The organism is Derxia lacustris (assembly GCF_002105195.1).
Classification (GTDB): domain Bacteria; phylum Pseudomonadota; class Gammaproteobacteria; order Burkholderiales; family Burkholderiaceae_E; genus Derxia; species Derxia lacustris.
Map to the genome: position 1 here is coordinate 114,616 of NZ_MUHU01000007.1, position 54,585 is coordinate 169,200.

The 54,585-nt window shown below is 71.0% G+C and carries 57 protein-coding genes and 1 riboswitch (2 of these 58 cut by a window edge); of the genes, 43 read left to right on the forward strand and 14 right to left on the reverse strand.

Annotation, left to right across the window (positions count from 1 at the left end; genetic code table 11):
- The 6 genes from B9P64_RS31070 to B9P64_RS31095 all read left to right on the forward strand — a co-directional run.
- Positions 1 to 706 carry the 3' portion of an SDR family NAD(P)-dependent oxidoreductase gene (locus B9P64_RS31070; protein ID WP_085315412.1) on the forward strand. The gene continues 167 nt to the left of window position 1, outside the view, so only the last 706 of its 873 coding nucleotides appear in the window; its start codon lies beyond the left edge, outside the window; it ends in the stop codon at positions 704 to 706.
- Positions 707 to 769: 63 nt separating this feature from the next.
- Positions 770 to 1,621 (forward strand): branched-chain amino acid ABC transporter permease, encoded by an 852-nt coding sequence (locus B9P64_RS31075; RefSeq protein WP_085315413.1) that lies wholly within the window; start codon positions 770 to 772, stop codon positions 1,619 to 1,621.
- 75 nt (positions 1,622 to 1,696) lie between these two features.
- Positions 1,697 to 2,698: a branched-chain amino acid ABC transporter permease gene (locus B9P64_RS31080; protein ID WP_085315414.1), complete on the forward strand. Its 1,002-nt coding sequence runs from the start codon at positions 1,697 to 1,699 to the stop codon at positions 2,696 to 2,698.
- Between the two features lie 27 nt (positions 2,699 to 2,725).
- A complete protein-coding gene (locus B9P64_RS31085; protein ID WP_085315415.1) occupies positions 2,726 to 3,445 on the forward strand; it encodes an ABC transporter ATP-binding protein in 720 nt (239 codons plus the stop codon).
- Positions 3,442 to 4,143: an ABC transporter ATP-binding protein gene (locus B9P64_RS31090; RefSeq protein WP_085315416.1), complete on the forward strand. Its 702-nt coding sequence runs from the start codon at positions 3,442 to 3,444 to the stop codon at positions 4,141 to 4,143. Before B9P64_RS31085 ends, B9P64_RS31090 begins: the two co-directional genes overlap by 4 nt.
- Before the next feature lie 80 nt (positions 4,144 to 4,223).
- Positions 4,224 to 5,414 carry an ABC transporter substrate-binding protein gene (locus tag B9P64_RS31095; RefSeq protein ID WP_085315417.1) on the forward strand — a complete coding sequence of 397 codons (1,191 nt, stop codon included), beginning with the start codon at positions 4,224 to 4,226 and terminating at the stop codon, positions 5,412 to 5,414.
- Positions 5,415 to 5,499: 85 nt separating this feature from the next.
- On the opposite strand, the gene pcaG is transcribed toward B9P64_RS31095, so the two are convergent.
- The 3 genes from pcaG to pobA form a co-directional block, all read right to left on the reverse strand.
- Positions 5,500 to 6,126 (reverse strand): protocatechuate 3,4-dioxygenase subunit alpha, encoded by a 627-nt coding sequence (gene pcaG / locus B9P64_RS31100; protein WP_085315418.1) that lies wholly within the window; start codon positions 6,124 to 6,126, stop codon positions 5,500 to 5,502.
- Between the two features lie 14 nt (positions 6,127 to 6,140).
- Positions 6,141 to 6,866 carry a protocatechuate 3,4-dioxygenase subunit beta gene (gene pcaH / locus B9P64_RS31105; protein WP_085315419.1) on the reverse strand — a complete coding sequence of 242 codons (726 nt, stop codon included), beginning with the start codon at positions 6,864 to 6,866 and terminating at the stop codon, positions 6,141 to 6,143.
- A 151-nt stretch (positions 6,867 to 7,017) separates the two neighbouring features.
- A complete protein-coding gene (gene pobA, locus B9P64_RS31110; protein WP_085315420.1) occupies positions 7,018 to 8,196 on the reverse strand; it encodes a 4-hydroxybenzoate 3-monooxygenase in 1,179 nt (392 codons plus the stop codon).
- A 152-nt stretch (positions 8,197 to 8,348) separates the two neighbouring features.
- Between pobA and B9P64_RS31115 the strand changes: the two genes are divergently transcribed.
- The gene (locus B9P64_RS31115) at positions 8,349 to 9,254 is read left to right on the forward strand and encodes a helix-turn-helix domain-containing protein (protein ID WP_085315421.1); all 906 of its coding nucleotides are present in this window, start codon (positions 8,349 to 8,351) and stop codon (positions 9,252 to 9,254) included.
- A gap of 27 nt (positions 9,255 to 9,281) precedes the next feature.
- On the opposite strand, the gene B9P64_RS31120 is transcribed toward B9P64_RS31115, so the two are convergent.
- A complete protein-coding gene (locus tag B9P64_RS31120; protein WP_235839909.1) occupies positions 9,282 to 10,079 on the reverse strand; it encodes an IclR family transcriptional regulator domain-containing protein in 798 nt (265 codons plus the stop codon).
- A 253-nt stretch (positions 10,080 to 10,332) separates the two neighbouring features.
- On the opposite strand from B9P64_RS31120, the gene B9P64_RS31125 reads away from it, so the two are divergent.
- The 8 genes from B9P64_RS31125 (at position 10,333) to B9P64_RS31160 (ending at position 17,954) form a co-directional block, all read left to right on the forward strand.
- A complete protein-coding gene (locus B9P64_RS31125) occupies positions 10,333 to 10,992 on the forward strand; it encodes a 3-oxoacid CoA-transferase subunit A (RefSeq protein WP_085315423.1) in 660 nt (219 codons plus the stop codon).
- A 17-nt stretch (positions 10,993 to 11,009) separates the two neighbouring features.
- The gene (locus B9P64_RS31130) at positions 11,010 to 11,660 is read left to right on the forward strand and encodes a 3-oxoacid CoA-transferase subunit B (protein ID WP_085315424.1); all 651 of its coding nucleotides are present in this window, start codon (positions 11,010 to 11,012) and stop codon (positions 11,658 to 11,660) included.
- An 11-nt stretch (positions 11,661 to 11,671) separates the two neighbouring features.
- On the forward strand, positions 11,672 to 12,877 hold the full coding sequence (pcaF, locus tag B9P64_RS31135) for a 3-oxoadipyl-CoA thiolase (RefSeq protein WP_085315425.1): 1,206 nt from the start codon (positions 11,672 to 11,674) through the stop codon (positions 12,875 to 12,877).
- An 18-nt stretch (positions 12,878 to 12,895) separates the two neighbouring features.
- On the forward strand, positions 12,896 to 14,245 hold the full coding sequence (locus tag B9P64_RS31140; protein ID WP_085315426.1) for a 3-carboxy-cis,cis-muconate cycloisomerase: 1,350 nt from the start codon (positions 12,896 to 12,898) through the stop codon (positions 14,243 to 14,245).
- 18 nt (positions 14,246 to 14,263) lie between these two features.
- Entirely contained in the window at positions 14,264 to 15,040 is a 777-nt protein-coding gene (pcaD, locus tag B9P64_RS31145) for a 3-oxoadipate enol-lactonase (RefSeq protein WP_085315427.1), read from the forward strand.
- Positions 15,041 to 15,052: 12 nt separating this feature from the next.
- Positions 15,053 to 15,442 carry a 4-carboxymuconolactone decarboxylase gene (gene pcaC, locus B9P64_RS31150; protein ID WP_085315428.1) on the forward strand — a complete coding sequence of 130 codons (390 nt, stop codon included), beginning with the start codon at positions 15,053 to 15,055 and terminating at the stop codon, positions 15,440 to 15,442.
- A 31-nt stretch (positions 15,443 to 15,473) separates the two neighbouring features.
- The gene (locus B9P64_RS31155; protein WP_176256752.1) at positions 15,474 to 16,382 is read left to right on the forward strand and encodes a LysR substrate-binding domain-containing protein; all 909 of its coding nucleotides are present in this window, start codon (positions 15,474 to 15,476) and stop codon (positions 16,380 to 16,382) included.
- A gap of 216 nt (positions 16,383 to 16,598) precedes the next feature.
- The gene (locus tag B9P64_RS31160) at positions 16,599 to 17,954 is read left to right on the forward strand and encodes an MFS transporter (protein WP_085315469.1); all 1,356 of its coding nucleotides are present in this window, start codon (positions 16,599 to 16,601) and stop codon (positions 17,952 to 17,954) included.
- A 52-nt stretch (positions 17,955 to 18,006) separates the two neighbouring features.
- Here the strand turns inward: B9P64_RS31160 and B9P64_RS31165 are convergent, their stop codons facing one another.
- Positions 18,007 to 19,257: a type II toxin-antitoxin system HipA family toxin gene (locus B9P64_RS31165; protein ID WP_085315430.1), complete on the reverse strand. Its 1,251-nt coding sequence runs from the start codon at positions 19,255 to 19,257 to the stop codon at positions 18,007 to 18,009.
- A gap of 8 nt (positions 19,258 to 19,265) precedes the next feature.
- On the reverse strand, positions 19,266 to 19,532 hold the full coding sequence (locus B9P64_RS31170) for a helix-turn-helix transcriptional regulator (RefSeq protein ID WP_085315431.1): 267 nt from the start codon (positions 19,530 to 19,532) through the stop codon (positions 19,266 to 19,268).
- A gap of 175 nt (positions 19,533 to 19,707) precedes the next feature.
- Here B9P64_RS31170 and B9P64_RS31175 point away from each other — a divergent pair, with 175 nt between their 5' ends.
- Positions 19,708 to 20,313, forward strand: coding sequence for a DJ-1/PfpI family protein (locus tag B9P64_RS31175; RefSeq protein WP_085315432.1), 606 nt, complete (start codon positions 19,708 to 19,710; stop codon positions 20,311 to 20,313).
- Between the two features lie 3 nt (positions 20,314 to 20,316).
- Positions 20,317 to 20,766, forward strand: a complete 450-nt coding sequence (locus B9P64_RS31180; RefSeq protein WP_085315433.1) for a GNAT family N-acetyltransferase — start codon at positions 20,317 to 20,319, stop codon at positions 20,764 to 20,766.
- Here the strand turns inward: B9P64_RS31180 and B9P64_RS31185 are convergent.
- Entirely contained in the window at positions 20,756 to 21,670 is a 915-nt protein-coding gene (locus B9P64_RS31185; RefSeq protein ID WP_085315434.1) for a LysR family transcriptional regulator, read from the reverse strand. The two genes, B9P64_RS31180 and B9P64_RS31185, sit on opposite strands and share 11 nt — an antisense overlap.
- 128 nt (positions 21,671 to 21,798) lie before the next feature.
- On the opposite strand from B9P64_RS31185, the gene B9P64_RS31190 reads away from it, so the two are divergent.
- Complete coding sequence (locus B9P64_RS31190) at positions 21,799 to 22,359, forward strand: NAD(P)H-dependent oxidoreductase (RefSeq protein ID WP_085315435.1); 561 nt, start codon at positions 21,799 to 21,801, stop codon at positions 22,357 to 22,359.
- 33 nt (positions 22,360 to 22,392) lie between these two features.
- Here B9P64_RS31190 and B9P64_RS31195 read toward each other — a convergent pair whose 3' ends face one another.
- Positions 22,393 to 22,596 carry an OST-HTH/LOTUS domain-containing protein gene (locus tag B9P64_RS31195; protein WP_235839910.1) on the reverse strand — a complete coding sequence of 68 codons (204 nt, stop codon included), beginning with the start codon at positions 22,594 to 22,596 and terminating at the stop codon, positions 22,393 to 22,395.
- A gap of 58 nt (positions 22,597 to 22,654) precedes the next feature.
- Here B9P64_RS31195 and B9P64_RS31200 point away from each other — a divergent pair, with 58 nt between their 5' ends.
- A complete protein-coding gene (locus B9P64_RS31200; protein WP_176256753.1) occupies positions 22,655 to 23,128 on the forward strand; it encodes an NUDIX hydrolase in 474 nt (157 codons plus the stop codon).
- A 40-nt stretch (positions 23,129 to 23,168) separates the two neighbouring features.
- On the opposite strand, the gene B9P64_RS31205 is transcribed toward B9P64_RS31200, so the two are convergent.
- The 5 genes from B9P64_RS31205 to B9P64_RS31225 form a co-directional block, all read right to left on the reverse strand.
- Positions 23,169 to 23,765 carry a TetR/AcrR family transcriptional regulator gene (locus B9P64_RS31205; protein WP_085315437.1) on the reverse strand — a complete coding sequence of 199 codons (597 nt, stop codon included), beginning with the start codon at positions 23,763 to 23,765 and terminating at the stop codon, positions 23,169 to 23,171.
- A gap of 62 nt (positions 23,766 to 23,827) precedes the next feature.
- Positions 23,828 to 25,288 carry an efflux transporter outer membrane subunit gene (locus tag B9P64_RS31210; protein ID WP_139826178.1) on the reverse strand — a complete coding sequence of 487 codons (1,461 nt, stop codon included), beginning with the start codon at positions 25,286 to 25,288 and terminating at the stop codon, positions 23,828 to 23,830.
- 2 nt (positions 25,289 to 25,290) lie between these two features.
- Positions 25,291 to 28,449, reverse strand: coding sequence for an efflux RND transporter permease subunit (locus B9P64_RS31215; protein WP_085315439.1), 3,159 nt, complete (start codon positions 28,447 to 28,449; stop codon positions 25,291 to 25,293).
- 16 nt (positions 28,450 to 28,465) lie between these two features.
- Entirely contained in the window at positions 28,466 to 29,701 is a 1,236-nt protein-coding gene (locus B9P64_RS31220; protein WP_085315471.1) for an efflux RND transporter periplasmic adaptor subunit, read from the reverse strand.
- A 148-nt stretch (positions 29,702 to 29,849) separates the two neighbouring features.
- Positions 29,850 to 30,881: a S1/P1 nuclease gene (locus B9P64_RS31225; RefSeq protein WP_139826179.1), complete on the reverse strand. Its 1,032-nt coding sequence runs from the start codon at positions 30,879 to 30,881 to the stop codon at positions 29,850 to 29,852.
- Between the two features lie 127 nt (positions 30,882 to 31,008).
- On the opposite strand from B9P64_RS31225, the gene B9P64_RS31230 reads away from it, so the two are divergent.
- Together B9P64_RS31230 and B9P64_RS31235 are read left to right on the forward strand one after the other, a co-directional pair.
- On the forward strand, positions 31,009 to 32,082 hold the full coding sequence (locus tag B9P64_RS31230) for an NADP(H)-dependent aldo-keto reductase (RefSeq protein ID WP_085315440.1): 1,074 nt from the start codon (positions 31,009 to 31,011) through the stop codon (positions 32,080 to 32,082).
- A gap of 103 nt (positions 32,083 to 32,185) precedes the next feature.
- Positions 32,186 to 32,554: a hypothetical protein gene (locus tag B9P64_RS31235; RefSeq protein ID WP_139826180.1), complete on the forward strand. Its 369-nt coding sequence runs from the start codon at positions 32,186 to 32,188 to the stop codon at positions 32,552 to 32,554.
- Between the two features lie 9 nt (positions 32,555 to 32,563).
- Here B9P64_RS31235 and B9P64_RS31240 read toward each other — a convergent pair whose 3' ends face one another.
- Positions 32,564 to 33,358: a hypothetical protein gene (locus B9P64_RS31240; protein WP_085315442.1), complete on the reverse strand. Its 795-nt coding sequence runs from the start codon at positions 33,356 to 33,358 to the stop codon at positions 32,564 to 32,566.
- A 383-nt stretch (positions 33,359 to 33,741) separates the two neighbouring features.
- Between B9P64_RS31240 and B9P64_RS31245 the strand changes: the two genes are divergently transcribed.
- The 22 genes from B9P64_RS31245 to B9P64_RS31350 all read left to right on the forward strand — a co-directional run.
- On the forward strand, positions 33,742 to 34,329 hold the full coding sequence (locus B9P64_RS31245) for an amino acid synthesis family protein (RefSeq protein WP_085315443.1): 588 nt from the start codon (positions 33,742 to 33,744) through the stop codon (positions 34,327 to 34,329).
- Positions 34,319 to 35,152 carry an alpha/beta fold hydrolase gene (locus B9P64_RS31250; RefSeq protein ID WP_085315444.1) on the forward strand — a complete coding sequence of 278 codons (834 nt, stop codon included), beginning with the start codon at positions 34,319 to 34,321 and terminating at the stop codon, positions 35,150 to 35,152. Before B9P64_RS31245 ends, B9P64_RS31250 begins: the two co-directional genes overlap by 11 nt.
- Entirely contained in the window at positions 35,149 to 35,649 is a 501-nt protein-coding gene (locus B9P64_RS31255; RefSeq protein ID WP_085315445.1) for a flavin reductase family protein, read from the forward strand. Before B9P64_RS31250 ends, B9P64_RS31255 begins: the two co-directional genes overlap by 4 nt.
- 44 nt (positions 35,650 to 35,693) lie before the next feature.
- A complete protein-coding gene (locus B9P64_RS31260; protein ID WP_085315446.1) occupies positions 35,694 to 36,734 on the forward strand; it encodes an LLM class flavin-dependent oxidoreductase in 1,041 nt (346 codons plus the stop codon).
- Between the two features lie 14 nt (positions 36,735 to 36,748).
- On the forward strand, positions 36,749 to 38,212 hold the full coding sequence (locus B9P64_RS31265; RefSeq protein WP_085315447.1) for an aldehyde dehydrogenase: 1,464 nt from the start codon (positions 36,749 to 36,751) through the stop codon (positions 38,210 to 38,212).
- Positions 38,213 to 38,222: 10 nt separating this feature from the next.
- Positions 38,223 to 38,537 carry an NIPSNAP family protein gene (locus tag B9P64_RS31270; protein ID WP_085315448.1) on the forward strand — a complete coding sequence of 105 codons (315 nt, stop codon included), beginning with the start codon at positions 38,223 to 38,225 and terminating at the stop codon, positions 38,535 to 38,537.
- A gap of 46 nt (positions 38,538 to 38,583) precedes the next feature.
- Entirely contained in the window at positions 38,584 to 39,615 is a 1,032-nt protein-coding gene (locus tag B9P64_RS31275) for an ABC transporter substrate-binding protein (protein WP_085315449.1), read from the forward strand.
- Positions 39,616 to 39,783: 168 nt separating this feature from the next.
- Complete coding sequence (locus B9P64_RS31280; protein WP_235839915.1) at positions 39,784 to 40,581, forward strand: ABC transporter permease; 798 nt, start codon at positions 39,784 to 39,786, stop codon at positions 40,579 to 40,581.
- 1 nt (position 40,582) lies between these two features.
- Complete coding sequence (locus B9P64_RS31285) at positions 40,583 to 41,395, forward strand: ABC transporter permease (RefSeq protein WP_085315451.1); 813 nt, start codon at positions 40,583 to 40,585, stop codon at positions 41,393 to 41,395.
- Entirely contained in the window at positions 41,382 to 42,485 is a 1,104-nt protein-coding gene (locus B9P64_RS31290; protein ID WP_085315452.1) for an ABC transporter ATP-binding protein, read from the forward strand. Before B9P64_RS31285 ends, B9P64_RS31290 begins: the two co-directional genes overlap by 14 nt.
- 13 nt (positions 42,486 to 42,498) lie before the next feature.
- On the forward strand, positions 42,499 to 43,962 hold the full coding sequence (locus B9P64_RS31295) for an NAD-dependent succinate-semialdehyde dehydrogenase (RefSeq protein ID WP_085315473.1): 1,464 nt from the start codon (positions 42,499 to 42,501) through the stop codon (positions 43,960 to 43,962).
- 28 nt (positions 43,963 to 43,990) lie between these two features.
- On the forward strand, positions 43,991 to 44,707 hold the full coding sequence (locus B9P64_RS31300) for a GntR family transcriptional regulator (RefSeq protein ID WP_085315453.1): 717 nt from the start codon (positions 43,991 to 43,993) through the stop codon (positions 44,705 to 44,707).
- Positions 44,708 to 44,797: 90 nt separating this feature from the next.
- Positions 44,798 to 45,021, forward strand: a riboswitch (cobalamin riboswitch).
- A gap of 66 nt (positions 45,022 to 45,087) precedes the next feature.
- Positions 45,088 to 46,914, forward strand: a complete 1,827-nt coding sequence (locus tag B9P64_RS31305; RefSeq protein WP_085315454.1) for a TonB-dependent receptor domain-containing protein — start codon at positions 45,088 to 45,090, stop codon at positions 46,912 to 46,914.
- Entirely contained in the window at positions 46,911 to 48,248 is a 1,338-nt protein-coding gene (locus B9P64_RS31310) for a cobyrinate a,c-diamide synthase (protein ID WP_235839911.1), read from the forward strand. The genes B9P64_RS31305 and B9P64_RS31310 overlap by 4 nt, the downstream gene beginning before the upstream one ends.
- Entirely contained in the window at positions 48,245 to 48,811 is a 567-nt protein-coding gene (locus B9P64_RS31315; protein ID WP_085315455.1) for a bifunctional adenosylcobinamide kinase/adenosylcobinamide-phosphate guanylyltransferase, read from the forward strand. The genes B9P64_RS31310 and B9P64_RS31315 overlap by 4 nt, the downstream gene beginning before the upstream one ends.
- The gene (locus B9P64_RS31320) at positions 48,808 to 49,758 is read left to right on the forward strand and encodes an ABC transporter substrate-binding protein (RefSeq protein WP_085315456.1); all 951 of its coding nucleotides are present in this window, start codon (positions 48,808 to 48,810) and stop codon (positions 49,756 to 49,758) included. The genes B9P64_RS31315 and B9P64_RS31320 overlap by 4 nt, the downstream gene beginning before the upstream one ends.
- 8 nt (positions 49,759 to 49,766) lie before the next feature.
- Entirely contained in the window at positions 49,767 to 50,765 is a 999-nt protein-coding gene (locus B9P64_RS31325; RefSeq protein WP_085315475.1) for a FecCD family ABC transporter permease, read from the forward strand.
- A complete protein-coding gene (locus B9P64_RS31330) occupies positions 50,762 to 51,574 on the forward strand; it encodes an ABC transporter ATP-binding protein (protein WP_085315457.1) in 813 nt (270 codons plus the stop codon). Before B9P64_RS31325 ends, B9P64_RS31330 begins: the two co-directional genes overlap by 4 nt.
- 34 nt (positions 51,575 to 51,608) lie before the next feature.
- A complete protein-coding gene (cobO, locus tag B9P64_RS31335) occupies positions 51,609 to 52,178 on the forward strand; it encodes a cob(I)yrinic acid a,c-diamide adenosyltransferase (RefSeq protein WP_085315458.1) in 570 nt (189 codons plus the stop codon).
- A 7-nt stretch (positions 52,179 to 52,185) separates the two neighbouring features.
- The gene (locus tag B9P64_RS31340; protein WP_085315459.1) at positions 52,186 to 53,205 is read left to right on the forward strand and encodes a CobD/CbiB family cobalamin biosynthesis protein; all 1,020 of its coding nucleotides are present in this window, start codon (positions 52,186 to 52,188) and stop codon (positions 53,203 to 53,205) included.
- A complete protein-coding gene (locus B9P64_RS31345) occupies positions 53,198 to 54,235 on the forward strand; it encodes an aminotransferase class I/II-fold pyridoxal phosphate-dependent enzyme (RefSeq protein WP_085315476.1) in 1,038 nt (345 codons plus the stop codon). Before B9P64_RS31340 ends, B9P64_RS31345 begins: the two co-directional genes overlap by 8 nt.
- A protein-coding gene (locus B9P64_RS31350; protein ID WP_085315460.1) for a cobyric acid synthase crosses the window boundary here: on the forward strand, positions 54,232 to 54,585 show its 5' end (the start). It continues 1,131 nt past the right edge of the window; the window shows 354 of its 1,485 coding nt (coding positions 1-354); it begins with the start codon at positions 54,232 to 54,234; its stop codon lies beyond the right edge, outside the window. The genes B9P64_RS31345 and B9P64_RS31350 overlap by 4 nt, the downstream gene beginning before the upstream one ends.

A 54,585-nucleotide genomic window follows, 5' to 3' on the forward strand; every position in this document is an offset into this window, starting at 1 on the left:
CGAGGCGCGCGCCGCCGGGCTGGGCGCGGGGAAGGGCGCGCGCCACGCCGCCCATGCGCTCGACGTGAGCGAGCCGGCGCAGGCCGCCGCCGTGGTCGCCCGCCTGCTGCGCGACTACGGCCGGCTCGACGTGCTCATCAACAACGCCGGTCTGCCCGAGGCGCCGGCCGCCACGCTCGACCAGGAGCTCGCCGCCTTCGAGCGCGTGCTGAAGGTGAATCTGCAAGGCAGCTTCGTCATGTGCCGCGAGGCCGGCCGCGCGATGCTGGCGGCGCGCGGTGGCGCCATCGTCAACCTCGCGTCGATCGCCGGGCTGGCCGGCATCCCTACGCGCAATGCCTATGGCGCGGCCAAGGCCGGCGTGGTCGCGCTGACGCGTTCGCTGGCCTGCGAATGGGCGCATGCGGGCATCCGCGTGAACGCCGTCGCGCCCGGCTATGTGCGCACCGCGCTCGTGGCCCGGCTCGAAGCGGCGGGCGGCATCGACAGCGCCGCCATCGCCGGCCGCACGCCGCTCGGCCGGCTCGCCGGGCCCGGGGAGATTGCCGAGGCCATCGCCTTCCTCGCCTCGCCGCGCGCCAGCTACATCACCGGCGCGACGCTCGCGGTGGACGGCGGCTGGCTCGCGCTCGGCGCGCCCGATTCGGCGCTGGCCGCATTGCGCGCCGATCCGCCATCCGCCGCAGGGGAGGCCGCCAACCGCTGACGTTTCACCCATCACGACGCCGCAGCAGCGGCGCATGCCAACCCCTCGGAGGAGACAACCCCGATGTTCACGATCAACCTGTTCAACGGCCTGGTGTACGGAGCGCTGCTCATCATCATGTCGTCGGGCCTGGCGCTCATCTACGGGCTGCGGCGCGTGGTCAATTTCGCGCACGGCTCGCTCTACATGCTGGGCGCCTATCTGGGCTACAGCATCGCGACCCAGACCAGTTTCTGGGTCGCGCTCATCGCCGCGCCGCTGGTCATGGCGGCGGTCGGCGCGCTGCTCGACCGCTATGCCTTCCGGCTGCTGCAGGACCGCGATCCGCTCACGGTCGTCCTCGTCACCTTCGGCCTGCTGCTGGTCATCGAGGACTTCGTGCAGACCGTCTGGGGCAAGGACAACCTCTCGGTGCCGGCGCCCGATCTGCTCAGCGTGTCGGTCGACCTGTTCGGCACGCCGGTGCCGGCCTACCGCATGGCGGTGGTGGCGGTGGGCGCGGCGGTCGCGCTGGGACTGGTGGGCTGGTTGCGCTTCTCGCGTGCCGGGCTGTTCGTGCGCGCCGCCAGTACCGATCCGACCACCACCGCGATGCAGGGCGTGAATACCGACGCGCTCAGCGCCACGGTGGTCGCGCTGGGCACGGCGCTGGCCGGGCTGGCCGGCGTGGTGGCCGCGCCCTTCCTGTCGCTGTCGCCGGCCATGAGCAGCGATGTGCTGATCGACTCCTTCGTGGTGGTGGTGATCGGCGGGCTCGGCAGCCTCATCGGCGCCTTCGTGGCGGCGGTGCTGCTGGGCCAGGTGCAGTCGCTCGGCGCGGTCTATCTGCCCGACGCGGCGGCGGTGATTCCGTTCGCGCTGATGGTGGCCATCCTGCTCTGGCGCCCGTCGGGTCTGGCCGGCAACCGCACCTGAGGCCGCCGCTCATGTCGCTTCTCCGTTCCCGGCGCGCGCTGGCGCGCCACTCCCTTCGCATCTGAGGACGCCCCCATGTCGATCACCCGCATTTCCGCCGGCGTCGTCGCGGCGCTCGTGGCCGGTGCCGCGCTCGGCGGCAGCCTGTCGTCGGGCACCGCGCTGTCGCTGCTCACCCAGGCCAGCATCCACGCCATCTTCGCGCTCGGCGTCGGCCTGCTGCTGCGCCAGAACGGCATGGTCAGCTTCGGCCATGCCGCGTTCTTCGGCGGTGCCGGCTATGCCGTCGCCATCCTGCTGGAGCAGCAGGGCTTGCCGGCCGAGGCCGCCGTGCTGCTCGCCGTGCTCGGCATCGCCGGCTTCGCCTTCGTGCTGGCGCTGGTCGCGGTGCGCGTGCCGGGCATTGCCTTCGGCATGCTCACGCTGGCGGTCGGCCAGATGTTCTATCTGGTCGCATCGCGCACCCGTGGCCTCACGGGCGGCGCCGACGGCATGAACGTGAACTGGCCGGCCACGCTGTTCGGCATCGAGACCGCGCGGCTGCTTCAGCCCGGCATGCTGTTCCTCGTGTGCTGGACCGCGCTGGTGCTGCTGACCGGCGTGCTCGCGCTGCTGGCGCGCAGCCGCTTCGGCGCCGTGACCGAAGCCATCCGCGACAACGAGGAGCGCGCGCGTTTCATCGGCATCCGCACGCTGCTGCCGCGCGCGGCGGTGTTCGCGCTGTCGGCCGGCGTCACCGCCGTGGCCGGCGTGCTGGCGGCGCTCAACACCGGCTTCGTGTCGCCCGAGGGGCTGCACTGGAGCGTGTCGGGCGCGGCGCTGATGATGGTCATCGTGGGCGGCAGCCGCACGCTCTGGGGGCCGGCGCTCGGCGCGGTCGTCTATTTCCTGGCGCGCGACTTTCTCGGCGACTACGCCAGCCACTGGATGGCGGTGTTCGGCGTCGCGCTGATCGCGGTCATCGTCTTCTCGCCCGAGGGCATTGCCGGCGCGCTGCAACGCCTGCTGGCGCGGCGCCGCCCGGCGCCGGTGGCCGCGCTCGACAACGGCGCCGCCAGCGCCTCGGCCTCGCACTGATCCCGCCGCAACCCAAGGAGAACTTCCATGAGCGAAACCGCGCTCCAGGCCGATGGCCTGACCATCCAGTACGGCGGCGTGCGTGCCGTCGACGGCGTCTCCCTCACGCTCAAGCGGGGCGAGATTCGCGGGCTGATCGGCCCCAACGGCGCCGGCAAGTCGACCGTGATCGACGCCATCTCGGGCCGGCGCCGCGCCACCTCGGGCCGCGTCACGCTGCGCGGCGAGGACGTGTCGGCGCTCGACATCGTGCAGCGCCGCGCGCGCGGCCTGTCGCGCTCGTTCCAGCGCACCAGCATCTTTGCCCGCATGGGCGTGCGCGCGCAGGTCGAGCTGGCGGCGCATCGCATGGGCTCCGCCGACCCCGGCGCCGACGCGGCCGAGGTGCTCGGCGAACTCGAACTCGACGCGCTCGGCGACGCGGTCGCGGGCGATCTCGGTTATGGCGAGCAGCGCCGGCTCGATCTGGCGCTGGCGCTGGTCGGCAATCCGGCGGTGCTGCTGCTCGACGAGCCGATGGCCGGACTGTCGGTGAAGGAATCGCAGGATCTGGCGCGCCATCTGCGCCGCCTGACCGGCCGGCGCGAGGTGTCGGTGCTGCTGGTCGAGCATGACGTGGACGTGGTGTTCGGCATCTCGCATGCGGTCACGGTGCTGGAGCTGGGCAAGGTGATCGCGAGCGGCGATCCGGCCACGGTGCGCGCCGACCGCCGGGTGCGCGAGGCCTATCTGGGGAGCGCGGCATGACGACGGCATTGCTCGAACTCGATCGCGTCGATGCCTGCTACGGCGCGGCGCATGTGCTGCACCGGCTGAGCCTGAGCGTGCTGCCCGGCGAGCGCGTGGCGCTGATCGGCCGCAACGGCGTGGGCAAGACCACGGTCGTCAACACCGTGCTCGGACTGGCCGCGCTGCGCGGCGGGCGGGTGCGCATCGGCCGGCGCGAGCCGGCGCGGCCCCGGCCCTACATGGCCGCCAACGAGGGCGTGGCGGTGGTACCGCAGGGCCGCTGCATCGTCGCCAACCTGACGGTGGAGGAGAACCTGCTGCTCGGCTCGGCGGTGCGGCGCAAGGGGCCGTGGCAGCTCGACTCGGTGTACGCGCTGTTCCCGATCCTGCGCGAGCGCGCCCACACGCCGGGCACGGCGCTGTCGGGCGGCCAGCAGCAGATGCTCGCCATCGGCCGCGCGCTCATGGCCAACCCGGCGCTCATCCTGCTCGACGAGCCGACCGAGGGCCTGGCGCCGGTCATCGTCGACCAGCTCGCCGACATCCTCAATCGCGTGGCCGACCAGGGCACGGCGCTGCTGCTGATCGAGCAGAACCTGAGCCTGGTGATGCGCGTCGCGCGGCGCTACTACGCGCTGGCCAAGGGCGCGGTCGTGGCCGACGGCGAGGTCGCGCATGAAAGCCTCGACGCCTTGCAGCGCCACGTCATGGTCTGACGGCGGCAGCCTGCCGCCAACGCGGAGCGCGCGACACAGCGCGCCCGCATCGCTTTGCCATCCACCCGAAGGAGACAGACTTGAACCAGCCCAATCAACTGCGGCGGGCCGCGCTCGCGCTCGCCATTGCCTTGCCGCTCGCGGCCGGCGCCCAGACCAAGGAGCCGCTGCGCATCGGCGCGGTCAGCTCGCAATCGGGCGTGTTCGCCCAGCAGGGCCAGGAGACGCTGCGCGCGATCCAGTTCGCCGTGGACGAGGCCAATGCCAGGGGCGGCGTCGACGGCCATCCGGTCACGGTGCAGATCGCCGACGACGAGGGCACGCCCGAGGCCGGCCGGCGCGTGGCCGAGAAGCTGGCGCGCGACGGCAACCGCTTTCTGATCGGCGCGATCCCGTCGTCGATCTCGCTCGCCATCGGCCAGAACCTCGACCGCTGGGACGCGATGTACGTGAGCGTGCTGAGCAAGAGCGACAAGCTCACCGGCGACTCGTGCAAGCCGCGTCTGTTCCGCGCCAACCATTCCGACGCGATGGACCTGGCGATGATGGGCGAGTGGCTCAAGACCCAGAAGGAGCAGAACTTCGCGGTACTGGCGGCCGACTATGTCTGGGGCCGCGACTCGGCCGAGTTCTTCGGCAAGACCGTCAAGGCCCAGGGCAAGAGCGTGGGGCTGGAGCTGTTCGCGCCGGTCGGCACCAAGGACTTCTCGCCCTACATCGCGCAGCTGAAGGCGGCGAAACCGCAGGCGGTGTGGGTGGTGCTCACCGGCCGCGATGCGATTGCGTTTGCCAAGCAGGCGGCGGAATTCGGGCTCGGCAATTCGGTGCGCATCATCGGCCACGCCTACATCTTCGATTACCTCATCAAGGCCACCGGCAGCACCACCGAAGGCGTGTGGGGCAACATCGGCTACGGACCCGAGATCGACACGCCGATGAACAGGAGCTTCGTCGCCGGCTGGCAGAAGCAGTTCGGCCGCACGCCGACCGAGAACGAGGGTCAGGCCTACAACGGCATGCAGGTGATCTTTGCCGGCGTGCGCAAGGCCGACAGCGTGAAGCCGGCCGAGGTCGCGGCGGCGCTGCACGGCGCGAGCTTCGACACCATCTACGGCCCGGCCGTGATGCGCGCCGAGGACAACCAGCTGCTCATCCCCAACTACGTGGGCCGCGTCAAGCCGGTGGGCGGCGAACTCAAGCCGGCGATCGAGCAGCGCTTCGACCGCAGCATCGCGCCGCCGGCCTCGGACAAGTGCCGGCAGCAGCTCTGATCGGCATGGCCGCCGTGCAATGAAAACGGGCGGGGCAGCCTCGTCGAAGCCGCCCCGCCCGCATCGGGCCCGACCTGCCAGTCGGTCAGATGTCGAAGAACACCGTCTCGTTCTCGCCGCGCAGCACGATGTCGAAGCGGTACACGACTTCACCGTTGCGCAGCTCGCGCCTGGCGATCAGCGTCTTGCGGCGCACTTCCCATTCGATGCCGCGCAGCACCGGGTCGGCTTCATTCGCGGCGGCTTCGTCCTCGAAGTAGACGCGGGTGTGCAGGCCCATGTTGATGCCGCGCGCAAACACGATGAGCGCGATGTGCGGCGCCTGGGTCTTGCCTTCGCGGCCGGCCACGGCGCCCGGCTTGATGGTCTCGAAGAAGTACTCGCCGGTGTCGAAGTCGCAGCCGGTGCGGCCCCAGCCACGGAAGGTGGGGTCGATGTCCTTGGCCTGGCTGTCGCCCGGATGGTTGTACTTGCCGGCCGCATTGGCCTGCCAGATTTCGAGCAGGGCGTCGCGCACCGGCGTGCCCGAGCCGTCGATCACGCGGCCCTCAAGGCGGATGCGCTCGCCCTTGGTCGCGGGCTTGGTCAGCACATTGCCGAACTGGTTGGCAAAGATCTCGAAGCCGGCCTGATGCGGCGCGAGGCCGATGTGGACGTAGGGGCCGCCGGTCTGCGAGGCGGTCTCGGTGAAATGCACGATCTGCTGGGTCATGGCGCTATCTCCTCTCAGACGATCTTGTTTTCGAAGAAGCTGCCGCGACGGCCGCGCAGCGTGATGTCGAAGCGATAGGCGCGGCTGTCGGCTTCGATGAAGTTGCCGCGATCCTGCAACGCGATCAGGCCGCGCCGCTGTTCCTCGGTGGGGATGGTCTTGAGGATCGGGCAGTCGGGGATGAGCGTGTCGCCCTCGAAATACATCTGCGTGATCAGGCGCTGCACCCAGCCGTCGCCTTGCAGCGAGTAGTGGATGTGGGCCGGGCGCCATTCGTTAACGCGGTTGCGCCAGGGATAGGGGCCCGGCTTGATCGTGCGGTAGACGTAATGGCCGTTCTCGTCGGTCAGCATGCGGCCGCAGCCGCCAAAGTTGGGGTCGAGCGAGCCGAGGTACTGGTCCTTCTTGTGGCGGTAGCGGCCGCTGGCATTGGCCTGCCACACCTCGACCAGCGCATTGGGCACCGGGCGGCCGAACTCGTCGCGCACGAAGCCGTGCACCACGATGCGCTCGCCGATCGGCAGGCCGTCCTTGGCGAAGTTGCGGATCAGGTCGTTGTCGAGCGGGCCGAATTCCTCGGGCCGGAAGCTCGGGCCGGTGATCTCGGTCAGCGACTGGGCGTTGGAAATGAGCGCGTTGTCGGGCGAGCGCAGGATGCTCGTCTTGTAGATCGGCGTGCGTGCCGGCGCATGGGCGTCGGTGTCGCGCTGGGCAAATTCGGAATAGCGCTGGATGGCCATCTTGTCTCCTGAGGAAGGCTCGCGTGTCGCCGTCGGTGGGCGTGGACGCAAATTTAAGGAGCGCCGCGAGCGCCGTAAATTGAAGCCTCGCGCGAGCTTGCATAACCGTTCGTGTATGAAAAGGGGCAGTGCCGACGCCCCTTTGCGGTCTTCAGCTGGCCATCGGCAGGCCGACGTAGTTCTCGGCCAGCGAGGTGCGCGCCGCCGTCGAGCCGACCAGATAGTCGAGTTCGGCGCGCTGGATCGCGCGGTCGAAGTCGGTCTGCTCCGGAAAGCGGTGCAGCAGCGAGGTCATCCACCAGCTGAAGCGCTCGGCCTTCCAGATGCGCGAGAGCGCCCGCTGCGAATAGCCGTCGATGCCCTCGCTGCTGCGCTCGACAAAGAACTGCGCGATGCCGCGCGCCAGGTAGAGCACGTCGGACGCGGCCAGGTTGAGGCCCTTGGCGCCGGTGGGCGGCACGATGTGCGCCGCGTCGCCGGCCAGGAACAGATTGCCGAAGCGCATCGGCTCGGTCACGAAGCTGCGCAGCGGCGCGATGCTCTTCTCGATCGACGGGCCGGTGATGGTGGCGGCCGCAGCGGCTTCGGGCAGGCGGCGGCGGTACTCGTCCCAGAAGCGCTGGTCGCTCCAGTCCTCGACCTTGTCGTCGAGCGAGCACTGGATGTAGCAGCGCACCCGCGTCTTGCTGCGCATGCTGCTCAGCGCAAAGCCGCGCTCGCTGTTGGCGTAGATGAGTTCCTCGGTCACCGGCGGCACGTCGGCCAGGATGCCGAGCCAGCCGAAGGGGTAGACACGCTCGAAGGTCTGGATGCGGTCGGCGACGGTCTTGCGGCTGACGCCATGAAAGCCGTCGCAGCCGGCGACGAAGGCGGCGGCAATCTCATGCGTCTGGCCATCCTTCACGAATCGAACCTTGGGGCTGGCGCTGTCGATGTCGTGCAGACTGACCTGGTCGGCTTCGTACACGGTGGTCGCGCCGATGGATTCCCGCGCCGCCATCAGGTCGCGCGTCACCTCGGTCTGGCCGTAGACGACCACATGCTTGCCGATCAGCTCCTCGAAGTTGATGCGATGGCTCGCGCCGCCGAAGGCCAGCTCGATGCCGTGGTGAATCAGGCCCTCGGCATGCAGCCGCTCGGCGCAGCCGGCCTGCTCCAGCGCCTCGACACAGACGCTTTCCAGCACGCCGGCGCGGATGCGGCCCAGGATGTAGTCGGGGTCGCGCTGCTCGACGATGATGTTGTCGATGCCGGCCTTGGCGAGCAGCTGGCCGAGCAGCAGGCCCGAGGGGCCGGCGCCGACGATGGCGACCTGGGTGGTGTGGTTCATGTCGCGTCTCCATGAATGGATGTGTTGGAACGCGCAGGCTAGGCAGCCGCGCCCGTCGGGCCAATGGACGGGCCGAACCATGAATTGAGCAAATCGAACATCGAGGGTTTTCACCGAAGTGGCGCGCGGCCATCGCGTGCTGCACTCGGGCGATGAACGCCATCCCGATTTACGCGCTGTACAAGAGTGCCGACGACGAGCGCCTGACCGAGCCCTTCCACTGCGAATCCATCGCTTCGCGCAGCCGGCTGCACGACTGGGAGATCAAGCCGCATCGGCACGATCACTTCCTGCAACTGCTCTATCTGCGGCGCGGTTCGGCCGAGGCCACGCTCGACGGCGAGCCGGTGGCGCTGCCAGCCAGCTCGGCGCTGTTCGTGCCGGCCCGCGTGGTGCATGGCTTCGTGTTCTCGCGCGATGTGGATGGCGTGATCGTCACGCTCGACGAGCGCTATGTGCAGAGTCTGCTGGCTGCGCTGCCCGAGGTGGCGGCGCGCTACGAACGGCCGCGCCGGCTGCTGCTGCGCGGCAGCCAGCCCGATGCGCGCAACCTGCGCACCGCGCTCGAAGGGCTGGTCGCCGAGATGGACGGCAACGGCGGCTGGCGCGCGGCGGCCATCGCGGCGCTGCTGCCGCTGGCGCTGCTGTGGGGCGCGCGACTCGGCGGCGATGTGCCGGCGGCGCTGGCCGGCGACGGCAGCGGCGACCCGGCCGAGCGCCATTACCGCCGCTTCGTCGATGCGCTCGACCGGCGCTACCGCGAGCGGCTCGGCGTGAGCGAGTACGCGGCGGAACTCGGCATCACGCCGACCCACCTCAACCGCATCTGCAAGCAGAAGGCCGGGCGGCCGGCGCTCGACTGCATCCGCGCGCGCACGCTGGTCGAGGCCCAGCGCGATCTCATCTACACGACGCTCGGCATCAAGCACATCGCGCTGACGCTGGGGTTTGCCGATGCGGGTTACTTCACGCGGTTTTTTGTCGCGGCCTGCGGGCAGACGCCGGGGGCGTTCCGGCGCGCGGCGCGGGCGCGGCTGCGCGGGGCGGCGGCGGCTTGAGGCCCGACGCGCCGACGCTGCCGGCCGTCAGACCAGCATCCGCCCGAACTCATCCGCCGCCTCGCGCAGCAGCGGCAGCAGCCGGGTTTCCAGCTCGGCCACCGAGCGCCGCGAGGTGAGGGTGCCGATGTTGAGCGCCGCCGCCACCTGGCCGCGCCGGTCGCGCACCGGCACCGCGATCGAGCGCAGGCCCACTTCCAGCTCCTGATCGTTGACCGCATAGCCCTGGGCGCCGACCAGCGCGATCTCCTCGCGCAGCTTGTCGGCGGTGGCGAGCGTGCGCGAGGTGCGACGCACGAACTCGCCTTCGGCCAGATAGGCGTCGAGTCGCTCGGGCGGCAGCGCGGCCAGCAGCACCCGGCCCATCGAGGTGCAGTAGGCCGGCAGCCGGCTGCCGAGACCCAGGTCGATCGACATGATCCGGTCGCCGCCCTTGGAGCGCGCCACATAGGCGATCTCGCGGCCTTCGAGCGTGGCGACCGAGCAGGATTCGCCGGTGCGCGCGGCCAGCTTGTCGAGCACGCCCGGTGCCAGCGCCACCAGCGGCGACGAACTGAGATAGGCATGGCCCAGCGCCAGCACCTTGGGCGTGAGCTTGAAATGCTTGCCGTCCTCGCAGCCGGCAAAGCCGAGCACTGCAAGCGTGTGCAGACAGCGCCGCACCGCCGCGCGCGACAGCCCGGTGCGATGGCTGAGCTGGGCGCAGGTGAGGGCGCGCTGCTGGTCGTCGAAGGCCATCAGCACCGCCAGACCGCGCGCCAGCGAGGTCATGAAGTCGGGGTCGCCGGCATGGGCGCCGGCATCGGCCGCGCGACGGTCGAGCAAGGTGGCGGGCTGGGCTGGGATCACGGGCGGAAGCGGGAGTTCGTCTGGCTGCATGGAAGCGCGGGGATCGATGACAGGCGCACAGCTTAAGCCCGGATGGTTCGATTAACGGAATAAGCGTTCGATTATCGAACTTCCAGGCTTGCTGGCGCTGCATTGCGCTGCCCAGTCTTCCTAGACTCCGTCGCACCGCTCACCGCACCGCACGTTCGCTGATCGAACCACCGGACGGGCGGATCAAGGAGACAGATCGATGATCGACAAGACCCTGGCCTCGCCCGAAGCGGCGCTGGCCGATGTATTCGACGGCGCCACCGTGATGATCGGCGGCTTCGGCACCGCCGGCCAGCCGGCCGAGCTGATCGACGCCCTCATCGCGCAGGGCGCCAAGGACCTGACCGTCGTCAACAACAACGCCGGCAATGGCGACTTCGGCCTGGCCGCGCTGCTCAAGGCGCGCCGCGTGCGCAAGATCGTCTGCTCGTTCCCGCGCCAGTCCGACAGCCAGGTGTTCGACGCGCTCTACCGCGCCGGCGACATCGAGCTTGAGCTGGTGCCGCAGGGAAACCTGGCGGTACGCATCCAGGCGGCGGGCGCCGGGCTTGGCGGCGTGTTCACGCCGACCGGCTTCGGCACGCTGCTGGCCGAGGGCAAGGAAACCCGCGAGATCGACGGCCGCAACTACGTGCTGGAGTACCCGATCAAGGCCGACTTCGCGCTCATCAAGGCGCTCAAGGGCGACCGCTGGGGCAACCTGGTCTATCGCAAGGCGGCGCGCAACTTCGGTCCGATCATGGCCCAGGCCGCCAAGGTGACGGTGGCGCAAGTGGCCGAGGTGGTCGGGCTCGGCGAGCTCGATCCGGAAAACATCGTGACGCCGGGCATCTTCGTCCAGCGCGTCGTGCGCGTCTGAACCAGCGGGAGACATCGATGGCGAACTACACCCGACTCAACCGCGACCAGATGGCGCAGCGCGTGGCGCGCGACATCCACGAAGGCGCCTACGTCAACCTCGGCATCGGCCTGCCGACGCGCGTGGCCAACTATCTGCCGGCCGACCGCGAGATCTTTCTGCACAGCGAGAACGGCATCCTCGGCATGGGCCCGGCGCCGGCCAAGGGCGAGGAAGACCCCGAGCTCATCAACGCAGGCAAGGAGCCGGTGACGCTGCTGACCGGCGGCTGCTTTTTCCATCACGGCGACTCGTTCGCGATGATGCGCGGCGGCCATCTCGACATCTGCGTGCTCGGCGCCTTCCAGGTGTCGGCCAAGGGCGACCTCGCCAACTGGCACACCGGCGCGCCCGACGCCATCCCCGCCGTCGGCGGCGCGATGGACCTGGCGATCGGCGCAAAACAGGTATTCGTGATGATGGAATTGCTCACCAAGGGCGGCGAAAGCAAGTTCGTCCAGGCGTGCAGCTATCCGGTCACCGGCATCGATTGCGTGAACCGGCTCTACACCGATCTGGCCGTGTTCGACATCACGAAGGACGGCCCGGTCGTCATCGAGATCGTCGACGGCCTCGGCTTCGACGAATTGCAAACGCTGGTCGGCCTGCCGCTGCGCGCCGCCGCCTGAAGGAGAGACGAATGGAACAGGCCTACATCTGCGACGCGATCCGCACCCCCTTCGGCCGCTACGGCGGCAGCCTTGCCACGGTGCGCGCCGACGACCTCGGCGCGGTGCCGATCAAGGCGCTGATCGAGCGCAACCCGGGCGTGGACTGGGCGGCGGTGGACGACGTGATCTACGGCTGCGCCAATCAGGCCGGCGAGGACAACCGCAATGTCGGCCGCATGGCGCTGCTGCTCGCCGGCCTGCCGGCGGAAGTGCCGGGCAATACCGTCAACCGCCTGTGCGGATCGAGCCTCGACGCCATCGGCATTGCCGGTCGCTCGATCAAGAGCGGCGAAGTCGGCCTGCTGATCGCCGGCGGCGTGGAAAGCATGAGCCGCGCGCCCTTCGTGATGGGCAAGGCCGACTCGGCCTATTCGCGCAGCGCAAAGATCGAGGACACGACCATCGGCTGGCGCTTCGTCAATCCGCTGATGAAGGCCAAGTACGGCGTCGATTCGATGCCCGAAACCGCCGAGAACGTGGCGACCGATTTCAAGGTGAACCGCGAGGATCAGGACGCCTTCGCGCTGCGCAGCCAGAAGCGCGCCGCCGCCGCGCAGGCCGCCGGCCGGCTGGCCGAGGAGATCGTGCCGGTGTCGATCCCGCAGAAGAAGGGCGATGCGCTGATCGTGACCGCCGACGAGCATCTGCGGCCGGAAACCACGCTCGCCGCGCTGGCCAAGCTCAAGGGCGTCGTGCGCCCGGACGGCACGGTCACCGCCGGCAACGCCTCGGGCGTGAACGACGGCGCCGCCGCGCTGCTGATCGCCAACGAGAGCAGCGCCGCACGCTTCGGCCTCAAGCCGCGTGCCCGCATCGTGGCCAGCGCCACCGCCGGCGTGCCGCCGCGCATCATGGGTTTCGGCCCGGCGCCGGCCATCACCAAGGTGCTGGCCAAGGCCGGGCTCACGCTCGACCAGATCGACGTGATCGAGCTGAACGAGGCCTTCGCATCGCAAGGTCTGGCCGTGACGCGCGCGCACCACCTGGCCGACGACGACGCCCGCGTGAACCCGAACGGCGGCGCCATCGCGCTCGGCCATCCGCTCGGCGCGAGCGGCGCCCGGCTGGTGATCGCGGCGCTGCATCAGCTCGAACGCAGCGGCGGCCGCTATGCGCTGTGCACCATGTGCATTGGCGTCGGCCAGGGCATTGCCGTCATCATCGAACGCGTCTGATCGACCCGAGCCGCCGCCATGAGCCTGCTGTACGACCCGCTGTTCACCACCGACCGCTTCGCCGAACTGTTCAGCGACCGCACGACCTTCCAGCGCATGCTCGATGTGGAGGCGGCGCTGGCGCGCGCCGAGGCGGCGGTGGGCGTCATCCCGGCCGGCGCGGCGGCGGCCATCGCGGCGCATTGCGATGCCGCGTGGTTCGACCTCGACGCGATCGGCCGCGCGGCCGGGCTGGCCGGCAATGTGGCCATCCCGCTGGTCAAGGCGCTCACCGCCAAGGTCAAGGCCGCCGATGCCGAGGCCGCGCGCTTCGTGCACTGGGGCGCGACCAGCCAGGACGTGATCGACACCGGCCTGGTGCTGCAACTGCGCGCGGCGCTCGACCTGCTCGACGCCGATCTGCTGCGCCTGCTCGATGCCACCGCGCAGCTGGCGCGCGCCCATCGCGCCACGCCGATGATGGGCCGCACCTGGCTGCAACAGGCGCTGCCGACCACCTTCGGGCTGAAGGTCGCGGGCTGGCACGACGCGCTGTTGCGCCATCGCGAACGGCTGGCCGAGCTGCGGCCGCGCGTGCTGGTGGCGCAGTTCGGCGGCGCAGCCGGCACGCTGGCCTCGCTGGGCGAGCAGGGCGCGCTGGTGGCCGACCGGCTCGCGAGCGAGCTGGGCCTGGGCGTGGCGGCGCTGCCCTGGCATGGCCAGCGCGACCGCGTGGTCGAGGTGGCCGGCTTCGCTGCGCTGCTGACCGGCACGCTCGGCAAGCTGGCGCGCGACTGGTCGCTACTGATGCAGACCGAAATCGGCGAGGTGTTCGAGCCGGCTGCGGAAGGCAAGGGCGGGTCATCGACCATGCCGCACAAGCGCAATCCGGTCGGTGCGGCGGTGGTGCTGCATGCGGCTAATCGCGCGCCGGCGCTGGTGGCTGGGCTGTATGCGGCGATGGTGCAGGAGCATGAACGCGGCCTGGGCGGCTGGCATGCCGAATGGCAGCCGCTGGCCGAGCTGCTGCAACTTGCCGGCGGCGCGCTGTCGCGCTGCTGCGAGACCGTGGCCGGCCTCGAAGTGGACACCGCCCGCATGCGCGCCAACATCGACATCACGCGCGGCCTGGTCATGGCCGAGGCGGTGATGATGGCGCTCGGCGCTCAGCTCGGCCGGCTCGCGGCGCATGAGCGCGTCGAGCACGCCTGCAAGCAGGCGGTCGCCGAGGGCCGCCATCTGCGCGAGGTGCTCGGCGCCGACGATTTCATCGCCGCCCGTCTCACGCCAGAACAGCTCGATGCGCTGTTCGACCCCTGCGGCTATCTCGGCTCGGCCGACGCCTTCGTGGCGCGCGCGCTGGCCCAGGACGGCAAGCGCGATCTCTGACTTTCAACGGACAACGACATGCCCTTCATCGATCACGCGGGCCTGCGCCTGCACTACCGGCTCGACGGCCCGGCCGGTGCGCCGGTCGTCGTGTTCTCCAACTCGCTCGGCACCACGCTCGACATGTGGGATGCGCAGGCGGCGGCGCTCGCCGGCCAGTGGCGCGTGCTGCGCTACGACACGCGCGGCCACGGCCAGTCGGCGACCGCCGGCGGCACGTCGCTCGCCGATCTGGGTGGCGATGTCGTCGCGCTGCTCGACGCGCTCGGCATCGCACGCGCGAGCTTCGTCGGCATCTCGATGGGCGGCATCACCGGGCAATGGCTCGGCGTGAATGCCCGCCAGCGCCTGGACAAGCTGGTGGTCTGCAACACCGCCGCCAAGATCGGCGAGGCCAGCGGCTGGGCCGCGCGCGCCGCACTGGTGCGCGAGCAGGGCATGGCGCCGGTCGCGGCCAGCGCCACCGGCCGCTGGTTTACCGAAGGCTTCGTCGCGAGCGGCGACGCGGTGATCGCCAAGACCATCGCCCAGCTCGCCGGCACCGATGCCGAGGGTTACGCGCAATGCTGCGAAGCCCTGGCCCTCGCCGATCTGCGCGAGCACCTCGACCACATCGCCGTGCCCACGCTGGTGATTGCCGGCAGCGCCGATCCGGTCACGACCGTGGCCGATGCCGAGTTCATCGCTGCCCGCGTGCCCGGTGCGCAACTGGTGGCGCTGCCGGCCTCGCACCTGTCGGCCATCGAGGCCGCCGACGACTTCAACCGCGCGCTCGACGCCTTCCTGCGCGCCTGACCGGAGACCACGATGGACGAACGCGACCGCTACGACCAGGGTATGACCACGCGCCGCGGCGTGCTCGGCGATGCCCATGTCGACCGCACGCTCACCAGGCGCAACGGCTTCAACGAGGAGTTCCAGGACTTCATCACCCGCTACGCCTGGGGCGAGATCTGGTCGCGGCCGGGGCTGCCGAAGCACACGCGCAGCCTCGTGACCATCGCGATGCTGGTCGCGCTCAACCGCGAGGACGAGCTGAAGATGCATCTGCGCGCCTGCTTCAACAACGGCGTCACGCGCGACGAGCTGAAGGAGCTGCTGATGCACACCGCGCTCTATGCCGGCCTGCCGGCCGCCAACGGCGCCATCCATCTGGCCGAGGCGGTGTTTGCGGAGATCGACGCCGCCGGTCGATGATCGCCGCCTCGGCAATCCCCGGCTGCATTTCATGGCGCGTCACGATCCCATCCTCGGCCGGCTGCGGCTCAGGCAGCTGCAATGCTTTCTGACGGTGGTGCGGCACGGCCATCTCGGCAATGCCGCCGAGGCGCTGGCGATCAGCCAGCCGGCCGTCACCAAGACCCTCAACGAGCTTGAGGAAACCCTCGGCGTCAAGCTGCTCGACAGGGGCCGCCACGGCGCCAAATTGACGCCCGAGGGCGCGATCTTCCTGCGCCATGCCGAGGCCAGCACCGGCGCGCTCCAGCTCGCCATCGATGCGCTCGGCCGCGCCGACGAGGATGCGCCGCTGCTGCTCGGCGCGCTGCCGACGCTCGCCTCCACCTTCGTCGCGCGTCTGCTCGCCGGCCTGCGCGCCGAGCGGCCGCATGCCACGGTGCGCGTCATCACCGATGCCAACGACGCGCTGCTCGACCGGCTGCGCCGGCGCGAACTCGATGTGGTGATCGGCCGGCTCGCCGATCCGGCGCGCATGTTCGGCCTGATCTTCGAGCCGCTGTTCGCCGAGAACATGCTGCTGGTCGCCGCGCCCGGCCATCCGGTGCTGACCACGCTCGCGGCCGATCCGGCCTCGCTTGGCGAGCATCCGCTGGTGCTGGCGCCGCCCGACACGCTGCTGCGCCATTCGGCCGACAGCTTCTTTGCGCGGCTCGGCGTCACGCCGGCCGGCGGACTGGTCGAGACGCTGGCCGATTCGCTCGCGCTGGCGCTGGTGCGCGATGCCGGCCATCTGTGGTTCACCGCCAGCAGTGCCGCGCGCCGCGCCATCGAGCTGGGCGAGGCGGTGGCGCTGCCGTTCGCCATCCCGAGCAAGGAGCCGGTCGGGCTGCTGCTGCGCACCGAGGGCCCGACCTCGCCGGCGGTGCAGGCGCTGGTCGGCGTGGCGCGCGCCGGCTGAGGCGGGCGGCGCAGCCCTGCCGGGCGCGCCGGTCGAGGCGCGGGACGCTCGTCCGCAGATCGCACACAGCGTCCGGTCACCGCACGGGGACAACCCTCGATGTTCGATCGTTGAAGTTTCCTGTTCGACTTGTGCATGGTCGCCACCCATCCGGCTGCCAAGACTGCGGCGACGCGCACATCGCATGCGCACCGTGACAACCACCGAGACAGCGCCATGACCATTTCCGCCCGGGTCGATGTCCAGGACTTCCTGGATCGCCATCCGTTTTCCCCGTTCCAGTGGGGCGTGTTCGCGCTCTGCTTCCTCGTCGTGCTGCTCGACGGCTTCGACACCGCCGCCATCGGCTACATCGCGCCCTCGCTCATCAAGGAATGGGGCGTGACCAAGCCGGCGCTGGCGCCGGTGCTCAGCGCCGCGCTGTTCGGGCTGGCGGCCGGCGCGCTGTCGGCCGGGCCGCTGGCCGACCGCTTCGGCCGGCGCGCGGTGCTGATCGGCTCGGTCGCGCTGTTCGGCATTGCCTGCGCGGCGTCGTCGCAGGCAGGCGACCTCGGCGCGCTGACCGCGTTCCGCTTCGTCACGGGTCTTGGCCTGGGCGCCGCCATGCCCAACGCGGTCACGCTGATGAGCGAGTTCTGCCCCGGCCAGCGCCGCTCGACGCTGACCAACGCCATGTTCTGCGGCTTCCCGCTTGGCGCGGCTTTCGGCGGTTTTCTGGCGGCCTGGATGATCCCGATCTGGGGCTGGCGCAGCGTGCTGGTGCTCGGCGGCATCGCACCGCTGCTGCTGGTGGCGGCGATGCTGCTGATGCTGCCGGAGTCGGTGCGCTACCTGGTCGCCAAGGGCCGGCCGGTCGAGCGCATTCGCGCGGTGCTGGCCCGCGTGTCGGCCGAGGCCGCGAATGCTGCCAGCTTCGTGCTGAGCGAGAAGGCGCCCGCCACCGACGCCAGGAGCGGCGCCGGCGTGGTGCTGTCGCCGGCCTATCGGGTCGGCTCGGCGATGCTGTGGCTGGCCTATTTCATGGGGCTGGTCATCTTCTATGCGCTCATCAACTGGATGCCGATCCTGTTCAAGGACGCCGGCCTTGCGCCCAAGGACGCCACGCTGATCGCGGCGCTGTTCCCGCTCGGCGGCGTGGGCGCGGTGGCCTTTGGCTGGCTGATGGACCGCTTCAATCCCAACCGCATCATTGCCATCGGCTTTGGCCTGACGGCGGTGGCGATCTGGGGCATCGGCCAGTCGGTCGGCAGCGTCGCCACGCTGGTGGTGGTGGTGTTCGTGGCCGGCACGCTGATGAACACCGCGCAATCGTCGCTGCCGGCGCTGGCGGCGGCCTTCTACCCGACGCAGGGCCGCGCGACCGGCGTGGCCTGGATGCTCGGCATCGGGCGCTTCGGCGGCATTGCCGGGTCGTTCCTCGTGGCCGAGGCGCAGCGGCAGCAGCTCGGCTTTGGGCCCACGTTCACGCTGCTGGCGATTCCGGGCGTGATCGCGATGGCGGCGCTGCTGGTCAAGCAGGCGGCGCGGCCGGATCAGGGGCTGGGCGTGCCGGCGGGGGTGACGGGGCATTGAGCTGCGGCGCGGCGGGCCGGACCCTGTCGGCCCGCCGCAAGCCACGACAGATTCAGGCGGCCAGCCGCGCCGCCAGCTTGCGCGCAGTCCCGCTCGCAAAGGCTTGCAGGCGCTCGGCGAGCACCCGCTCGGTGGGCGACAACTGCGGCGCAATCTGCGCCACCGCCTGAGCCATTGCCGCCGGCACCCGCTGCGCCATCGCCGCCGCGAGCCTGACGACGAATGCCGGTTTCATGCCCAGCTCGCGCGCCATCGCTTCCAGCTCGGGCCGGCCGATCTCGCCGGGCAGCAGCCTGCCGCCGACCGCAAACGCGAACTCCTTCGACAGCCCCGGATAGAGCTGCGTGCACATCAGGTCGTAGAACGGCGTGAGCGTGGTTCGGCGGTCGGCGGCGATGTAGAGCGACAGGTTCTTGGCGTGGCTGTCGTTGTTGCCCACGCACAGGTTGAACACGATCCACTCGACCAGCCGCCGCAGATCGACGGCCGGTTGCGAGCTGTACCGGCGAATGAGGTCGGCGCAGGCAACGATTCCCGGGCCGCCTTCCTTCTCGTACTTGCGGTCCGAGACCGTGCCGCTGAGCTGGCAGAAGTCGTACTGGCGCAGCCGGCCCAGGCGGCCGTCGGCCAGCGCAATCCGGTCGAAGCGGCGCACGACGCAGGCATGGGTCGCCGGCTCGAAGAACACCTCCGCGGTCGGCAGCCCGCAATGCGCGGCGGCGCGCATCACCAGGGTTTCGTTGGCAGCCGAGGCCCACACCTTGTCGAGCCGGCGGATGTCGGGCTTGAGGATGTGCGTGGACGGCGAGGTGCCGAGCGGCAGGCGCGGCAGGCCGTCGTCGAACAGCGCGATGCCGGTCTTGTCCTGCGCGCCAGCCAGCGAAATGCGCGCGTTGTCGCCCATCAGGTCGAGCGCGGCGGCCGGGCCACTGCGCAGGCGCTCGGCAAGCGCGGCCCAGCTCGTGGCCTCGTAGCTCGGCGGCTGGGGCGTCTGGCCGCCGGGCAGCAGGACAAAGCCACCGGCGGTATCGCCCGCCACTTCAAGCAGCAGCGAGAACAGCGTCGAGGCGTGGCGCTGGTCGGCGAGATAGGCGCGCAGCTCGCCCTCGGGCAGCAGGTTCTCGAAGCAGGCCTGCACCGCCGCCGACGCCTGCGGCCCCACCATGAGCGGAATGGCGGCGAGCGGCCACGGCGCGGGCCGGGCAAGCCAGCCGGGCGCGTACTCGAAGACCAGCGGCGCGGCATCGGCGAGGCTGCCGACAAGGTCGTCGCCGCAATACACGTCGAGCCGGTCGGGACGCATGGCGCGGCTCACGGCAGGCGCGGCGTGCGCGGCCGCAGCACCAGCTCAAGCCCGAGCAGGTCCATCACGTCGAGCACCTTTTGCAGCTGGACCGTGGGCTTGCCGTTCTCCAGCTCGACAAGAAAGCGGTTGCCGATCCCGCCCAGCCCGGCGATGTCGGCCTGGGTGAGCGCGAGCCGCTTGCGCTGGCTGCGGACGGCGTCGCCCACTTCGGCGGCGGAGCGCACGACCAGCTCGGTTGCGGCATTCCCGAGCGGTAAGTTTTCGCTGCTCATGAGGCTGATCCTCGCCATTGATTACCGAGCGGTAATTATGCGACCCAGATATCCCGCAAAGCGCCAAAAACTTCCCGCTCGGTAATGCCGCATGGCCCGGTCATGCTGTCCGCCATGCGCAAGCCGGCGGAATTGCGCTATTGAAGCCGGCCCGCCTCGCCACTCAAAGCGCCCCATGACCACCACCGTTGCGATCTACCTCTTCCCCGAAGTCGAAGTGCTCGACTTCGCCGGCCCCTACGAGGTCTTCACCACCGCCACCCGGGTCGCGCGCAAGCTCGATCCGGCCGCGCCCGAGCCCTTCACCGTCTACACCGTGGCGCGCGAGCCCAGGCCGGTGCAGGCCCGCGCCGGCCTGTTCGTGATGCCCGACGCCACCTTCGACAGCCATCCGCCGGCCGAGCTGCTGATCGTGCCGGGCGGCGTGGTCACGACCGAACTGCAACGCCCCGAGGTCATCGACTGGCTGCGCCGCATCGCTGCCGGCGCCGCCATCACCGCCTCGGTCTGCACCGGCGCCTTTCTGCTCGCGCGCGCCGGGCTGCTGGCCGGCCGCGCCTGCACCACGCACTGGGAAGACATCGCCGACCTGCGCGCCATGTTCCCCGGCCTCGACGTGCGCGAAGGCCGGCGCTGGATCGACGAGGGCAGCATCGTCAGCTCGGCCGGCATCTCCGCCGGCATCGACATGAGCCTGCATCTGGTCGAGCGGCTCGCCGGCCGCGACCTGGCGCTGGCCACCGCGCGCCAGATGGACATCGACTGGCACGAGGACGCCTGACGCATGCAGATCGCGTCTGCCACGCTCGCCGATCTCGACTGCGTCGCCGCGCTGTTCGACGCCTACCGCCAGTTCTACGAGCAGCCCGCCGACGTGGCGCTCGCGCGCAGCTTCATCGAGGCGCGCATGCGGCGCGGCGAATCGCTCGTGCTGCTGGCGCGCGCCGACGACGGTGCGGCGCTCGGCTTCGTCCAGCTCTATCCCGGCTTCTGCTCGATCGAGGCGGCGCCGATCCGCGTGCTCTACGACTTGTTCGTGCAGCCGGCTGCGCGCCGCGCCGGCGTGGGCCGCGCGCTGCTGCTGGCCGCCGAGGCGCAGGCGCGCGCCGACGGCATCGCGCGGCTCGACCTGACCACGGCGCGCAGCAATCTCAAGGCGCAGGCGCTGTACGAGTCGCTCGGCTGGGTGCAGGACCGGGTCTATCTGGCCTACAACCGGCACATCAGGGGCTGAGCGGCGCCGGGTCGGCGAGCAGCTCGCGCAATAGCGTCGCCACATGCTGCACGGCGGCATCGCCGTCGCGCCGCGCATGCCAGGCCAGTGCCAGCGCAAAGCCGTCCACCGGCAGCGGCGGCGCAAAGCTCGCGAAGCGGTCGGCCTCGCTCGCGCCCAGGCAGCGCGACGGCAGCAGCCCGATCAGGTCGCTGCGTTCCAGCAGCGCCAGCGCGGCCAGAAAACTCGGCACCACCGCACCCACGCGCCGCGTGCGGCCGCTGGCCAGCAGCGCATCGTCGAGCGCGCCGCGCGTGTCGCCGTGGCTCGACACCAGCACATGCGGATGCGCGAGCCAGGCGTCGAGCCCGAAGTCGCGCGCCGCCGGATGGTCGCGCCGCATCGCCACCACATAGCGCTCGTGCAGCAGCTCCAGCCGGCGCAGCCGGCCGCTGGCGGGTGGCAGCACCGACAGCGCCAGATCGAGCCCGCCGTCGTCGAGCTGGCGCAGCAGATCGCCGCCGCCCTGCCACGGCAGGCAGACGATGCACAGCCCCGGCGCCGTGACTTGCAGCCGCGCCAGCAGCGCCGGCAGCAGGCGCGCGACCAGCGCATCGGCCAGCCCGATGCGCACCGTGGCCGCAAGGGCTTGCAGGCTCGGCGGCGCCGGATCGAGCAGCTGCTGCACGGCGGCCAGCGCCTCCTTCACCGGCGCGCGCAATGCCTGCGCGCGTGGCGTGAGCGTCATGCGCGCGCCGTTGCGCACCAGCAGCAGGTCGTCGAACAGCGCCCGGCAGCGTTCGAGCGCGGCGCTGGTGGCGGGCTGGGACAGCGCCAGCCGGTCGGCCGCGCGCGTGACATGGGCTTCGTCGAGCAGCGCGTCGAGCACCACCAGCAAATTGAGGTCGATCGAGCGGAGATTCATGCGCTCGATGATTTCATATCCATGCAATCCATTGGACCGATGACGTGGCCACCGCGAGCATGGGCTGCGCCTTCGGGATGCACGCATTTCGCGCCGCGTCCGCCGGGGGCCTTCGCCAGGAAACCGCCATGTCCAGCACGCTCGTCCTCGTCTTCCATCCGCGCCTTGCCGACTCGCGCGCCAACCGGGCGTTGATGAACGCCGCCGCCGGCATCGACGGCGCGAGCGTGGTCGACATGGCGGCCGACTGTCCCGACGGCCGGATCGATGCCGACCGCGCGGTCGCGCGGCTGCTCGCGGCCGACCGCGTCGTGCTCCAGTTTCCGTTGCAGTGGTACAGCGCGCCGGCCTTGCTGCGCGCCTGGCAGGACGAGGTGCTGACGCGGATGTTCTATGTGCGCGCCGAGGAGGGCGCGCGGCTCGCGGGCCGGGCGCTGCGGCTGGCGGTCACGGCCGGCAACGTGCCCGAGGCGTATTGCGCCGACGGCGTGAACGGCTTCGCGCTCGACCAGTTGCTGCTGCCGTTCGCGGCCACCGCGCGCCGCTGCGGGCTGGCCTATGCCGAGCCCTTCGTGCTGTACGGCGCCGGCCGGCTCGACGATGCCGAGCTGGCGGCGGCCGGCATGCGTTATCGCCGGACGCTTGAGGCGTGGATTGCCGCCACCCCGGCCAGCCGCGAACTTGCATGAGGCACCGCGTAGCGCAGACGTGGATCGGCAGGACTAGCTGGCGCTGGTCGGCTCGGTTGTCTCGGCCTTCGGCCTGACGCTGGCCCAGAAGGCGCCGTTCGCCTGCGTCAGCACGAGGTCGGTGTAGGTGCGGACCATGTCCGACAGCGTGGAATGGCCCAGCGCCTTGGGCGAGAACGCCGGGTCGGTGCGCTTCATGTACTGGCCGAGCGCACCGAGGCGTACGCGGCCACCCATTCCCGCCGCCCAAGACCCGACGGCATCATTCGGCCCCGCCAACCCGTCCTCGCGCCCGATGATCCACTTCACCACCCAAGGCATCACCTTCCAGCTGCGCGCTGCCGCCATCCTGGTCAACCGCGACCGCGTGCTGCTGCATCGCGCGCTCGGCGACGATTTCTGGACCCTGCCGGGCGGCCGGGTCGAGCCGGGCGAGGACAGCGAGGCGGCGCTGCGGCGCGAGCTGCTGGAGGAGCTGGGCGCCACGGTCGGCGCAGCGCGGCTGGTGCATGTGGTCGAGGGCTTCTTCGACACCGCCGCCGGACCGCTGCATGAGCTGGCGCTGCACTACCTGGTGCCGCTGGCCGACGATTCGGCGCTGGCGATGCAGACCGGGCCGTTCGCCGGCATCGAGACGGACAAGCGGCTGGAATTCCGCTGGTTCGCGCTCGACGGGCTGGCCGGCGAGAACGTCTGGCCGCTGCTGCTGCGCCAGGGCCGGGCCGCGCTCGGCGATGGCGTGCTGCATGCGGTCGAGCGCGCCGGCTGAATGCAACCGGCCCGGCGCGGCATGCAGCCGCCTGCCGTCCTCAGTCGGGCGAGAGCAGCGCAGTCAGTGCGCGTCGCATGCTGGCCGCCAGCGCCGCCCGGTCGAGCCCGGGATTGCGCACCGAGCGGATGGTCAGGCCGTCGAACAGCGCCGCCATCGCCTCGACCCGGCCGTCGATCTCGGCCTGCGGCAGCTCGGGCCCGAGCGTGAGCCGCAGCAGCGCCGTGAATTGCGTCATCGAATGCGCATCGGCGGCACGCACCAGCGCAGCCACGCGCTCGTTGCGGCCGGCCTCGGCGCACAGCTCCAGTTGCAGCCGGGTTTCCCGCTCGTCGAGGCAGTCGGTCATGGCCTGATCGACCTCGTCCAGCATGGCCTCGCGCAGATTGCCGGCGGCGGTCAGGCGCGCCAGCACTTCCTGCATGTCGTGCAGGCCGCGCTCGACGATGGCCGCGACGATGGCTTCCTTGTTCTCGAAGTAGTTGTAGATGTGGCCGGCGCTCATGCCGGCGGTCTTCGAGATCTGGGCGATGCTGGCCGCATGAAAGCCGTGGCGCCGAAAGCATTCGGCCGCCGCGTCGAGGATCTGGCTGCGGCGCAGCCGGGCCCGGTCGCTGTCGGCGTCGGGGCTGGACATGGCGTCTCCTGGATTGAGGTGAGGGGCGCGGACCTTAGCCGATCCGCGCCCGCCGGCGGCCGTCAGCCGGCGTTGCCGTCGCGCCAGCCGCCGCCCAGCACCTTGTAGAGCGTGACCAGATTGCCGGCGCGCGCCAGCCGGGCCGCGATCAGCGCCTGCTGCGCCGTGTAGAGCGAGCGTTGCGCATCGAGCACGCTGAGGTAGTCGGCGCCGCCTTGGCGGTAGCGCGCCTCGGACAGCCGCAGCGCCTCGGCGCTGGCATTGGCGGCGGCTTCGCGGCCGGCCAGCTCGGCGTCGATGGTGGCGCGGCGCGCGAGCGCATCGGCCACTTCGCGGAAGGCCGACTGGATCGCCTTCTCGTAGCTGGCCACGGCCAGATCGCGGTCTGCCTCGGCCACGCGCAGATTGGCGCTGCGCCGGCCCATGTCGAAGATCGGCAGGTCGATGCCGGGCGCAAAGCTCCAGTAGCCCGAGCCGCCCTTGAACAGCCCGTCGAGCGCGGCGCTGGCGGTGCCGGCGCCGGCGGTCAGGCTGATGCTCGGGAAGTAGGCCGCGCGCGCCGCGCCGATGCTGGCGTTGGCGCCGAGCAGGGTGCGCTCGGCCTGGCGCACGTCGGGCCGGCGCGTCAGCACTTCCGACGGCAGGCCGGGCGGCAGCTCGGCCAGTTGCGTGACCGTGAGGTCGAGATTGGCCGGCAGCAGCTCGGCCGGCAGCTCGGCGCCCGTCAGCAGCACCAGCGCATTGCGGTCCTGCGCCACCTGCGTGCGGGCGGCCTGCAGATCGGCGCGCGCCGATTCGACCAGGCCGCGCGCCTGTTGCGCATCGAGCGCGCTGGCCGCGCCGAGCCGCAGCTTGTCCTGCGTGAGCTTGAGGCTGGCTTCGCGCGAGGCGAGGGTGTTGGCCGAGAGTTGCAGCGTCTCGCTGTCGGCCGCGAGCGTGAGCCAGGCGGTCGACACCTCGGCGACCAGGCTGATGCGGCTGGCGCGCAGCGCGTCCTCGGTGGCCAGATAGGTCTGCGCCGCCTGCTCGCTCAGGTTGGCGAGGCGGCCCCAGAAGTCGAGCTCCCAGGCGCTCACGCCGACGGTCACGGTGTTGCTGCGGCTGATGAGGGCGCTGCCGCTGCCCGACAGGTCGGCCGGCAGGCGGCGGCTGTTGCCGGCGCCGTTCGCGCTGAGGGCCGGGTAGCGCTGCGAGTCCTGCACCCGGTAGAGCGCGCGGGCCCGGTCGATGTTGATGGCGGAGGTGCGCAGGTCGCGGTTGTTGTCGAGCGCCAGCGCCACCGTGGCGCGCAGCCGGTCGTCGGCCAGGAAGTCGCGCCAGCCGAGATCGGCCGCCACGGTGCCGGCGCCGGCGGCGTCGGTCGTGCGCCAGGGCGCGGCCGGGCTGTCGCCGGGCAGGGTCGGCCACTGCTGTGCCACCGGCGCCGCCGGGCGCTGGTAGTCGGGCGCGAGGTTGGCGCAGCCGGCCAGCGTCAGCGCGGCCACCAGGGCGGTCAGGCCGCCGAGCTTGTGCTTGTGGTTCATGGTCATTGGCCTTGGCTGACGGGTTGCGCCGCGGTGCCGGCTTCGTCGTGCGCGGGCTTCGGCTTGCCGCCGAAGGCGCGCCGCACCACCACGAAGAACAGCGGGATGAAGAAGACGCCGAGCACGGTGGCCGCGAGCATGCCGCCGAGCACGCCGGTGCCGATGGCGTTCTGCGCGCCCGAACCGGCGCCGCTGGCGATCGCGAGCGGCAGCACGCCGAGCGCGAAGGCTAGCGAGGTCATGAGAATCGGCCGCAGCCGCATGCGCACCGCCTTGAGCGTGGCCTCGACCACGGCCAGCCCTTCGTGCTCCATCAGGTCCTTGGCGAACTCGACGATGAGGATGGCGTTCTTGGCCGACAGCCCGATGGTCGTCAGCAGCCCGACCTGGAAGTACACGTCGTTCGACATGCCGCGCCCGGTGGCCGCGAGCAGCGCGCCCAGCACGCCGAGCGGCACCACCAGCATCACCGCGAACGGGATCGACCAGCTTTCGTACAGCGCCGCGAGACAGAGAAACACCACCAGCAGCGAGATCGCGTAGAGCGCCGGCCCCTGCGAGCCCGACAGCCGTTCCTGATACGACAGCCCGGTCCACGCAATGCCCACGCCCGGCGGCAGCTTGGCGGCGAGTTCTTCCATCGCGTCCATCGCCGCGCCCGAGCTGATGCCCGGCGCCGCGCTGCCCTGGATGTTGACCGCCGGCAGCCCGTTGTAGCGCTCCAGGCGCGGCGAGCCGTAATCCCAGTGCGAGGTGGAGAAGCTGCTGAACGGCACCATCTCGCCGGCCGAATTGCGCACGCGCCAGCGGTCGATGTCTTCCGGCACCACGCGATAGGGCGCATCGGCTTGCAGGTACACGCGCTTGACGCGGCCACGGTCGATGAAGTCGTTGACGTAGCTGCTGCCCCAGGCGGTGCTGAGCGTGGTGTTGATGTCGGCCATGCTCAGGCCCAGCGCGCCGGCGCGGGCCGCGTCGATGTCGACGCGGAACTGCGGCGTGTCGTCCTGGCCGTTGGGGCGCACCGCCATCAGGCGCTTGTCCTGCGCGGCCATGCCCAGCAGCATGTTGCGGGCTTCCATCAGCTTGTCGTGACCGACGCCGGTCTGGTCCTGCAGGAACATGTCGAAGCCGCTGGCATTGCCCAGCTCCACCACCGCCGGCGGCGCGAAGGCAAACGCCATCGCATCGCGGATCTGGCTGAAGGCGCCCATCGCGCGGCCGGCCACGGCGGTCACGCTCAGGTCGGGGCGCTTGCGCTGGCTCCAGTCGTTCATGTTGATGAAGGCCATGCCGGTGTTCTGGCCCTGGCCGGCGAACGAGAAGCCGACCACGGTGAACACCGAGCTGACCGCTTCCTTCTCGCCCATGAACTGCTGCTCGACCTGCTTGATGACGCCGAGCGTGCGCTCCTGCGTGGCGCCGGCCGGCAGTTGCACCAGCGAGAACAGCACGCCCTGGTCCTCGTCGGGCAGAAAGGCCGTGGGCAGGCGCAGGAACAGGAAGCCCATGCCCACCACGATGGCGCCGTAGACCACCATCCAGCGCAGGCTGCGCTTGATGATGCCGGCGACCCAGCCGGTGTAGCCGTTGGTGGCCGCGTCGAACTTGCGGTTGAACCAGCCGAAGAAGCCGCTGTCGGCCGCGTGATGACCCTTGGCGATCGGCTTGAGCAGCGTGGCGCACAGCGCCGGCGTGAGGATCACCGCCACCAGCACCGACAGCAGCATCGACGCGACGATGGTGATCGAGAACTGGCGGTAGATGACGCCGACCGAGCCGCCGAAGAAGGCCATCGGCACGAACACGGCGCTCAGCACCAGCGCGATGCCGATCAGCGCGCCGGTGATCTGGCCCATCGACTTGCGCGTGGCTTCCTTGGGCGACAGACCTTCCTCGCTCATCACCCGCTCGACATTTTCCACCACCACGATGGCGTCGTCGACCAGCAGGCCGATGGCCAGCACCATGCCGAACATGGTCAGCGTGTTGATCGTGAAGCCGAGGCCCAGCATCACGGCAAAGGTGCCCAGCAGCACCACCGGCACCGCGATCGTCGGAATGAGCGTGGCGCGGAAGTTCTGCAGGAACAGGTACATGACCAGGAACACCAGCACCACGGCCTCGATCAGCGTCTTGACCACCTCGTGGATCGACACCTGCACGAAGGGCGTGGTGTCGTAGGGGAAGACGGCCTTCATGCCGGCCGGAAAGTTCTTGCCGAGCCGGTCCATCTCGGCGCGGATGGCCGAGGCGGTACTGAGCGCATTGGCGCCGGTGGCGAGCTTGATGCCCACGCCCGCCGCCGGCTTGCCGTTGAAACGCGCGATCACGTTGTAGCTCTCGGCGCCGATCTCGATGCGCGCCACGTCCTTGAGCCGCACGGTAGCGCCGCCGGTGGCGGTGCGCAGCACGATCTGCTCGAACTGCTCGGCGGTCTGCAAGCGCGTCTGCGCGGTGATGGTGGCGTTGAGCGCGGTACCGGCCGGTGCCGGCGCGCCGCCGATCTGACCCGCCGACACCTGCGCGTTCTGCGCGGTGATGGCGTCGCTCACGTCGCTGACGGTGAGCTTGTAGTTGTCGAGCTTGAGCGGATCGAGCCAGACGCGCATCGCGTACTGGGCGCCGAACTGCTGCACCTCGCCCACGCCGGGCACGCGGCTGACCGGATCGACCAGCGTGGCGGCGACGTAATCGCCGATGTCGGTGTCGGTCATGCTGTCGTTTTCCGACACGAAGCCGACCACCATCAGGAAGCTGGACGTGGCCTTGGTCACCTGCACGCCCTGGCGCTGCACTTCCTGCGGCAGCAGCGGCGTGGCCAGTTGCAGCTTGTTCTGCACCTGCACCTGGGCGATGTCGGGATCGGTGCCGGCGTCGAAGGTGAGGGTGATGCTGGCCTGGCCGGCGCCGTCGCTGGTCGAGCTCATGTAGCGCAGGCCGTCGATGCCCTTCATGCGCTGCTCGATGATCTGGGTGACGGTGTCTTCCAGCGTCTTGGCCGAGGCGCCCGGATAGGTGGCGGTGATGCTGACCGAGGGCGGCGCGATGCTCGGGTACTGGGCGATCGGCAGGCTGCGGATCGCCAGCGCGCCGGCCAGCATCACCACGATGGCGAGCACCCAGGCAAAGATCGGCCGGTCGATGAAGAAGCGGGACATGTGATGGCTCCCGTTCTCAGCGCGCGGCGGCGGCTTGCGGCGCGGCGGCGAGCTTGTCGGCGGGCTTGGCGGCAGCGCCCTGCGGATCGAATTGCGCCGTCACGTCGCTGGCCTGGGCAGGTGCGCCGGGCCCGACCTTCTGCAGGCCCTCGACGATGACCTTCTCGCCCGGCTTGAGGCCGTCGGTCACCAGCCAGCTGTCGCCGACCGTGCGCGCGACCGCGATGACGCGCGCCTCGACCTTGCCGTCGGCGCCCACCAGCAGCACCTGGGCCTCGCCGCGCGGCGTGCGGCTCACGGCGCGCTGCGGCACGGTGATCGCGTCGGCATTCGTGCCCTGCGCCACCTGGGCTCGCACATACATGCCGGGCAGCAGCTCGTGCTTCGGATTGGGGAAGACCGCGCGCAGCGTGACCGCGCCGGTCGCCGGATCGACGCTCACCTCGCTGAATTCGAGCTTGCCCTCGATGCCGTAATCGCTGCCGTCTTCGAGCTTGAGCCGCACTGCGGCCTGATCGGCGCCGGCGCTCTTGAGCTGGCCGGCGGCCAGCGCGCGGCGCAGCTTGAGCAGGTCGGCGCTCGACTGCGTGACATCGACATAGATCGGATCGAGCTGCTGCACCGTGGCCAGCGCATCGGCCTGACCGGCGGTGACCAGCGCGCCCGGCGTGAAGCTGGAGCGGCCGATGCGGCCGCCGATCGGCGCGGTCACGCGGGTGTAGTCGAGATTGATGCGCGCGGTCTGCACGGCGGCGCGCTGGGCCGCCACGTCGGCTTCGGCCTGGGCGAGGGCGGCGGTCGAGTCCTCGACCGTCTGGGTGCTCACGGCGTCGATCTTGCCCAGCTCGCGGTTGCGTGCGGCGGTGAGCCGGGCCGATTCGGCGGTGGCTTCGGCACGCTTGAGCGCGGCGAGGGCGCTGTCGTAGCTGGCCTGATAGCTGCGCGGATCGATCTGGTACAGCGGCGCGCCGGCCTTGACCTCGGCGCCTTCCTTGAACAGCCGCTCGCGCACGATGCCGCCGACCTGCGGCCGCACTTCGGCGACCTGGAAGGCGGCGGTGCGGCCGGGCAGCTCGGTGCTGAGCGCGACCGGCCGCGCCGCCACGGTGATGGTGCCGACCGCCGCCGGACCGCGGGGCCCGCCCGGGCCGCCGGCATGCGCCTGACCGGCGTCGCCACCCTGGCCGCAGCCGGCCATCAGTCCGGCAAGCAGGGCCAGCGGCAGGAGTTTCTTGTGAGTTGAACTGAGCATGAAGCCCTCGCGCAAGGAATGAGAAGTCCCGGCAGGAGGCTGCCGGCAATGACTGAATGAGCGTTCATTCTAGGTAATTGCTTGTCACGGCAGTGATTCTTGAATGCGTCAGTTTGTTACCGGCGGTGCGCCGCCCATCGACGCCGGATCAGGGCCAGATGGCCTTCAGCACCTGGGCCAGCCGGGCGCCGGCCAGCGTCAGCTGGGTCTGCTTGATGTCGTCGATGCTGTCGCGGTAGTCGGCCGGCAGCCGGGTCTGCCAGCGACCTTCGGTCTTCGGCGAGAAATCGAGATCCTTGAGCCCTCGCCGCGCCTGGCCGAGCGACTGGCTGGCCCATTGCGCGGCCCAGTCGTCGAGCGGGCCGTCGCTCGGCTTGACGCGGCGCGCGGCGGCGACCCAGCCGGCATCGATGTTGTGCGGCTTGAGCGCGGCCGGCAGGTCGTCCCAGAGCGCATGCAGATTGGGGCCGTCGCGGCCGTTGTCGCGCAGCACGCGGATCTCGTTGCCGCCGCGCGTTTCGCTGCGGCGGTCGAAGCCGTCGTTGTCGGGATCGACGCGGCGGCCGTTCTGGTCGAGATAGAGCGCGCCCACATGCAGCGGCTGGTGGATGTCGCCGACGTAGTGCGCGAGCAGCAGCAGCGCCTCGCGCCGGTCGCGGATGCTGAACGGCCAGGGCGCGGGCCGCCCTTGCAGCACGCGGATCGCGGCGGTGGTGGCGCTGACCACGTCCACGTCGCTGGTGCCGACGCGGCCGAGCGCATAGGCGCGGCGTTGCAGCGCCACGTCGGCGTAGTGGTACTGCTTGTGGCAGGTCTCGTCGCCGGGCTCGCGGCGGCAGTTGTCGTCGTTGCGGCGCACGAAGTCGACCATCTCGGCTTCGCCGCGCGTGGTCTCGAAGCGGGCGCAGTCGCGGTACTTGCCCTGGCTGCCGTAGCGGTAGCCGTAGCCGTCGCGCTCGACGCCCTTGGCGCAGTCGGCCCAGACGGCGGCGTCTTCGAGCCTGAGCCCGCCGCCGAGGAGGGTGGCCACCTGGGCGCCGGCGCGGCTGCCTTCGAGCAGCCGGTCGGCCAGCGCGCCGACCGTGCGATGGCCGTCGCCGCCCCAGGCGAGCGCGGCGGAAGAAGCGCAGGCAAGGCCGGCGCCGAGAACGAATGCAGACAGGCGTGATGCGAAATTCATGGGCTTCGATGCGAGGGGAGGAGGCTGCGCGGCTTTGCATGCGATGCCGCTGTCATGGCAGGGTCGCGCACCGTGAAGCCAAATCCGCGCGCCGGCAAGCGCTGTCGCGCAACCGAAGGAGCCTGTCTTGAAATTCCGGAAACTCGGCCGTACCGACCTCGACGTGAGCCTCATCGCCCTCGGCAGCATGACCTGGGGCGAGCAGAACACCGAAGCCGAGGCGCATGCGCAGATCGAGCTGGCGCTCGACCTCGGCGTGAACTTCATCGACACCGCCGAGATGTATCCGGTGCCGCCGCGCGCCGAGACGCAGGGCCGCACCGAGCAGTACATCGGCAGCTGGCTGGCCGCCAATCCGGCAAGGCGCGCCGGCATCGTGCTGGCGACCAAGGCCGCCGGCCCCACGCGCGCGCCGGCTGGCCCCACCAAAGGCCCGGCGCGGCCGTCGCACATCCGCGGCGGGCGCACCAATTTCACGCGCGTCAACCTGAATGAAGCGCTGAACGACAGCCTCAAGCGGCTGCGCACCGATTACGTCGACCTCTACCAGCTGCACTGGCCGGATCGCAGCACCAATTTCTTCGGCCAGCTCGGCTACACCCATGTGGCCGAGGAAGACACGGTTCCCATCCTGGAGACGCTGCAAGCGCTCGACGAGCTGGTGCGCGCCGGCAAGATCCGCCACATCGGCCTGAGCAACGAGACGCCCTGGGGCCTGAGCCAGTTTCTGCGCCATGCCGAAGCCGCCGGGCTGGCGCGCGTGGTCGGCATCCAGAATCCGTACAGCCTGCTGAACCGCAGCTTCGAGGTCGGCCTGGCCGAGATGGCGATCCGCGAGCAGGTCGGGCTGCTGGCCTATTCGCCGCTGGGCTTTGGCGTGCTGAGCGGCAAGTACCTCGGCGGCCAGAAGCCGGCCGGCGCGCGGCTGTCGCTGTTCGACCGCTTCCAGCGCTACAGCAGCGAGAACACCGAGCGCGCCGCCTACGAGTACGTGAAGGCGTTCCGGCTTGCCGGCATCGATCCGGCGCAGGGTGCGCTGGCCTACGTCAACAGCCGCGATTTCGTGACCGCCAACATCATCGGCGCGACCACGCTCGAGCAGCTGCGCGCCGACATTGAGAGCGTGGACATCGTGCTGCCCGACGATCTGCTCGCCGCGCTCGACGGCATTCACGCGCGCTGGCCCAATCCGGCGCCGTGATGGGCGGCAAACCTTGAGTTTCGGGCCGGTCTGCCGATAGCCAGACAGAACCGGCGCCGCCTGCCGCCGGCCGTCCGAGTTGCCGCCCGCCAGGAGTGATTCCGTGCCCCCAGCCACCGCCATGCTCGACCTGCCCGCCGTCGCCGCGCCCGTCTGGCCGCCGCAGCGTTTCGATCCGCAGCGCTGCCTGCTCAGCAATCGCGACGACGGCTTCCGGCTGTTCGTGCCGCCCGCCTACGAGGGCGCGCTGGCCGAGATGCGCAGCAGCCGCAGCGTGACCATCGAGCCGAGCGCCGAGGCGCCCGACGCCGTGGTCGAGATCGTGTTCGAGGACGGCAGCGACACGCCCTTCGCCATCGCGCATGAGCGCCGGTCGATCGACGGCGCGCTCGGCCGGGCGCTCTACGTGCCCTTCACCGTCTGGACCGTCGCCGGCAAGCAGCTCACGCTGCGCGCCGACGTGCTGATCTGAGCGCCAGCCTCAGAAAGTCCACTTGCCCACGACGCTGGTCGTGAAGCGCGAGTCGTGCTGGCCGTCGAGCGTGGCCTTGCCGGTCACCTTGTCGAACTCCAGCCGCAGGCCCAGCGCCAGCGCGTCCTTGGGCCCGAACGACGCATAGATCTGCGGCTCGAAGTACAGGCGGTTCTTCGCCTTGTCCTGCTTGAAGTGCAGATAGCCGTCGGTCATCCAGTTCAGGCCAAAGGCCTGGAACGGTGCGTAGTAGTAGGTGCGCCACAGCGTGCCCCAGCCATAGGTGTCGGGCGTGTCGCCATCGTCGCGAAACCGCAGCACCGAGGTTTCCAGCGTCGAGAGACCCGGCACCTTCCAGTACAGCGACAGCCCCAGCGCGCCCTGGCGGTACTTGTCGTAGCTGGAGCTGATGACGCGCGACATCAGCGCCACATCGCTGATCGGCCCGAACTCCAGCTTGCTGCCCGTGATCTTCGAGCCGCTGTAGTGCGCATTCCAGGTGAAGAAGTTTTCGTTCTTCGAGCCCGAGCCGTTGTCGGGGCTGCCGAGCCGCGCATCCGAGTTGTAGATGTCGAGCGAGAAGTAGTTGTCGCCGATGACGTTGCTGCCGTAGTGCTCCAGCCGCAGCGTCGCGCGCTCCTTCGACGTGCTGCCGGTGCCGGTGACCCAGTCGGGCTTGTCGTTCCACGAATAGCCGAGCGAGACGGCGCTTTCCGAATAGTTCTCGGCCGCCGCGAGGCCGGGAAGGGTGGCGATGCCGAGACCGATCAGGCCGGCGAAGACGGCCTTGTGCGCGCTGAACATGGGGACTCCTGGAGGCGTTTGCGAATGCTTTGGGGAAGGGGCGCGGGCCGTGACGGCTCGCGCCAAGGTGCCGGAACGGTCACCTGAAAATTCATGGTATGCCAGCACACAAAGCAGATGCAACGAAATGTCGCGGCTGAATGCCAGATTGGCCGAACGGCAGGTTTTGGCGATTTGACGGCGAAGAAGCGCCTAAAAACCGCCAAAAACTGGCTTTAACAGGCATGAAAATCGCATAATTACGCCGATTGCACCGGTTGGAGGCAGTTTTCGGTACCAACAAGATGCAGCCGATGCACCAGAATTTTGCGTGCATATTTTTCTTGGCATACCATCATCTCGTCGTTAATCTTTTCGCAACGAGTTGAACCGGAGATGCTCGAATGAAGCTTCAGATGCGCAAGTTGGTCACCTACACCGAAGACACCCTGATCGAGGGCGGCAAGGCCGCCGCCCAGCCCTTGCGGCTGTTCGCGGCGGCGGCGGTGCTGACCAATCCCTGGGCCGGTCGCGGCTATGTCGACGACCTCAAGCCCGAGATCCAGGCGCTCGCGCCCCAGCTCGGCGAGCTGCTCACCGCGGAAATCCTGCGCATGGCCGGCGGCGGCGACGCGGTCGAGGGCTATGGCAAGGCCGCCATCGTCGGTACCGCCGGCGAGATCGAGCACGCCTCGGCGCTGATCCACACGCTGCGGTTCGGCAACCACTACCGCAAGGCGGTCGGCGCGCGCAGCTATCTGGCCTTCACCAATGTGCGCGGCGGCCCGGCCTGCCCGATCGCGATTCCGCTGATGCACAAGGCCGACGAAGGCATGCGTTCGCACTACCTGACGATCCAGTTCTCGATCGTCGATGCGCCGGCGCCCGATGAAGTGGTGATCGCGCTCGGCGCCTCGATCGGCGGCCGGCCGCATCACCGCATCGGCGACCGCTACCAGGACCTCAAGGAACTGGGCAGCAATGAGGCTTGAGTCGCATCCCCCGGCCCCCGGCCACACCGCCTGGTCGGCGACCGGTGCCGGCACGCCGCTGGTCTTCATCCACGGCGTCGGCATGAGTCGCGCCGTCTGGGCGCCGCAGCTGGCCGAATTCGCGCGCGACCATCGCGTGATCGTCTACGACATGCTCGGCCACGGCGACAGCCCGCTGCCGCCCGAGCAGCCGGCGCTGGCCGACTACGCCCGCCAGCTGCGCGACCTGCTCGACGAGCTGGGTCTGCCGGCGGCGCATGTGGTCGGCCATTCGATGGGCGCGCTGGTCGCGCTGGAGTTCGCGCTCGGCTGGCCGGCGCGCTGCCTGAGCGTGACCGCGCTCAACGCGGTGTTTCATCGCACGCCGCAGCAGCGCGCGGCGGTGCTGGCGCGGGCCGAGTCGCTCGACGACATCGGCAGCCCGGCCAGCGTCGACGGCACGCTCGCGCGCTGGTTCGGCGCGCCGGTGCCGGCGCCGCTGCAAGCCACGGCGGCCCTGGCCGGTGCGCTGCTGCGCGGCGTGAACCGCGACGGCTATGCGCGCACCTACCGGCTGTTCGCCAGCGCCGACGCGGCCCATGCCGACCGGCTGCCCGGCCTCAGGCCGCCGGCGCTGTTCATGACCGGCGAGCTCGATCCCAATTCCTCGCCGGCGATGTCGCAGGCGATGGCGGCCCTGGTGCCCGGCGCGCGCGCCGTGGTGCTGCCCGGCGAGCGCCACATGATGAGCATGGCCTCGCCCGGCCCGGTCAATGCCGAGCTGCGCGCCTTCCTGCAATCCCTTGCATCCACCGACCGGGCCCAGCCCGCGGAGGCCGAATGAACACTCCCGCTCCCGACCTCGCCAGCTACAAGAAGGCGCTGGCCAGCTTTCCCAGTGGCGTCACCGTGGTCACCACGCGCACTGCCGATGGCCAGCCGCGTGGCTTTACCGCCAGCTCCTTCACGTCCGTATCGCTTGAACCGCGTCTGGTGCTGGTCTGCATCGCGCGCGGCGCGGCGAGCTTCGACGCGTTTGCCGGCGCGCCGCGCTTCGCGATCAGCGTGCTGGCCGACGGCCAGACCGAGGTGTCGAACCTGTTCGCCTCGCGCCAGGCTGACCGCTTTGGCAGCTGCGACTGGCAGGACGGCCGCACCGGCCTGCCGCTGATCGCCGGTGCCTCGGCCTTCTTCGAGTGCCTGACGCATTCCACCGTGGAGGCCGGCGATCACCTGATTCTCATCGGTCAGGTGGTGGAGCACGGTCATGCCGAGCCGGCACCGCTGGCCTATTGCCGGGGCGCCTACGCGGCGCTCGCAGCGCTGCCCCGCGCGGCCTGACGCGTCGCGCCGGCCCACCGCAATCCCAACCCAGGACGACCGACATGAAGTTCTCGCTGTTCCTCCAGATGGAACGCTATGACGCGCGCAAGCCGATGCGCGAACTGTTCGACGAGATGACCGAACTCGTGCTGATGGCCGAGCGCGGCGGCTTCGAGACGGTGTGGATCGGCGAGCACCACGGCATGGAATTCACCATCGCGCCCAATCCCTTCGCCCATCTCACCTATCTGGCGGCGCGCACCGAGCGCATCCGCCTCGGCACCGGCACGGTGATCGCGCCGTTCTGGCATCCGGTCAAGCTGGCCGGCGAGGCCGGTTTCGCCGATCTGGCGAGCGGCGGCCGGCTCGATCTGGGCATTGCGCGCGGCGCCTATCTGTTCGAGTACGCGCGGCTGTTTCCGGGGCTGGATGCGATGACCGCCGGCGCCCACATGCGCGAGATGGTGCCGGCGCTCAAGGGCCTGTTCGCGGGCGACTACGCCCATGACGGCGAGTTCTGGAAGTTCCCCGTCACCACCGCCGTGCCGCGCCCGGTGCAGCAGCCCGGCCCGCCGCTGTGGGTCGCCGCGCGCGATCCGCATTCGCACGACTTTGCCGTGGGCCAGGGCTGCAATGTGCAGGTCACCTCGCTGGCCTCGGGCGATGCCGAAGTCGCTTCGCTGATGGAGCGCTTCCGTGCCGCCTGCGCCAACCATCCCGAAGTGCCGACGCCGGAAATCATGATGCTGATGCACACCTTCGTCGGCGACGAGGCCGAGCTGGCAGCTGCCGCCGATGACCTGTGCCGCTGGTACTGCACCTTCTGGAAATGGGTGAAGCAGGAGCGCCCGATCGGCCAGGCCTTCATCGAGCCGCTGCGGCCCGAGGACATCGCCGCCTGCCCGCAGTTCGCGCCCGAGCGGCTGCGCGACAACCTGGTCATCGGCACGCCGGCCCAGGTGATCGAGCGCCTGAAAAAGTACGAGGCGCTCGGCTACGACCAGTACAGCTTCTGGATCGACAACGCGATGAGCTTCGAGCGCAAGGCGCGCAACCTGCAGCGCTTCATCGACGACGTGGCTCCGGCCTTCGAACGCTGTTGAAAGGGGAATCGGCGATGAAGCATTTCAGCCAGTACATCGACGGCGCCTTCGACGCCGGCAGCGCGCGCTTCGATTCGGTCAACCCGGCCACCGGCGAGGTGTGGGCGAGCATGCCCGCCGCCAGCGCCGGCGACGTGGACCGCGCCGTGCGTGCCGCGCATCGCGCCTTCGTCGACTCGGACTGGTCGCGCATGACCGCCAGCGCGCGCGGCCGGCTGCTGTGGAAGCTGGCCGATCTGGTCGAGCAGCAGGCGCCCCGGCTGGCCGAACTCGAGACCGCCGATACCGGCAAGATCATCCGCGAGACGCGGGCCCAGATCGGCTATGTGGCGGCCTATTACCGCTACTACGCCGGCATCGCCGACAAGCTCCAGGGCGCGCATCTGCCGGTCGACAAGCCCGATCTCGAAGTGTTTTTGCGCCGCGAGCCGCTCGGCGTGGTGGCGGCCATCGTGCCGTGGAATTCGCAGCTCTTTCTGTCGGCGGTCAAGATCGGTCCGGCGCTCGCGGCTGGCTGCTGCATCGTGCTCAAGGCATCGGAGGAAGGCCCGGCGCCGCTGCTGGAATTTGCCCGGCTGGTGCATGAGGCCGGCTTTCCGCCCGGCGTGGTCAACATCCTCACCGGCTTTGGCGCCGACTGCGGCCAGGCGCTCACCGCCCATCCGCTGGTGGCGCGCATCGCCTTCACCGGCGGGCCCGAGACCGCGCGCCATATCGTGCGCAACTCGGCCGCCAATCTCGCCGTCACCTCGCTGGAGCTGGGCGGCAAGTCGCCGGTGCTGGTGTTCGACGATGTGGACGTGGACAGCGTCTGCAATGCCATCGTCGCCGGCATCTTTGCCGCCAGCGGCCAGAGCTGCGTCGCCGGCTCGCGGCTGCTGGTGCAGCACGGCGTGCGCGCACGGCTGCTGGCGCGGCTGGCCGACCGGGCCCGTGCCATCCGCATCGGCGATCCGGCCGATCCGGCCACCGAGATGGGCCCGCTCGCCACCCGGCGCCAGCGCGAGCACATCGAGACGGTGGTGGCCGCCAGCCTCGATGCCGGCGCGCGGCTGGTCACCGGCGGCGTCACGCCGGCGGGCGCCGGCAACTACTACCCGCCGACCATCCTCGACTGCGCCAGCGCCAGCACGCCCTGCGTCGCGCAGGAGCTGTTCGGCCCGGTGCTCAGCGTGCTCGGCTTCGCCACCGAGGACGAGGCGCTGCGGCTGGCCAACGACAGCGAATTCGGCCTGGCCGCCGGCGTGTTCACGCGCGATCTGGCGCGCGGCCACCGGCTGGTGCGCGGCATCCGCGCCGGCATCGTCTGGGTCAACACCTACCGCGCGGTCTCGCCCATCGTGCCCTTCGGCGGCTACGGCCTGAGCGGCCTGGGCCGCGAAGGCGGCTTCGAGGCGGTACTCGAATACACCCGCACCAAGTCGGTCTGGATCAACACCTCGGACGCGCCGGTGCCCGATCCCTTCGTGATGCGCTGAGGAGCCCGCCATGTTCTACGAGATCCGCACCTATCAGCTGCGCACCGGCACGCTGCCCGACTACCTGCGCCTGGTGGGCGAGGAGGGCATCGAGCTGCAGAAGAAGCATCTCGGCCAGCTGGTCGGCTACTTCCATACCGACATCGGGCCGCAGAACCAGATCGTCCACATCTGGGCCTACGCCAGCCTCGACGAGCGCGAGGCGCGGCGTGCCGCGCTGGCCGCCGATCCGGCCTGGCAAGCCTTTGCACCGCGCATCCAGGCGCTCATCGAGACGCTCGACAACCGCATCCTCAAGCCCGCGCCGTTCTCGCCGCTGGGCTGACGCTTTCCGCCAATCCATCCACCGATCGCAGCAGGAGTCCCAGACCATGAAGGCAGTTTCCCGCAAGACCCTCGTCGCCGGCGCGCTCGGCATCGCGGCCGCGCTCGGCCTCGGCGCCGCATTTGCCGACCAGGAAAGCATCGTGTTCACCAGCTGGGGCGGCAGCACGCAGTCGGCGCAGAAGAAGCACTGGGCCGACAGCTTTGCCGCCACCTCGGGCGTGGCCGTGAAGCAGGACGGCCCGACCGACTACGGCAAGTTCAAGGCAATGGTCGAAAGCGGCAACGTGGCCTGGGACGTGGTCGATGTGGAAGGCGACTTCGCCGCCCGCGCCGCCCGGGACGGCCTGCTCGAACCGATCGACTATGCGGTCGTGCCCAGGGACGGGCTCGATCCGCGCTTCAGCTCGCAGTACGCGGTCGGCAGCTTCTACTACTCGTTCGTGCTCGGCTTCAACAAGGACGCCTACAAGAGCGCGACGCCGCGCGGCTGGGCCGACCTGTTCGACACCAAGGCCTGGCCGGGCAAGCGCACCCTCTACAAATGGTCGGCGCCCGGCGTGCTCGAGATCGCGCTGCTGGCCGACGGCGTGCCGGCCGACAAGCTCTATCCGCTCGACCTCGACCGCGCCTTCCGCAAGCTCGACAGCATCAAGGGCCAGATCGTCTGGTGGACCGGCGGCGCGCAATCGCAGCAGCTGCTGGCCTCGGGCGAGGCGCCGATCGGCATGTTCTGGAACGGCCGCGTGCATGCGGTGGAAGGCAGCGCCAATGTCGGCGTGTCGTGGGAGCAGAACCTGACCGCCGCCGACATGCTGGTCGTGCCCAAGGGCAGCAGGCACAAGGCCGCCGCGATGAAGTTCCTGGCCCTGGCCAGCTCGGCCAAGGCCCAGGCCGGCTTCGCCACCGAGACCGCCTATGCGCCGATCAACACCGGCGCCAAGGCGCTGATGGCGCCGGCCGCCGCCCGGCTGCTGCCTGATCAGTACGCCGCCAGCCAGATCAATCTCAACCTCGCCTACTGGGCCGAGAACCGCGACGCGATCGCCAAGCGCTGGTACGCCTGGCAGGCGCAGTAAGCCGCGCCCGAGCACCGGCCCGCGCGGGCGCGCGTCTTGCTGCGCGCCTGCCTGCCCAACCGCCTCACGCCTTCCCGCCCGATGTCCACCGAAACCCTTCCCGCTCCCGTGACCGCACCCAGCCTGCCGCGCCTGACGGCGCAATCGAAGACCGGCTTGCGCTGGGTCATGCCCGCGCTGCTGCTGCTGCTGCTGTTCTTCGTGCTGCCGGTCGTCAGCCTGCTGCTGCGCAGCTTTACCGAGCCGCAGCTCGGCGTGCAGAACTATGCCGAGCTGATCGCCGGCGGCAGCTATCTGCGCGTGCTCGGCAACACCTTCCTCGTGGCGGCGGTCGTCACCGCGGTCACGGTGGCGGTCGGCTTTCCGGTGGCCTGGCTGCTGGCGCTGCTGCCGCGCGGCTGGAGCGCGCTGCTGTTCGGCGTGCTGCTGCTGTCGATGTGGACCAATCTGCTGGCGCGCACCTATGCCTGGATGATCCTGCTGCAGCGCACCGGCCTCATCAACCGCACGCTGATGCAGCTGGGTCTGATCGACACGCCGCTGGCGCTGGTCAACAACCTGGTCGGCGTGACCGTGGGCATGAGCTACATCATGCTGCCCTTCCTGGTCATGCCGCTGCACACCACGCTGCGCAACATCGATCCCTCGATCCTGCGCGCGGCGGCCATCTGCGGCGCGACGCGCTGGCAAGCCTTTGCACGCGTGCTGCTGCCGCTGGCGCTGCCCGGCATCGCGAGCGGCGCGCTGATGGTGTTCGTGATGTCGCTCGGCTATTTCGTCACGCCGGCGCTGCTCGGCGGCACCTCGCACATGATGCTGGCCGAGCTGATCGCCCAGCTGGTGCAGTCGCTGCTCGACTGGGGTCTGGCCGGTGCCGCCGCGGTGGTGCTGATGACCGTGACGCTCGGCCTTTACGCATTGCAACTGCGGCTGGTGGATGGCGCCGGCAGCAGGGGAGGGCGCTGACATGCTGCTCGACTTCGACCGCCTGGGCTGGCCGCTGCGCACCGCGCTGATCGCCATCGGCCTGGCCACCGGCCTGTTCCTGCTCACGCCCATCGTCTTCATCGGCGCGCTGTCGTTCGGCTCGTCGCAATGGCTGGTGTTTCCGCCGCCGGGCTGGACGCTCCAGTGGTACGAGGAGCTGTTTGCCGACAGCGGCTGGGCCGTTGCGGCGTTCAACAGCTTCAAGGTGGCGGCCATCGTCACCGTGCTGTCGGTGGGCCTCGGCTTCATGACCGCGCTGGCGCTGGTGCGCGGCAGCTTTGCCGGCCGCGCCGCGCTGCGCGCCTTCTTCCTCACGCCGATGGTGCTGCCGGTGGTGGTGCTGGCGGTGGCGCTCTATGCGGTGTTTCTCAGGATCGGGCTGACCGGTTCGCTGCTCGGCTTCGTCATCGGCCATCTGCTGGTGGCGCTGCCGTTTTCCATCATCACTCTCGGCAATGCGCTCGAAGGCTTCGACTTCGCGCTGGAGGATGCGGCGCTGGTCTGCGGCGCGAGCCGGCTGCAAACCCGGCTGCGGGTCACGCTGCCGGCGATCCGCTCGGGGCTGTTCTCGGCCGCCGTGTTCTCGTTTCTGGCGTCATGGGACGAAGTGGTGCTGTCGATCTTCATGGCCACGCCCGGCATGGAAACCCTGCCGGTGCGCATCTGGAGTTCGCTGCGCCAGGACCTGTCGCCGGTGATCGCCGCCGTGTCCACGCTGCTGATCGGCTTCACCCTCGTGCTCATGCTGCTTTCCGTCGTGCTCCGCAAAGGCAAACAAGATGGCCTCCGATAACGCTTCGCCCTTCCTCGCGATCCGCGGCCTGCGCAAGACGTATGGCGACGCGGTGGCGATCGAACACCTGTCGCTCGACATCCGGCGCGGCGAGTTCATGACCTTTCTCGGGCCGTCCGGCTCGGGCAAGAGCACCACGCTCTACATCGTGGCCGGGTTCCAGGACCCGACCGAGGGCAGCGTGGCGCTCGACGGTCGCAACCTGCTGGCGGTGCCGCCCAACCAGCGCAACATCGGCATGGTGTTCCAGCGCTACACGCTGTTCCCGCATCTGACGGTGGCCGAGAACGTGGCCTTCCCGCTACGGGTGCGCAAGCGGCCCGAGGCCGAGATCAAGGCCCGCGTCCAGCAGATGCTGGCGCTGGTGCATCTGGCCGACCTGGGCGGCCGCATGCCGGCCCAGCTGTCGGGCGGCCAGCAGCAGCGGGTGGCGATCGCCCGCGCGCTGGCCTACGACCCGCCGCTGCTGCTGATGGACGAGCCGCTGTCGGCGCTCGACAAGAAGCTGCGCGAGGAGTTGCAGGACGAACTGCGCCGCATCCACCGCGAGACCGGCGTGACCGTGCTCTACGTGACCCACGACCAGGAAGAGGCGCTGCGGCTGTCCGACCGCATCGCGGTGTTCAGCAAGGGCCGCATCGAGCAGTGCGACAGCGGCGCCGCGCTGTACGAGGCGCCAGCCTCGCGCTTCGTCGCGAGCTTCCTCGGCAATTCCAACTTCCTGCCGGTGACGGTCGAGGCGGTCGCCGGCGGCGCGGCCGAGCTGGCGCTGCCCAACGGCCTGCGCGCCGGCAGCGTGCCGCTGCACATGCCGATGGCGCGCGGCGCCAGCGCCACGCTCATGCTGCGGCCCGACCGCATCCGCGTGCTGCCGGCGCCGGCCCGCACCGACGGCCCGGGCATCGAGGTGCGGGTGCGCGACGTGAGCTACCTTGGCGACAGCCTGCATTACGCCGTCGTCACGCCGTGGGAGCAGGAAATCTCCATCCGCCGCCCGCTCGGCGACAACCCCGAAGCCGCCGCCGCCATCGGCGACCATGTGCGCATCGAATGGGACCCGGCGCGAGCCCGGGTCTATGCCGCCGCCTGAACACGAAACCCTCATGCCCAACACTTCTTCGCTCCAGCTTTCCGACCCGACCCTGCTGCGCCAGCACTGCCTCATCGATGGCGAATGGCTCGACGGCGCCGACCGCATCGACGTGATCGATCCGGCGCGCGGCACGCGGGTGGCACGCGTGCCCCGGCTCGGCACAGCCGAAACCCAGGCCGCCATCGCCGCCGCCGAACGCGCATTGCCGGCCTGGCGCGCGCGCACCGCCGACGAGCGCGCCACGCTGCTCATGAAGCTGCACGACCTGCTCATCGCCAATGTCGAGGATCTGGCCCGCATCCTGACGGCCGAGCAGGGCAAGCCGCTGGCCGAGGCGCGCGGCGAAATCCGCTACGGCGCCGGCTATGTGCGCTGGTTTGCCGAGGAAGCCCGGCGCATCTACGGCGAGACCATTCCCGCGCCGAGCGCCGACAAGCGTCTGGTGGCGATCCGCCAGCCGGTCGGCGTGGTCGCCGCGATCACGCCCTGGAACTTCCCCAACGCGATGATCGCCCGCAAGCTCGCGCCGGCGCTGGCGGCCGGCTGCACGATGGTGCTCAAGCCGGCCGAACTCACGCCGCTGTCGGCGCTGGCGCTGGCCGAGCTGGCCCAGCGCGCCGGCATTCCGCGTGGCGTGTTCAACGTGCTCACCGGCGATGCGCCGGTCATCGGCGCCGCGCTCACCGCCAGCCCGGCGGTGCGCAAGCTCACCTTCACCGGCTCGACCGGCGTCGGCAAGCTGCTGCTCGCGCAATGCGCCGACACGGTCAAAAAGGTGAGCATGGAGCTCGGCGGCCATGCGCCCTTCATCGTGTTCGACGATGCCGACCTCGACGCGGCAGTCGATGGCGCGATGGCAGCCAAGTACCGCAACTCGGGCCAGACCTGCGTCTGCGCCAACCGCTTCATCGTGCAGGCCGGCATTCACGATGCATTCGTGCAAAGGCTTGCCGAACGCGCCGCCGCGCTCCAGGTCGGCGCCGGCGATGCCGACGGCACCACGCAAGGCCCGCTCATCGATGCGCGCGCCGTGGCCAAGGTCGAGGCCCATGTGGCCGATGCGGTCGCGCTCGGCGCCCGCGTGGTTACCGGCGGCATGCGCCATGCGGCCGGCCCCAACTTCTATGCGCCCACGGTGCTGGCCGGCGTCACGCCGGCGATGCGCATCGCGCGCGAGGAAACCTTCGGCCCGGTCGCGCCGGTGTTCCGGTTTGACAGCGAGGCCGAGGCGCTGGCCCTGGCCAATGCCAGCGACAGCGGGCTGGCCGGCTATTTCTTCACGCGCGACATCGGCCGCGCCTTCCGCGTCGCCGAGGCGCTCGAAACCGGCATGGTCGGCATCAACACCGGCCTCATCTCCAGCGAAGTGGCGCCGTTCGGCGGCATCAAGCAGTCGGGCCTCGGGCGCGAAGGCGGCCGCGCCGGCATCGAGGACTACCTGGAGATCAAGTACCTTTGCTTCGGCGGAATCTGACTTGCCAGACCACAACAGGGAGAACCGGATGACCAGGGCCGTCGGCTCACTGAAGATCGACCGCAGCAAGAAGACGCTGCGCGAACTCACGCTCGAAAAGATGCGTGCGGCCATCCTCGACGAGTACTTCAAGGCCGGCGAGCGGCTGGTGGAGCGCACGCTCTGCGACGAGCTGGGCGTGAGCCGCACCATCGTGCGCGAGGTGCTGCGCCACCTTGAAACCGAGGGGCTGGTCGAGTCGCTGCCCAATCACGGGCCGGTGGTCGCCACCATCGATACCGACACCACGCGCCAGATCTACGAGATCCGCGCGCTGCTCGAAGGCCATGCCGCCGCCGCCTGCGCGCGCCGGGCCGATGCCCAGGTGGTGGCCCGGCTCGGCGCGACCATCATGCTCATCGAGGCCGCCTTCGCGACCGGCGACCATGCGGCGGTGCTGGCCGAGACCGGCCGCTTCTACGAGCTGATGTTTGCCGCCGGCGGCGAGACCGTGGCCTGGGGCATCGCCCAGTCGCTCAATGCGCGCATCAACCGGCTGCGCGCCATCACCATCGCCACGCCGGGGCGCGGCGTGACGGCGGTGGCCGAGATGCACAAGCTGCTCGCGGCCATCCGCGCCGGCGACGCGCCGGCCGCGCAGGAGGCCGCCGAGGCCCATGTGCGCAGCGTGGCCGAGATCGTGATGCGTCTGCTCCAGCCGGCCGACGAGGCGCCCGCCGCCAGCCCGCGCGTGCGCGCCGCCTGAGGCCGCCGGGCTGCATCAATTGCCGGCGCCAATTGGCGCGGCATTTTCCGTTGCGCAATTGCCGGGGCGCCTCAATTGCGCCAACTGCGGTATCCTCGCCGCCGTTGGTGCTCTGCAATTCGCTCGCGATTGCAAGTTAAACGGGAATCAGGAAAGCCGGCAATTCCGGCTTCAACCTAGCTGCCCCCGCAACGGTAGGCAAACAAGCCCAGTCTTAGCTCTCGTCCACACGCCACTGCCGGCAATTTGCCGGTGGGAAGGCGGCGAGGGTTGCATTTGCCAGCCCGGATACCGGCCAACAAGGCGGCACGCCATTGCGTGCCATTGCGCTCATGCACCGTCGGGGAAGGCGGTGAGGGCAATCCGAATTGGCTATTCCCATGACATTCCCTTGCGGGCGCGCAATTGCGTCCCTTCCGGCGCTGGCCGCGCTGTTCGTCGCCCATTCCCAATCCGTTCAGGCCCAGACCGCCCGGCTCGCCGAGGTGGTGGTGACCGCCAGCCGCGCCAGCCAGCCGCTGGCCGAGGTGGTGGCCGACATGACGGTCATCGACCAGACCACCATCGAGAACAGCGGCGCGGCCGCCGTGGCCGATCTGCTGGCACGCGTGCCGGGCATCGAGATCGCGCGCAACGGCGGGCCGGGCGCGACCACCAGCGTGTTCGTGCGCGGCGGCGAATCGCGCTTTACCGCCGTGTTCGTGGACGGCGTGCGCATCGATTCGCAATCGACCGGCGGCGCCAACTGGGAGTCGATCCCGCTGGCGCGCATCGAGCGCATCGAGGTGCTGCGCGGCCCGGCCGCCGCCATCTACGGCTCGGACGCCATCGCTGGCGTGATCCAGATCTTCACCCGGCGGGGCGAAGGCGCGTTCGCGCCGGTGTTGACGGCCGGCGTGGGCAACCACGACAGTGCGCGCGTCGAGGCCTCGGCCAGACAGGGCGGCGAGCTGCTCGACTGGGCCGCCGGCCTCGGCCGCAGCACCAGCGAAGGCTTCAGCGCCCGCAGCGGCGCGCGCGCCAATCCCGACCGCGACGGCGCCTGGAGCAGCTCGGCCAATGCCCGCGTGGGCCTGCGCCCGGCCGCCGGCCAGCGGCTGGAAGCGAGCCTGCTCTGGAACAGCCTCGACGCCCAGTACGACAGCTCGCGCACGGCCGACGATCGCTCGCGCCAGCGCCTGCTCACTACCGGCCTCGACTGGAGCGCGCGCTGGGCCGACGGCTGGAGCACCCATGCCAGCGCCAGCGAAAGCCACAGCCGCTATCAAACCGCGCCGTCGGTCTATTCGACCGAAACCCGGCTGCGCAATTACCTGCTCGACAATGCCTGGCAATCGGGCGCGCAGCGCGCCAATTTCGCGCTGGAACGCCGCGAGGATCAGCTCGACAATTCCAGCATTTCGCCCAGCCGCAATGACCGGAGCCAGAATGCGGCGATTGCCGGCTATGGCTACAGCGAAGGCGCGCATGTGCTGCAACTCAATGCGCGGCGCGATGACGACAGCGAATTCGGCGCCAAGACCAATGGCGCAATTGCCTATGCCAATTCATTCGCGGCCAATTGGCGCGCGAGCGCTTCATTCGGCACGGCATTTCGCGCGCCGACGCTTTATCAGCGCTTCAGCGAATACGGCGATGCCAGCCTGCGGCCCGAAGTCAGCCGCAATCTGGAGCTGGGCCTGCGCCATCGGCGCGGCAGCGACGAGATCGGGCTGGTGGCCTACCGCAACCGGCTGAGCAATCTCATCGCCTTCGTCGGCAGCGGCAGTTGCGCATCCGAATTCGGCTGCTATGCCAACACCGCGCGCGCCGAGGTCGAGGGCGCGACGCTGAGCGGCGCAACCCGGCTGGCCGAGCTGAACCTGACCGGCTCGCTCGACTGGCAGCTGCCGCGCGACAGCGACACCGGCCTGCTGCTGCGCCGGCGCGCGCGCTTGCACGGCAATGTCGCGGCCGATACCCGGTTCGCCGACTGGACGCTCGGCGCCAGCGTGCAAGCCTCGGGCAAGCGCTGGGACGATGCCGCCAACCGCCAGGCGCTGGGCGGCTATGCGCTGCTCGGGCTGCATGCGCGCACCGCGCTCACGCGCGAGCTGTCGCTGCTGCTGCGCGCCGACAACCTCGCCGACAAGGCCTACGAGACCGCGCTTGGCTATGCGACCGGCGGCCGGCTGCTTTATGCCGGCCTGACCTGGGCGCCCAGGTGACGGCTACGCCGGCCGTCGCGCGCTGCCCGGCGCTGCTGGTCGCCGCGCCGGCCTCGGGCCAGGGCAAGACCACGGCGGTGGCGGCGCTGGCGCGGCTGCATGCGCGCGCCGGCCGCCGGGTCAGCGTGTTCAAGGTCGGGCCCGATTTCCTCGATCCGCTCTGGCACACGCTGGCCAGCGGCCGCACCACGCACCAGCTCGATCTGTGGATCGACGGCGCGGAGCAATGCGCGACCCGGCTGCATGCGGCCGCCGGCGAATCCGACCTGATCCTGGTCGAAGGCGTGATGGGCCTGTTCGACGGCGAGCCGTCGGCGGCCGATCTGGCCGCGCGCTTCGGCCTGCCGGTGCTGGCGGTGATCGACGCCAGCGCGATGGCCGGCACCTTCGGCGCGCTGGTGCACGGCCTGCGCCATTACCGGCCCGGGCTGCCCTGGGCCGGCGTGCTGGCCAATCGCGTGGCCGGCGCGCGCCATGCCGACATGCTGCGCGACGGCCTGAGTGACATCGGCGACTGGCTCGGCGCCCTGCCGCGCGGCGAGGCCTACGTGCTGCCCGAGCGCCATCTGGGCCTGACCGTGGCCGACGAACTCGCCGACGCGCCGGCCCGGATCGATGCCGCCGCCGATGCGCTCGCGCGCACGCCGCTCGGCCAGCTCGCGCCGGCCGAACTGGCGCGGCGCTGGTCGGTCGACTTCGCCGCGCCGCCGGCCCGGCCGGCCGTGCCGCCGCTGCTGGCCGGCCGCACCGTGGCCGTCGCGCGCGATGCCGCCTGCTGCTTCCTCTATCCGGCCAATCTCGCCACGCTCCAGGCGCTCGGCGCGCGGCTGGTGTTCTTCTCGCCGCTGGCCGATGCGGCGCTGCCGGCCTGCGACGCGGTCTGGCTGCCCGGCGGCTATCCCGAGCTGCATGCCGAGCGGCTGGCCGCCAACCATTCGCTGCGCGCCAGCCTGGCGGCGCATGTGGCGGCCGGCCGGCCGGTCTGGGCCGAATGCGGCGGCCTGATGCTGCTGTTCGACAGCCTGACCCTGGCCGATGGCAGCGCGCATGCGATGTGGGGCCTGCTGCCGGGCGCGGTGGCGATGCAGCGCCGGCTCGCCGGGCTCGGGCCGCAGCGCCTGCTGCTCGACGGGCGCGAGCTGCGCGGCCACAGCTTTCATTTCGCGCGTGCGGTGAGCCCGCTGGCGCCGGTGGCGCGCACCGAGCCGAGCCACGGCAGCGGCCACGGCGAGGCGGTCTACCGGCGCGGCGCCATCGCCGCGAGCTTCTTCCATCCGAGCTTCGCGTCCTCGCCCGAGGCCACGGCGGCGCTCTTTCTGCCGCGCGCGTCATGACCGACATCGCCAGCACCGAACTGATCCTGGGCGGCCAGAAGAGCGGCAAGTCGCGCCGCGCCGAGCAGCTGGCCGAGCGCTGGCTGGCGGCGGCGCCGGCGCGCGAGGCCTGCTTCATCGCCACCGCGCGCGCCGGCGACGACGAGATGCGTGCCCGCATCGAGCGCCATCGCGCCGACCGCGCAGCCCGGCTGCCGCGCATGGTCACGGTCGAGGCGCCGCTGCAACTCGGCGCGACGCTGGCCGCCGAATCGCGCCCGGGCCGGCTGGTGGTGGTCGACTGCCTCACGCTCTGGCTCGCCAATCTGCTGCTGCCGGCAGCGCCATCCGAGCCCGCCGATCCGGCGCCGGAAATCGCCGCGCTGCTCGATGCGCTCGGCGCGGCGCGCGCGCCGGTGCTGCTGGTCGGCAACGAGATCGGCCTCGGCGTGATTCCGCTCGGCCGCGAGACCCGCGCCTTTGTCGATGCGCTCGGGCTGCTCAACCAGCGCGTGGCCGCCGCCTGCGCCCGCGTGACGCTGATGGCCGCCGGCCTGCCGCTCACGCTCAAGGAGGCGCGGTGAGCAGGCTCGGCCGGGTCGCGCTGCTGGCGCTGGCGCTGGCGCTGGCCGCTGCCGCGCCGTTTGCGCGCGCCGCCGACGCCGCGCCCGGCGCCCGCGCTGGCGCCAGTGCCACCGCCATCGAGCTGACCGACGACGCCGGCAGCCGCCTGAGCCTGCCGGCCGCGCCGCGCCGCGTGGTCAGCCTGCTGCCCTCGCTCACCGAGACGGTCTGCGCGCTCGGCCAGTGCGCGCGGCTGGTCGGCGTCGACCGCTACTCAAGCTGGCCGGCCGCCACGGTCGCCGCGCTGCCGCGCGTGGGCGGCGGGCTCGATCCCAACATCGAGGCCATCGTCGCGCTGCGGCCCGATCTGGTGCTCGCCGCCACCTCGTCGCGCGCCAGCGATCGGCTGCGCGCGCTCGGCGTACCGGTGCTGGCGCTGGAGCCGCGCAGTCAGGCCGATGTGCAGCGCGTGATCGGCAAGCTGGCAGCGGCGCTCGGGTTGCCGGCCGCCGACGGCGCGCGCCTGTGGCAGCGCATCGACGGCGAGCTCGCCGCCATCGCCGCCACGCTGCCGGCCGGCGTGCGCGGCGCGCGCGTGTATTTCGAGGTGAACCGCGCGCCCTATGCGGCCGGCGCCAGCTCCTTCATCGGCGAGACGCTGGCGCGGCTCGGCGCGGTCAACATCGTGCCGGCCGAGCTCGGCCCTTTCCCCAAGCTCAATCCCGAATACGTGGTGCGCGCCGATCCCGAAGTCATCATGGTCGGCGACCGCAATCACACCGGCATGGCCGACCGGCCCGGCTGGGCCGGCATCCGCGCGCTGCGCGAAGGGCGGGTCTGCGTGTTCGCGCCCGAGGCTTCGGATGCGCTGGTCCATCCCGGCCCGCGCCTGCCCGAGGCGGCGCGGATCATGGCCGACTGCCTCGCCGCCAAGGCGCCCGGCGTGACGCGGAGCGCGCAGCCGTGAGCGCCGGCATGCCGCGCCAGCGTCGCGCAGCGCGGCTTGGCGGCGTCGGCCTCGTCGCGGGGCTGCTGCTGATCGCGCTTGGCGCCAGCATCGGCAGCACCGGCTTCGAGGCGGCCTGGCGCGCGCTCGACGACGACTTTGCGCGCCGCATCGTGCTCGACATCCGGCTGCCGCGTTCGCTCGGCAGCTGGCTGGCCGGCGCGCTGCTCGGGCTGGCCGGCGCGATCGCGCAGGGGCTGTTCCGCAATCCGCTTGCCGATCCCTATCTGCTCGGCAGCGCGTCGGGTGCGTCGCTCGGCGTGGCGACGGCGCTGGCGCTGTTCGGCGGCAGCCCGATGACGGTGCAATGGCTGGCACGCCTGGGCCTGACCGGCGCGGCCTTTGCCGGCGCCACGCTCGCGGTGCTGCTGACGCTGGCGCTGGCGGGCGGCGTGCAGCACCGGCTGCGGCTGCTGCTGGCCGGCGTGATCGTCGGCGTGGTGCTGGGCGCATGCAGCTCGCTCATCAGCCTGCTGTCGCCCGAGATTCTTCAGGCGATGCAGGCCTTCATGCTCGGCTCCACGGGCTTTGTCGGCTGGGCCGCCTGCGGCGTGATGGCCGGCGCGCTGGCGCTCACGCTGGGCGTGGCGCTCGCGCTCGCGCGCCTGCTCGATGGGCTGGCGCTCGGCGAGGCCACGGCCGCCAGCCTGGGCCTGCCGCTTGCGCCGATGCGCGCCGCGCTGGTGGCCACGCTGGCGCTGGCGACCGGCGCGGCCGTGGCCCAGACCGGGCTCATCGCCTTCGTCGGGCTGGCGGCGCCGCATCTGGTGCGCGCGCGCATCAAGACCACGCATGCGCCGCTGCTGGCGCTGTCGGCCATCACCGGCGGCGCGCTGCTGCTGGCGGCCGATCTGCTGGCGCGGCTGCTGGTCGCGCCGCAGGAGCTGCCGGTCGGCATCCTCACGGCGGTGCTGGGCGGCGGCTATCTGCTGTGGCTCATGCATCGCGGCGCGGGGCTGCGCGAATGACCGCGCCGCTCGCAGGCACGGCCAGCGTGCCGGCCGGAACGGCCGCCGGCCCGGCGCTCGAAGCGCGCGCGCTCGGCGCCCGGCTCGGCCGCGCCCAGGTGCTGCACGGCATCGACCTGAAGCTGGCCGCCGGCCGCTGGACCGCCATCGCCGGGCCCAACGGCGCCGGCAAGAGCACGCTGCTGCGCGCGCTCGCCGGGCTGCTGCCGCATACCGGCACGGTGCTGCTGCACGGCGATCCGCTCGACCGGCTCGACCGCCGCAGCCGCGCGCGCCGGCTGTCGTGGCTGGGCCAGAACGAGGCCGGCGCGCCCGACCTCACGGCGCTGGATGTGGCGCTGCTCGGCCGGCTGCCGCATCAGGGCTGGCTCGCGCCGCCCGGCCCGGCCGACCACGCGGCAGCCGAACGCGCGCTGCGCGCCACCCAAGCCTGGGACTGGCGCGACCGGCCGCTCGGCCAGCTGTCGGGCGGCGAACGCCAGCGCGTGCTGCTGGCGCGCGCGCTGGCGGTCGAGGCCGAGGTGCTGCTGATGGACGAACCGCTCGCCAACCTCGACCCGCCGCATCAGGCCGACTGGCTGCGCCTCGTGCGCGAGCTGGTGGCCGCCGGCCGCACCGTGGTGAGCGTGCTGCACGAGATCACCTTCGCCCTCCAGGCCGACGACCTGGTGCTGATCGACGCCGGCCGCGTCGTGCATCGCGGCGCCTGCGCCGACGCCGCCACGCATCGCGCGCTGGAGGCGGTGTTCGCGCAGCGCATCGCGATCCGCACCGTCGACGGCCGGCGCGTCGCGCTGCCGCTGCCCTGAGCCCTTTCAACCGCATCGCCCCGAGGCAATCGCCATGCAGATCGAAACCCCGCCCACCGACAAGCCCCGCGAACCCGAGCGTGCCGAGCGGCGCGGGCTGGTCATCGTCAACACCGGCGACGGCAAGGGCAAGAGCACGGCCGCCTTCGGCCTCGCGCTGCGCGCCTTCGGGCGCGGCAAGGCGGTCAAGGTCTGGCAGTTCATGAAGGTGCCGAGCGCGCGTTTCGGCGAGCACCGCATGTTCGAGCGCATCGGCCTGCCGGTGGAGGGGCTGGGCGACGGCTTCAGCTGGAAGAGCCACGACCTGGAGCATTCGGCGCAACTCGCGCGCGACGGCTGGGCCAAGGCGCGCGACAGCATCCTCGGCGGCGAGCTGTTTCTCGTGGTGCTCGACGAGATCACCTATCCGCTCATCTACGGCTGGCTGCCGCTCGACGAGGTGCTCGACACGCTGCGCAACCGGCCCGCGCATGTGAGCGTGTGCCTGACCGGCCGGCGCTGCCCGCCCGAGATCGTCGCGCTCGCCGATACCGTGACCGAGATGACGAAGGTGAAGCACGCCTTCGACGCCGGCATCCCGGCGCAGCGCGGCATCGAGGATTGAGGCGGCGATGACGCCCTGGCTTGCGCTCTGCGTCGCGCTGGCGGTGGACGGCTGGCTCGGCGAGCCGCCGGCGCGGCTGCATCCGGTGGTGGCGATGGGGCGCTGGCTGGGCTGGGCCGGGCGGTGGATTGCGCCGGCGGTGGTTTCCGGCGCGCCGCCCGTTGCCGGAGCTGCCGACGCCGCTGCTGAAGTCGCGCAGCCCGCCGCCGCCGACTGGCCACGCTTCTTCGCCGGCGCACTCGCGTGGAGCCTCGGCGCCATCGCCGTCACCGCGCTGGCCGTCGTCGCCGAGCGCGCACTGTTCGCGCTGGCCGCGCCGCTCGCCGTCCTCGGCCTCGGCCTGCTGCTCAAGCCGATGCTCGCCTGGGCCATGCTGCGCGACGAGGTGCTCGCGGTCGAAGCCGCGCTCGCCACTTCGCCTGACGCCGGCCGCGCGCGGCTGGCCCGGCTCGTCAGCCGCGATGTCGCCACGCTCGACGACGCCGCCGTGCGCGAAGCCGCCATCGAGACGCTGGCCGAGAACCTCAACGATTCGGTCGTCGCGCCGCTGTTCTGGTTCTGCGTCGCCGGCCTGCCGGGCGCCGCGCTCTACCGCTATGCCAACACTGCCGACGCCATGTGGGGCTATCGCGGCGCGCGCCACGGCCGCGACTGGACCTGGGCCGGCAAATGGGCCGCACGCGCCGACGATGCGGCGTCTTGGCTGCCGGCGCGGCTGACGGCGGCGCTGCTCTGCGCGGTGGCACCGGCAGCGGCCCGCCCGCGCCATGCAGAACTGGCCCGCCAAGCCCGCGTCACGCCCTCGCCCAACGGCGGCTGGCCGATGGGCGCGATGGCGCTGGCGCTCGGCCTGCGGCTCGGCAAGCCCGGCGTCTACATGCTCAACCCGGCCGGGCGCGCGCCGGCGCCGGCCGACATCGCGCGCGCCTGCCGCCTGGCCGGGCGCGTGCTGCTGACGCTGCCGCCGCTGGCCGGCGCGGGCCTTGCGCTCGGCGCGCTGCTGCAAGGGCTGGCCGACCATGCCTGACCGCAGCCAGCCCAACGCCGCGCCGGGCCCGCCCGCGCGCAGCCACGGCGGCCCCGACGCAGCCGGCCCGCTGCCGCACGACTTCTCGACCAACGCCAACGCCTGCGGCCCCTGTCCGACGGCGCTCGACGCCATCCGCCGCGCCGACTTCGCGCGCTATCCCGATCCGGCCCATACCGCGCTGCGCGCCGCGCTCGCCGCGCGGCACCGCGTCGCGCCCGACCGCATCCTCATCGCCGCCAGCGCCAGCGAATTCATCCAGCGCATCAGCGCCCATGTCGCGCGCCGAGCGGCCGGGCAGGGCGCCGATGCACCTGCCGTGTGGCTGCCGCCCCATGCCTACGGCGACTACGCCCATGCCGCGCGCGCCCACGGCCTCGCGCTCACCGCCGAGCCGGCGCGCGCCGCGCTCACCTGGGCCTGCGAGCCGTCGAGCCCGCTCGGCCAGCCCGAACCGGCGCTGCCGGTACTGGCCGCCAGCGCCCGCGCCGACCGCATCGACATGCTCGACTGCGCCTATGCGCCGCTGCGGCTCGACCCGCCCGACGCGCCACGCGACCCGCACGGCTGGCAGCTGTGGACGCCGAACAAGGCACTCGGCCTGACCGGCGTGCGCGCCGCCTACGTGGTCGCGCCGCGCGCCGCCGATCCGGCCGATCTCGCGGCGCTCGACGCACTCGCGCCGTCCTGGCCGCTCGGCGCCGACGGCGTCGCGCTGCTCAGCGCCTGGACCCGGCCCGAGACCCAGGCCTGGCTCGCGCGCAGCCTGCGTCTGCTCGCCGACTGGCGCGCACGCCAGCGCCAGCTCTGCCGCGAGCTGGGCTGGACCGTGTTGCCGAGCTGCGCCAACTTCTTCTGCGCCCGGCCCGACCGCGCGCCCGACCCGGCAGCGCTTGCCGCCCACGGCGTGCGCCTGCGCGACACCGCCTCCTTCGGCCTGCCCGGCCATGTGCGCCTGGGCGTGCTGGCGCCGGCCTCGCAGGACGCGCTTGCGCGCGCCTGGCGCCCACTCCAGAAAGCCCGACCATGACCGCCACCTGCGTGATGGTGCTCGGCACCACCAGCGGCGCCGGCAAGAGCTGGCTCGCCACCGCGCTGTGCCGCCATTACGCGCGGCGCGGCCTGCGCGTCGCGCCGTTCAAGGCGCAGAACATGAGCAACAACGCGCGCGTGGTCGCCGGCCCCGACGGCGGCGAAGGCGAGATCGGCTCGGCCCAGTACTTCCAGGCACTCGCCGCGCGCGCCCGGCCCGACGTGCGCATGAACCCGCTGCTGCTCAAGCCCGAGGCCGACACGCGCAGCCAGGTCGTGCTCATGGGCCGCGCCAGTGCCGAGCTGTCGGCGCTGCCGTGGCGCGGCCGCTCGGAGCGCGTCTGGCCC

Bases quoted from the DNA above. Each gene is read 5' to 3' on its own strand.
- B9P64_RS31075 (WP_085315413.1), top strand. From the start codon at position 770: ATGTTCACGATCAACCTGTTCAACGGCCTGGTGTACGGAGCGCTGCTC.
- B9P64_RS31080 (WP_085315414.1), top strand. From the start codon at position 1,697: ATGTCGATCACCCGCATTTCCGCCGGCGTCGTCGCGGCGCTCGTGGCC.
- B9P64_RS31085 (WP_085315415.1), top strand. From the start codon at position 2,726: ATGAGCGAAACCGCGCTCCAGGCCGATGGCCTGACCATCCAGTACGGC.
- B9P64_RS31090 (WP_085315416.1), top strand. From the start codon at position 3,442: ATGACGACGGCATTGCTCGAACTCGATCGCGTCGATGCCTGCTACGGC.
- pcaG (WP_085315418.1), bottom strand. From the start codon at position 6,126: ATGACCCAGCAGATCGTGCATTTCACCGAGACCGCCTCGCAGACCGGC.
- pcaH (WP_085315419.1), bottom strand. From the start codon at position 6,866: ATGGCCATCCAGCGCTATTCCGAATTTGCCCAGCGCGACACCGACGCC.
- pobA (WP_085315420.1), bottom strand. From the start codon at position 8,196: ATGAACCACACCACCCAGGTCGCCATCGTCGGCGCCGGCCCCTCGGGC.
- B9P64_RS31115 (WP_085315421.1), top strand. From the start codon at position 8,349: ATGAACGCCATCCCGATTTACGCGCTGTACAAGAGTGCCGACGACGAG.
- B9P64_RS31125 (WP_085315423.1), top strand. From the start codon at position 10,333: ATGATCGACAAGACCCTGGCCTCGCCCGAAGCGGCGCTGGCCGATGTA.
- B9P64_RS31130 (WP_085315424.1), top strand. From the start codon at position 11,010: ATGGCGAACTACACCCGACTCAACCGCGACCAGATGGCGCAGCGCGTG.
- pcaF (WP_085315425.1), top strand. From the start codon at position 11,672: ATGGAACAGGCCTACATCTGCGACGCGATCCGCACCCCCTTCGGCCGC.
- B9P64_RS31140 (WP_085315426.1), top strand. From the start codon at position 12,896: ATGAGCCTGCTGTACGACCCGCTGTTCACCACCGACCGCTTCGCCGAA.
- pcaD (WP_085315427.1), top strand. From the start codon at position 14,264: ATGCCCTTCATCGATCACGCGGGCCTGCGCCTGCACTACCGGCTCGAC.
- pcaC (WP_085315428.1), top strand. From the start codon at position 15,053: ATGGACGAACGCGACCGCTACGACCAGGGTATGACCACGCGCCGCGGC.
- B9P64_RS31155 (WP_176256752.1), top strand. From the start codon at position 15,474: ATGGCGCGTCACGATCCCATCCTCGGCCGGCTGCGGCTCAGGCAGCTG.
- B9P64_RS31160 (WP_085315469.1), top strand. From the start codon at position 16,599: ATGACCATTTCCGCCCGGGTCGATGTCCAGGACTTCCTGGATCGCCAT.
- B9P64_RS31165 (WP_085315430.1), bottom strand. From the start codon at position 19,257: ATGCGTCCCGACCGGCTCGACGTGTATTGCGGCGACGACCTTGTCGGC.
- B9P64_RS31170 (WP_085315431.1), bottom strand. From the start codon at position 19,532: ATGAGCAGCGAAAACTTACCGCTCGGGAATGCCGCAACCGAGCTGGTC.
- B9P64_RS31175 (WP_085315432.1), top strand. From the start codon at position 19,708: ATGACCACCACCGTTGCGATCTACCTCTTCCCCGAAGTCGAAGTGCTC.
- B9P64_RS31180 (WP_085315433.1), top strand. From the start codon at position 20,317: ATGCAGATCGCGTCTGCCACGCTCGCCGATCTCGACTGCGTCGCCGCG.
- B9P64_RS31185 (WP_085315434.1), bottom strand. From the start codon at position 21,670: ATGAATCTCCGCTCGATCGACCTCAATTTGCTGGTGGTGCTCGACGCG.
- B9P64_RS31190 (WP_085315435.1), top strand. From the start codon at position 21,799: ATGTCCAGCACGCTCGTCCTCGTCTTCCATCCGCGCCTTGCCGACTCG.
- B9P64_RS31195 (WP_235839910.1), bottom strand. From the start codon at position 22,596: ATGGGTGGCCGCGTACGCCTCGGTGCGCTCGGCCAGTACATGAAGCGC.
- B9P64_RS31200 (WP_176256753.1), top strand. From the start codon at position 22,655: ATGATCCACTTCACCACCCAAGGCATCACCTTCCAGCTGCGCGCTGCC.
- B9P64_RS31205 (WP_085315437.1), bottom strand. From the start codon at position 23,765: ATGTCCAGCCCCGACGCCGACAGCGACCGGGCCCGGCTGCGCCGCAGC.
- B9P64_RS31210 (WP_139826178.1), bottom strand. From the start codon at position 25,288: ATGAACCACAAGCACAAGCTCGGCGGCCTGACCGCCCTGGTGGCCGCG.
- B9P64_RS31215 (WP_085315439.1), bottom strand. From the start codon at position 28,449: ATGTCCCGCTTCTTCATCGACCGGCCGATCTTTGCCTGGGTGCTCGCC.
- B9P64_RS31220 (WP_085315471.1), bottom strand. From the start codon at position 29,701: ATGCTCAGTTCAACTCACAAGAAACTCCTGCCGCTGGCCCTGCTTGCC.
- B9P64_RS31225 (WP_139826179.1), bottom strand. From the start codon at position 30,881: ATGAATTTCGCATCACGCCTGTCTGCATTCGTTCTCGGCGCCGGCCTT.
- B9P64_RS31240 (WP_085315442.1), bottom strand. From the start codon at position 33,358: ATGTTCAGCGCGCACAAGGCCGTCTTCGCCGGCCTGATCGGTCTCGGC.
- B9P64_RS31245 (WP_085315443.1), top strand. From the start codon at position 33,742: ATGAAGCTTCAGATGCGCAAGTTGGTCACCTACACCGAAGACACCCTG.
- B9P64_RS31250 (WP_085315444.1), top strand. From the start codon at position 34,319: ATGAGGCTTGAGTCGCATCCCCCGGCCCCCGGCCACACCGCCTGGTCG.
- B9P64_RS31255 (WP_085315445.1), top strand. From the start codon at position 35,149: ATGAACACTCCCGCTCCCGACCTCGCCAGCTACAAGAAGGCGCTGGCC.
- B9P64_RS31260 (WP_085315446.1), top strand. From the start codon at position 35,694: ATGAAGTTCTCGCTGTTCCTCCAGATGGAACGCTATGACGCGCGCAAG.
- B9P64_RS31265 (WP_085315447.1), top strand. From the start codon at position 36,749: ATGAAGCATTTCAGCCAGTACATCGACGGCGCCTTCGACGCCGGCAGC.
- B9P64_RS31270 (WP_085315448.1), top strand. From the start codon at position 38,223: ATGTTCTACGAGATCCGCACCTATCAGCTGCGCACCGGCACGCTGCCC.
- B9P64_RS31275 (WP_085315449.1), top strand. From the start codon at position 38,584: ATGAAGGCAGTTTCCCGCAAGACCCTCGTCGCCGGCGCGCTCGGCATC.
- B9P64_RS31280 (WP_235839915.1), top strand. From the start codon at position 39,784: ATGCCCGCGCTGCTGCTGCTGCTGCTGTTCTTCGTGCTGCCGGTCGTC.
- B9P64_RS31285 (WP_085315451.1), top strand. From the start codon at position 40,583: ATGCTGCTCGACTTCGACCGCCTGGGCTGGCCGCTGCGCACCGCGCTG.
- B9P64_RS31290 (WP_085315452.1), top strand. From the start codon at position 41,382: ATGGCCTCCGATAACGCTTCGCCCTTCCTCGCGATCCGCGGCCTGCGC.
- B9P64_RS31295 (WP_085315473.1), top strand. From the start codon at position 42,499: ATGCCCAACACTTCTTCGCTCCAGCTTTCCGACCCGACCCTGCTGCGC.
- B9P64_RS31300 (WP_085315453.1), top strand. From the start codon at position 43,991: ATGACCAGGGCCGTCGGCTCACTGAAGATCGACCGCAGCAAGAAGACG.
- B9P64_RS31305 (WP_085315454.1), top strand. From the start codon at position 45,088: ATGACATTCCCTTGCGGGCGCGCAATTGCGTCCCTTCCGGCGCTGGCC.
- B9P64_RS31315 (WP_085315455.1), top strand. From the start codon at position 48,245: ATGACCGACATCGCCAGCACCGAACTGATCCTGGGCGGCCAGAAGAGC.
- B9P64_RS31325 (WP_085315475.1), top strand. From the start codon at position 49,767: ATGCCGCGCCAGCGTCGCGCAGCGCGGCTTGGCGGCGTCGGCCTCGTC.
- B9P64_RS31330 (WP_085315457.1), top strand. From the start codon at position 50,762: ATGACCGCGCCGCTCGCAGGCACGGCCAGCGTGCCGGCCGGAACGGCC.
- cobO (WP_085315458.1), top strand. From the start codon at position 51,609: ATGCAGATCGAAACCCCGCCCACCGACAAGCCCCGCGAACCCGAGCGT.
- B9P64_RS31340 (WP_085315459.1), top strand. From the start codon at position 52,186: ATGACGCCCTGGCTTGCGCTCTGCGTCGCGCTGGCGGTGGACGGCTGG.
- B9P64_RS31345 (WP_085315476.1), top strand. From the start codon at position 53,198: ATGCCTGACCGCAGCCAGCCCAACGCCGCGCCGGGCCCGCCCGCGCGC.